The organism is Bacillus sp. SYZHCR11 (genome assembly GCF_057196865.1).
The window spans coordinates 800,282-857,952 of sequence record NZ_JBXUND010000001.1 but is presented as its reverse complement, the minus strand read 5'-3'; the positions used below and the strand labels follow the sequence as shown (position 1 = coordinate 857,952).

At 44.9% G+C, this 57,671-nt stretch carries 45 protein-coding genes and 1 pseudogene (2 of these 46 running past the window's edge); 35 read left to right on the top strand and 11 right to left on the bottom strand.

Annotation, left to right across the window (positions count from 1 at the left end; genetic code table 11):
• The 9 genes from AC2CGA_RS03730 to lpdA all read left to right on the top strand — a co-directional run.
• Window positions 1–2,430, top strand: the 3' portion of a protein-coding gene (locus AC2CGA_RS03730; protein ID WP_484480126.1) for an SDR family NAD(P)-dependent oxidoreductase. It extends 4,569 nt beyond the left edge of the window; 2,430 of the gene's 6,999 nt are visible here — the last part of the coding sequence; its start codon lies off the left edge, out of view; the stop codon is at window positions 2,428–2,430.
• A gap of 23 nt (window positions 2,431–2,453) precedes the next feature.
• Complete coding sequence (locus AC2CGA_RS03725; protein WP_484480125.1) at window positions 2,454–8,165, top strand: type I polyketide synthase; 5,712 nt, start codon at window positions 2,454–2,456, stop codon at window positions 8,163–8,165.
• Window positions 8,165–15,544, top strand: a complete 7,380-nt coding sequence (locus AC2CGA_RS03720) for an SDR family NAD(P)-dependent oxidoreductase (protein WP_484480124.1) — start codon at window positions 8,165–8,167, stop codon at window positions 15,542–15,544. Before AC2CGA_RS03725 ends, AC2CGA_RS03720 begins: the two co-directional genes overlap by 1 nt.
• 50 nt (window positions 15,545–15,594) lie before the next feature.
• Complete coding sequence (locus AC2CGA_RS03715) at window positions 15,595–19,449, top strand: alpha/beta fold hydrolase (protein ID WP_484480123.1); 3,855 nt, start codon at window positions 15,595–15,597, stop codon at window positions 19,447–19,449.
• A 32-nt stretch (window positions 19,450–19,481) separates the two neighbouring features.
• Window positions 19,482–20,573: a serine hydrolase domain-containing protein gene (locus AC2CGA_RS03710; protein WP_014304944.1), complete on the top strand. Its 1,092-nt coding sequence runs from the start codon at window positions 19,482–19,484 to the stop codon at window positions 20,571–20,573.
• Between the two features lie 471 nt (window positions 20,574–21,044).
• Window positions 21,045–22,160 carry a pyruvate dehydrogenase (acetyl-transferring) E1 component subunit alpha gene (pdhA, locus tag AC2CGA_RS03705; protein WP_003154530.1) on the top strand — a complete coding sequence of 372 codons (1,116 nt, stop codon included), beginning with the start codon at window positions 21,045–21,047 and terminating at the stop codon, window positions 22,158–22,160.
• Window positions 22,161–22,163: 3 nt separating this feature from the next.
• Window positions 22,164–23,141 carry a pyruvate dehydrogenase complex E1 component subunit beta gene (pdhB, locus tag AC2CGA_RS03700; RefSeq protein ID WP_003154528.1) on the top strand — a complete coding sequence of 326 codons (978 nt, stop codon included), beginning with the start codon at window positions 22,164–22,166 and terminating at the stop codon, window positions 23,139–23,141.
• Between the two features lie 124 nt (window positions 23,142–23,265).
• Window positions 23,266–24,594: a pyruvate dehydrogenase complex dihydrolipoyllysine-residue acetyltransferase gene (gene pdhC / locus AC2CGA_RS03695; protein WP_003154526.1), complete on the top strand. Its 1,329-nt coding sequence runs from the start codon at window positions 23,266–23,268 to the stop codon at window positions 24,592–24,594.
• Between the two features lie 4 nt (window positions 24,595–24,598).
• Window positions 24,599–26,011 (top strand): dihydrolipoyl dehydrogenase, encoded by a 1,413-nt coding sequence (gene lpdA / locus AC2CGA_RS03690; protein WP_014304945.1) that lies wholly within the window; start codon window positions 24,599–24,601, stop codon window positions 26,009–26,011.
• 47 nt (window positions 26,012–26,058) lie between these two features.
• Here lpdA and AC2CGA_RS03685 read toward each other — a convergent pair whose 3' ends face one another.
• Window positions 26,059–26,433: a hypothetical protein gene (locus tag AC2CGA_RS03685; RefSeq protein ID WP_014304946.1), complete on the bottom strand. Its 375-nt coding sequence runs from the start codon at window positions 26,431–26,433 to the stop codon at window positions 26,059–26,061.
• Window positions 26,434–26,680: 247 nt separating this feature from the next.
• On the opposite strand from AC2CGA_RS03685, the gene AC2CGA_RS03680 reads away from it, so the two are divergent.
• Window positions 26,681–27,472 (top strand): polysaccharide deacetylase family protein, encoded by a 792-nt coding sequence (locus tag AC2CGA_RS03680; RefSeq protein WP_044053179.1) that lies wholly within the window; start codon window positions 26,681–26,683, stop codon window positions 27,470–27,472.
• Between the two features lie 113 nt (window positions 27,473–27,585).
• The gene (locus AC2CGA_RS03675; RefSeq protein ID WP_003154518.1) at window positions 27,586–27,705 is read left to right on the top strand and encodes a GapA-binding peptide SR1P; all 120 of its coding nucleotides are present in this window, start codon (window positions 27,586–27,588) and stop codon (window positions 27,703–27,705) included.
• Between the two features lie 48 nt (window positions 27,706–27,753).
• Here the strand turns inward: AC2CGA_RS03675 and AC2CGA_RS03670 are convergent, their stop codons facing one another.
• Complete coding sequence (locus AC2CGA_RS03670; protein ID WP_048367222.1) at window positions 27,754–29,226, bottom strand: aminotransferase class I/II-fold pyridoxal phosphate-dependent enzyme; 1,473 nt, start codon at window positions 29,224–29,226, stop codon at window positions 27,754–27,756.
• A 180-nt stretch (window positions 29,227–29,406) separates the two neighbouring features.
• Between AC2CGA_RS03670 and AC2CGA_RS03665 the strand changes: the two genes are divergently transcribed.
• Window positions 29,407–29,673 carry a UPF0223 family protein gene (locus tag AC2CGA_RS03665; RefSeq protein WP_007409667.1) on the top strand — a complete coding sequence of 89 codons (267 nt, stop codon included), beginning with the start codon at window positions 29,407–29,409 and terminating at the stop codon, window positions 29,671–29,673.
• A 35-nt stretch (window positions 29,674–29,708) separates the two neighbouring features.
• Here AC2CGA_RS03665 and AC2CGA_RS03660 read toward each other — a convergent pair whose 3' ends face one another.
• Window positions 29,709–30,341, bottom strand: coding sequence for a DUF1054 domain-containing protein (locus AC2CGA_RS03660; protein ID WP_014470447.1), 633 nt, complete (start codon window positions 30,339–30,341; stop codon window positions 29,709–29,711).
• A 236-nt stretch (window positions 30,342–30,577) separates the two neighbouring features.
• Here AC2CGA_RS03660 and AC2CGA_RS03655 point away from each other — a divergent pair, with 236 nt between their 5' ends.
• The 3 genes from AC2CGA_RS03655 (at window position 30,578) to AC2CGA_RS03645 (ending at window position 32,136) form a co-directional block, all read left to right on the top strand.
• Window positions 30,578–30,766 carry a hypothetical protein gene (locus AC2CGA_RS03655; RefSeq protein ID WP_003154513.1) on the top strand — a complete coding sequence of 63 codons (189 nt, stop codon included), beginning with the start codon at window positions 30,578–30,580 and terminating at the stop codon, window positions 30,764–30,766.
• 133 nt (window positions 30,767–30,899) lie between these two features.
• Entirely contained in the window at window positions 30,900–31,697 is a 798-nt protein-coding gene (gene suhB, locus AC2CGA_RS03650; RefSeq protein WP_003154512.1) for an inositol-1-monophosphatase, read from the top strand.
• Entirely contained in the window at window positions 31,684–32,136 is a 453-nt protein-coding gene (locus AC2CGA_RS03645; protein ID WP_003154511.1) for a GNAT family N-acetyltransferase, read from the top strand. The genes suhB and AC2CGA_RS03645 overlap by 14 nt, the downstream gene beginning before the upstream one ends.
• Window positions 32,137–32,186: 50 nt before the next feature.
• On the opposite strand, the gene AC2CGA_RS03640 is transcribed toward AC2CGA_RS03645, so the two are convergent.
• The gene (locus AC2CGA_RS03640; RefSeq protein WP_003154510.1) at window positions 32,187–33,752 is read right to left on the bottom strand and encodes a M4 family metallopeptidase; all 1,566 of its coding nucleotides are present in this window, start codon (window positions 33,750–33,752) and stop codon (window positions 32,187–32,189) included.
• Between the two features lie 366 nt (window positions 33,753–34,118).
• Between AC2CGA_RS03640 and AC2CGA_RS03635 the strand changes: the two are divergent.
• Both AC2CGA_RS03635 and AC2CGA_RS03630 read left to right on the top strand, forming a co-directional pair.
• Window positions 34,119–34,253, top strand: a pseudogene (locus AC2CGA_RS03635) (RNA polymerase sigma factor); the annotation flags it as partial.
• Window positions 34,250–34,543, top strand: a complete 294-nt coding sequence (locus tag AC2CGA_RS03630) for an anti-sigma factor family protein (protein ID WP_003154508.1) — start codon at window positions 34,250–34,252, stop codon at window positions 34,541–34,543. The pseudogene AC2CGA_RS03635 and the gene AC2CGA_RS03630, both read left to right, overlap by 4 nt.
• Window positions 34,544–34,585: 42 nt before the next feature.
• Here AC2CGA_RS03630 and AC2CGA_RS03625 read toward each other — a convergent pair whose 3' ends face one another.
• Together AC2CGA_RS03625 and AC2CGA_RS03620 are read right to left on the bottom strand one after the other, a co-directional pair.
• Entirely contained in the window at window positions 34,586–35,203 is a 618-nt protein-coding gene (locus tag AC2CGA_RS03625) for a hypothetical protein (RefSeq protein WP_003154506.1), read from the bottom strand.
• 311 nt (window positions 35,204–35,514) lie between these two features.
• Window positions 35,515–35,703, bottom strand: a complete 189-nt coding sequence (locus tag AC2CGA_RS03620; RefSeq protein ID WP_003154504.1) for a YlaF family protein — start codon at window positions 35,701–35,703, stop codon at window positions 35,515–35,517.
• 111 nt (window positions 35,704–35,814) lie between these two features.
• On the opposite strand from AC2CGA_RS03620, the gene typA reads away from it, so the two are divergent.
• Window positions 35,815–37,653: a translational GTPase TypA gene (gene typA / locus AC2CGA_RS03615; RefSeq protein WP_003154502.1), complete on the top strand. Its 1,839-nt coding sequence runs from the start codon at window positions 35,815–35,817 to the stop codon at window positions 37,651–37,653.
• Window positions 37,654–37,709: 56 nt separating this feature from the next.
• The gene (locus AC2CGA_RS03610) at window positions 37,710–38,030 is read left to right on the top strand and encodes a YlaH-like family protein (protein WP_014304952.1); all 321 of its coding nucleotides are present in this window, start codon (window positions 37,710–37,712) and stop codon (window positions 38,028–38,030) included.
• Window positions 38,031–38,071: 41 nt separating this feature from the next.
• Here AC2CGA_RS03610 and AC2CGA_RS03605 read toward each other — a convergent pair whose 3' ends face one another.
• Entirely contained in the window at window positions 38,072–38,281 is a 210-nt protein-coding gene (locus AC2CGA_RS03605) for a YlaI family protein (protein ID WP_003154499.1), read from the bottom strand.
• 101 nt (window positions 38,282–38,382) lie between these two features.
• Window positions 38,383–39,006, bottom strand: coding sequence for a YhcN/YlaJ family sporulation lipoprotein (locus tag AC2CGA_RS03600; RefSeq protein WP_003154498.1), 624 nt, complete (start codon window positions 39,004–39,006; stop codon window positions 38,383–38,385).
• Between the two features lie 154 nt (window positions 39,007–39,160).
• Here AC2CGA_RS03600 and AC2CGA_RS03595 point away from each other — a divergent pair, with 154 nt between their 5' ends.
• Window positions 39,161–40,489 (top strand): PhoH family protein, encoded by a 1,329-nt coding sequence (locus AC2CGA_RS03595; protein ID WP_003154497.1) that lies wholly within the window; start codon window positions 39,161–39,163, stop codon window positions 40,487–40,489.
• Here AC2CGA_RS03595 and AC2CGA_RS03590 read toward each other — a convergent pair.
• On the bottom strand, window positions 40,484–40,960 hold the full coding sequence (locus AC2CGA_RS03590; protein WP_025851416.1) for a hypothetical protein: 477 nt from the start codon (window positions 40,958–40,960) through the stop codon (window positions 40,484–40,486). The two genes, AC2CGA_RS03595 and AC2CGA_RS03590, sit on opposite strands and share 6 nt — an antisense overlap.
• 103 nt (window positions 40,961–41,063) lie before the next feature.
• Between AC2CGA_RS03590 and glsA the strand changes: the two genes are divergently transcribed.
• The 4 genes from glsA (at window position 41,064) to pyc (ending at window position 47,320) form a co-directional block, all read left to right on the top strand.
• The gene (gene glsA / locus AC2CGA_RS03585; RefSeq protein ID WP_484480149.1) at window positions 41,064–41,993 is read left to right on the top strand and encodes a glutaminase A; all 930 of its coding nucleotides are present in this window, start codon (window positions 41,064–41,066) and stop codon (window positions 41,991–41,993) included.
• 107 nt (window positions 41,994–42,100) lie between these two features.
• Window positions 42,101–42,382 (top strand): Fpa/YlaN family protein, encoded by a 282-nt coding sequence (locus AC2CGA_RS03580; protein WP_003154494.1) that lies wholly within the window; start codon window positions 42,101–42,103, stop codon window positions 42,380–42,382.
• Between the two features lie 204 nt (window positions 42,383–42,586).
• On the top strand, window positions 42,587–43,798 hold the full coding sequence (locus AC2CGA_RS03575) for an FtsW/RodA/SpoVE family cell cycle protein (protein WP_003154492.1): 1,212 nt from the start codon (window positions 42,587–42,589) through the stop codon (window positions 43,796–43,798).
• 75 nt (window positions 43,799–43,873) lie between these two features.
• Complete coding sequence (pyc, locus tag AC2CGA_RS03570; RefSeq protein ID WP_025851411.1) at window positions 43,874–47,320, top strand: pyruvate carboxylase; 3,447 nt, start codon at window positions 43,874–43,876, stop codon at window positions 47,318–47,320.
• A gap of 96 nt (window positions 47,321–47,416) precedes the next feature.
• On the opposite strand, the gene ctaA is transcribed toward pyc, so the two are convergent.
• Entirely contained in the window at window positions 47,417–48,343 is a 927-nt protein-coding gene (gene ctaA, locus AC2CGA_RS03565) for a heme A synthase CtaA (RefSeq protein WP_015388279.1), read from the bottom strand.
• Window positions 48,344–48,686: 343 nt separating this feature from the next.
• Here ctaA and cyoE point away from each other — a divergent pair, with 343 nt between their 5' ends.
• The 6 genes from cyoE (at window position 48,687) to ctaG (ending at window position 54,659) form a co-directional block, all read left to right on the top strand.
• On the top strand, window positions 48,687–49,604 hold the full coding sequence (gene cyoE / locus AC2CGA_RS03560) for a heme o synthase (protein ID WP_003154486.1): 918 nt from the start codon (window positions 48,687–48,689) through the stop codon (window positions 49,602–49,604).
• Between the two features lie 217 nt (window positions 49,605–49,821).
• Complete coding sequence (gene coxB / locus AC2CGA_RS03555) at window positions 49,822–50,892, top strand: cytochrome c oxidase subunit II (protein ID WP_024085270.1); 1,071 nt, start codon at window positions 49,822–49,824, stop codon at window positions 50,890–50,892.
• A 31-nt stretch (window positions 50,893–50,923) separates the two neighbouring features.
• On the top strand, window positions 50,924–52,792 hold the full coding sequence (gene ctaD / locus AC2CGA_RS03550; protein ID WP_052585850.1) for a cytochrome c oxidase subunit I: 1,869 nt from the start codon (window positions 50,924–50,926) through the stop codon (window positions 52,790–52,792).
• Entirely contained in the window at window positions 52,792–53,415 is a 624-nt protein-coding gene (gene ctaE, locus AC2CGA_RS03545; RefSeq protein ID WP_003154482.1) for a cytochrome c oxidase subunit III, read from the top strand. Before ctaD ends, ctaE begins: the two co-directional genes overlap by 1 nt.
• A gap of 2 nt (window positions 53,416–53,417) precedes the next feature.
• Window positions 53,418–53,750, top strand: a complete 333-nt coding sequence (gene ctaF / locus AC2CGA_RS03540; RefSeq protein WP_015388278.1) for a cytochrome c oxidase subunit IVB — start codon at window positions 53,418–53,420, stop codon at window positions 53,748–53,750.
• Between the two features lie 24 nt (window positions 53,751–53,774).
• Entirely contained in the window at window positions 53,775–54,659 is an 885-nt protein-coding gene (gene ctaG, locus AC2CGA_RS03535) for a cytochrome c oxidase assembly factor CtaG (protein ID WP_003154480.1), read from the top strand.
• A 33-nt stretch (window positions 54,660–54,692) separates the two neighbouring features.
• On the opposite strand, the gene AC2CGA_RS03530 is transcribed toward ctaG, so the two are convergent.
• Entirely contained in the window at window positions 54,693–55,052 is a 360-nt protein-coding gene (locus AC2CGA_RS03530; RefSeq protein ID WP_003154479.1) for a YugN family protein, read from the bottom strand.
• A 140-nt stretch (window positions 55,053–55,192) separates the two neighbouring features.
• On the opposite strand from AC2CGA_RS03530, the gene AC2CGA_RS03525 reads away from it, so the two are divergent.
• The 5 genes from AC2CGA_RS03525 to ricF all read left to right on the top strand — a co-directional run.
• Window positions 55,193–55,636 carry a CBS domain-containing protein gene (locus tag AC2CGA_RS03525; protein ID WP_003154478.1) on the top strand — a complete coding sequence of 148 codons (444 nt, stop codon included), beginning with the start codon at window positions 55,193–55,195 and terminating at the stop codon, window positions 55,634–55,636.
• A gap of 84 nt (window positions 55,637–55,720) precedes the next feature.
• Window positions 55,721–56,761, top strand: a complete 1,041-nt coding sequence (locus AC2CGA_RS03520) for a CAP domain-containing protein (RefSeq protein ID WP_139885267.1) — start codon at window positions 55,721–55,723, stop codon at window positions 56,759–56,761.
• A gap of 164 nt (window positions 56,762–56,925) precedes the next feature.
• Entirely contained in the window at window positions 56,926–57,336 is a 411-nt protein-coding gene (locus AC2CGA_RS03515; RefSeq protein WP_014304959.1) for a YlbD family protein, read from the top strand.
• 15 nt (window positions 57,337–57,351) lie between these two features.
• Window positions 57,352–57,591, top strand: a complete 240-nt coding sequence (locus AC2CGA_RS03510; protein ID WP_003154475.1) for a YlbE-like family protein — start codon at window positions 57,352–57,354, stop codon at window positions 57,589–57,591.
• Window positions 57,592–57,661: 70 nt separating this feature from the next.
• Window positions 57,662–57,671, top strand: partial view of a regulatory iron-sulfur-containing complex subunit RicF gene (gene ricF / locus AC2CGA_RS03505; protein ID WP_003154472.1) — the beginning only. Its footprint extends 440 nt past the window's final position; only the first 10 of its 450 coding nucleotides appear in the window; the start codon lies at window positions 57,662–57,664; its stop codon lies off the right edge, out of view.

Sequence of the window (57,671 nt, the reverse complement as noted above, 5' to 3'; positions counted from 1 at the left end):
CAACTGCTGCATGAGTTGGATCAAAAGGGAGTTCAGGTGGAAGTGTATGCAGGGCCGCTCACGGAAAAAGAAAAATTACATCGCTTCTTTTCAGAGGTGCGAATGAAGTTCGGCAAAATCGGCGGGGTGATTCATTGCGCTGGTGCAGCCAATCATTCGAATCCGGCTTTTATTCATAAATCTGATCAAGAAATAAGAGAAGTATTTGAGCCAAAGGTGCAGGGGATGCAAGTACTTCATGACGTTTTTATTGATGACGAACTTGATTTCTTCATTTTGTTTTCATCTGTTGCGAGCGCTTTTCCTTTATTAGGCGCCGGAACAAGTGACTATGCCGCGGCTAACGCTTTTATGGATTACTTTGCGGCGTATCAGCATGCAGCCGGCAAAACATATTATCAATCAATTAACTGGCCGAGCTGGAAGGACATTGGGATGGGCGAGGTGACAAGTCCATCATATCAGGCACTCGGTTTACTTTCACACTCAACAGAAACAGGTATTTCCATGCTGGATGAAATCATGACGATAAACGGATATCCATGCCTTATACCGGCAAAGACACATCCGGAGAAATTCAAGCTGAAGCAGCTGCTTCAGACAAGAATTCAAGCTGCTAAAAATAACCCGGATGCTGAGGAAAAAGTGGTCTCTGGTCATGGAGACAATGAAGCTATGATCAGGAAGTTAATGGAGATTTTTTCCGCGGAGCTGAAAATACCTTACGGGAATTTAGATCAGGATACGTCTTTTGCGGATTACGGAGTTGATTCAATCTTACTGGTTCAGCTTGTCAAAAAAGCGGAAGAAGCATTTCAAATAAAAATTGAACCTTCGGCTTTTCTGGAGTATCCGAGTTTTTCACAACTGGGCGTCTATTTGAACGAGTTATTTGCAAGTGAGGGGATCAGTCCTCAAATTGATTCAGAAAACATTGAGGTTCGGAATAAAGAGCAACATATAAATCAAAATGCTTCCGAAGTACGGGACAGCGGATCTCAAATGCAACCAACCAGTCTGAATCAAATCGCTATTATCGGAATGGGCTGTGAGTTTCCGGATGCTCCGGACACAGAAACGTTCTGGAGAAATTTGAAGAAAGGACAAAATAGTGTCCGTGAAGTCCCGGCGTCGCGATGGGATATTTCTTCATACTACTCTGACACCTATGAAAAAGGAAAAAGTATCAGTAAGTGGGGCGGATTTCTTCAAGATATTGAGTCTTTCGATCCCGCGTTTTTTAATATGAACAAAAGTGAGGCATCAGAGCTTGATCCGTTAATCAAAAAATGCCTTGAGGTCAGCGTCCAGACATTGAGAGACGGCGGCTATACAAAAGAAGAAGTATCAAACAAAGAAGTCGGCGTTTTCATCGGTTCGCGGACCGGGACGTTTATGTCCAAAATAGGTTCCCCTTCAAAAAATACAATCGTGGGTATAGGACAAAATTTCATAGGCGCGCATATCTCACACTTTTTTAATCTGAAAGGACCGAATCTGGTTGTAGACACGGCTTGTTCTTCTTCATTGGTCAGCGTCCATCTCGCTTGTCAAAGCCTGATGTCAAAAGAGTCAGATATGGCGATTGCGGGCGGGGTTGACATTTTGCTGGATCAAAAGCCTTACGTCATGCTGAGTGAGGCTCGGGCGCTTTCACCTGAAGGAAAATGTCATACATTTGATGAGAAGGCAGATGGATTTGTACCGGGAGAAGGATGCGGCGCAGTCCTTTTGAAAAGACTTGATGACGCCCTTGCCGAAGGTGACAGAATTTACGCGGTAATTGACTCCTCCGCGGTTAATAATGACGGACAGACAATGGGGATGACAACACCTAATCCGAAAGCGCAAAGCGCAGTGATAAAAAAAGCCCTGAAAAAAGGCGGAATAGATGCAGATACTCTCAGTTATGTCGAAACGCATGGCACCGGTACGATGATAGGAGATCCGATTGAATTAAAAGCGCTGACTGAAGTGTTCCGGGAGGTTACGGAAGAAACGCAATTTTGCGGAGTAGGCAGCGTAAAAACGAATTTCGGACATTTAATGAGCGCAGCGGGGATAGCGAGTATTATAAAGGTTGCCTTATCCATAAAAAATCAGATGCTCCCGCCGACACTACATTGTAAAACGCCAAATCCGCGTTTTAAATTTGATCAGTCGCCTTTCTTTCCGAACACGTCTTTAAAAGAATGGCGTCCCAGAAAAGGGGTTTTGAGAGCCGGAATCAGTTCTTTTGGATTCGGGGGCACGAACGCACATATGATATTGAGCGACAGCCATCTCACATTAGGATATGGAGAGACAAAAAGACACCCGCTTTCTCCGGTTATATTCAATAAGGAACAATGCTGGATCGACAATGGAGAAGCTCCAGAAAAGGAAGAGTCAGAATTGCTGATTCCTTTACTTGATTTCAAAGAATTATAAAGAAAAGAAAAGGAATGAGACAGGTGGCCAGTAATCAAAACTATCAGTTCACATTAACAATTAAACATACGGACTATATTGTCAGGGATCACCGGGTGCATGGCACCCGGATTATACCCGGTGTCACATTTTTAGATATGATATACCGTATGGCGCTGAGTAAAGGTTTGCCTATTGAAGAACTCGAGTGTCAGAATATTTTGTATTTGGAACCTGTAGCAACATCGGATACCTTTGACAGAGAAATCCGCATCCGTTTTCAGGGATTGGAACAGGGATGGGAAATCCAGGCGAAGAGCAGAAAGGTAAAAGATGACCGGATTCTGGATGAAAGCTGGGATGAGAATATGAACTGCAGGCTCATGCAGAAATTCCCGGAAAGCATGAGTTCAATTCATATCGATGAAATCAAACATGCCTCCGTCCGTGAAGCCGATATGGAGATATGTTATGACTATTTAAAAAAGGTTGATATAGAGCATTTTGAATTTATGAAGAGTCTGGGGAAGGTTTATGCGTCTGATCATTCTGTACTTGCAGAGTTGTCGCTCAGCCAAATTGCCAAACAATATACCGGCTATTTTCAATTGCATCCCACTTTTCTTGATGCGTCTACCATCATATCGATCCTTTATCAGGCATGTCCCGAATATTTTACACAAGGATCTCCGGCAAGCCGGATGAAAACGTATATTCCCATTCATATTGAATCTTTCCGTATGACGAAGCGCCTGGAAGACAGGTGTTATGTGTACATAGAGAAGCAAGACCAAAATCATGATTCAGGGGATGTCATCCAAGTCAGTTACGGTTTGTACGATGCACACGGGGAGATGATCGCTTATTTTACCCGGCTGTCTGTGAAACATATTCGCTCAAAAGATTTAATTGAAAATCTGAAGCAGACTCGTTTAGAAACTGAAGCGGCTTCTCAGCCAAAAGACGGCCTGATGAGAAAAGATTCAATCATAGATCGAAGCGAAAGCATTGAGACACACCTTAAAGAATTAATATCCGGGGTTTCAAATATAGATCTGCGTGACATAAGGACAGACATTGGTTTTTATGAACAAGGCCTGGATTCCGCTTCTTTGCTTGCCATTGTCAAAGAACTTGAAAACAAAACAGGGGAACAGCTGTATCCTACACTCCTGTTTGAGCAGAAAACGATCCGGGAACTCGCCGCGTATATTAAAGAAAATCAAAAAATGTCCAGTTATTTCTTAACGCAAAATCAACCGGCTGAAAAGCCTGACATGAAAGAAAGTAAGAACGAAAATCTTTCCGCTCTTATAACAGAAGGAGACATTCAGCAGCTGATCGCAGACATCAAAGGGACTGCCCCTGAAACACTCTCTGTGGTAAAAGGTTTTTATGAACAAGGCCTGGATTCCGTCACACTTATGCAAGCCGTAAAGGCATTGGAGGAGAAAACAGGCAGGGAACTGTATCCTACTTTATTGTTTGAGTATCCGACGATTCAAAAACTTGCAAATTATTTTGTGGAGAGCGGGGAAAAGACTTCCGTTGACAAAGACCTCCCTCTACATCATGGAGAGAATCATACGGCTCTGACCTATTTAACGCCGTATTGGAGACAAAAGGCTGCCGCTTGGGACCCGCATTGCGGAAATAAAAAGAAAAGAACATGTCTGCTGTTTCAATATGACAGAGAGCTTTTTCATTTTATGCGGGAAAATGCTGAAAATGGATTCGAAAATACACAGATCATTCTCGTTTTATCAGGGAATCGTTTCTCCTATCACGGAGACGGTGTTTATGAGATAGATCACAGGGAGGAAGCCCACTTTGACAGGCTTGCAGCTGATCTGAAAAAAAGGGGGCAAATGCCCGACACCGTGGTGTACGGGTGGCCGGAAGGATCATTTGCCGGCCCGGAAAAAATAAGTGAACAGCTTTCTAAAGGGGCTTACCCGCTATTCTTTTTCAGCCGGGCATTGATGCGCAGCAAGGCGGAAAAAAAGGTTGTATCGCTTTTCCTTTATCCGGCGGACCATAAAAATGATCAGCCGCTTTACGCTTCAGTCCATGGCGCAGGGCAGTCTATTTTGCTTGAGAACCCGAAACTGGCCCTTAAGACAATCGGGATATCAGTTTCAGACAAGACATCGTTGCCGGCTCTTACAGCTGAAATCATCAGATGCGAATCAACTGAAGCGCATCCGGGAGAAACCGATCTTTATTATGAAGGAAATGTGCGCTGGGTCCGTGCCTTACGGGAAGCAGAACCGGCTCAAAACTCAGATTTCTCCTTTAAAGAAAACGGAGTATACATGATTACAGGAGGGGCCGGCGGCTTAGGCCTTATATTTGCAGAACATATCGCAGCGCAAACGAAAGCCAATATTATTTTAGCGGGCCGTTCTGAACTGACGGAAGACAAAAAGAACAAAATCAGCCGAATGAAAGCAGGCGGTTCTTCCGTTCAATATATAAGAGGAGATTTTTCAGATAGCCGCGATGCAGAGCGAATCATAAAAACCATTAAAAAGAAATTCGGAGAAATCAACGGTGTGATACACAGTGCCGGTGTGACGCACGACGCTTTATTGATTCAAAAATCAAAAGATGAAATTCAGGAAGTGATCGCTCCGAAAATAAATGGGACGGTCTTATTGGACAGCTTGCTGCAAACCGAACCTTTGGACTTCTTTGTGATGTTTTCATCAAGCAGCTCGATGTACGGGAATATCGGACAGACGGATTATGCATTGGCTAACCGGTTCATCGATCTTTTTGCTGAGTGGCGTGAAGGAATGAGGCGGAAAAAAGAACGCTCCGGCGTCTCAGTAGCCATCGGCTGGCCCCTATGGGAAGACGGCGGCATGAAAGTGGATAAACAAACTGAAAAATGGATGAAACAAAAAATCGGTATGGTTCCCCTTAGTAAAACCAATGGGATCAAAGCTTTTCAAGATTCACTCTCTATGAACGCATCACAGCTGATCGTGTTTGAAGGTGACAAAGAAAAATTGGAATCTGCACTTCAAGATACCTTCAAGGAGGATGAAAGCCGTGAGATCCAAATAAATGAAACAGCTGATACAAGGCATCAAGACATTGCCATTATCGGTTTAAGCGGAAAGTATCCGATGGCTGAAGACTTACCTGAATTTTGGGAGAATTTAAAGAGCGGAAAAGATTGTATTACAGAAATCCCGCCTGACCGCTGGAATATAGATGATTTCTTCAGCGAAGACAGAGATATGAAAGGGAAGTCTTACAGCAAGTGGGGAGGTTTTATCAGCGGAGCCGATCAATTTGATCCGCTTTTCTTTCATATTTCCCCACGGGAAGCAGAACTTATGGATCCCCAGGAAAGGCTCTTTTTAGAAACGGCCAAAAATTGTTTTGAAGACTCAGGGTACCCGAGAAACATGCTGGAAAAGATGAAAGTCGGTGTATTTGTCGGTGCAATGTGGGGCCAATATCAACTATTTGAAGGAGAAGAAAACGGAGCGGCTTTCTCGCCGGCTTCCGTCTATTCTTCAATTGCCAATCGGGTGTCTTATTATTTTCATTTAAAAGGTCCGAGTTTGGCTCTGGATACAATGTGCTCTTCATCATTGACCTCTATTCATTACGCATGCCAAAGCATACATTGCGGAGAGAGCGATATGGCATTAGCCGGCGGAGTGAATTTGTCAATACATCCGAATAAATATAAGTTCCTCAGCATGGGACAGTTTCTATCAAGTGACGGCAGATGCCGGAGTTTTGGAAAAGACGGAAGCGGTTACGTTCCCGGTGAGGGAGTCGGAGCCGTATTGTTAAAACCATTGAAAAAAGCAATAGAAGATCAAGATCAAATATACGGTGTGATTAAGGGAAGCGCCGTTAACCATGGAGGAAAGACGAGCGGGTATTCCATACCGAATCCGGATGCGCAGGCGGAGGTCATTTCAGAAGCGCTTCGTAAAGCTGACATTGATCCGAACACCGTCAATTATATTGAAGCGCATGGAACAGGGACATCATTAGGCGATCCGATTGAAATTCAAGGACTCAAAGATTCCTATCAATTGAACCATCCTTGCGCCATCGGTGCGGTGAAATCCAATATCGGACATTTAGAATCTGCGGCAGGAATCGCTGCGGTAACGAAAGTGCTTCTCCAAATGAAGAATAAGCAGCTTGTTCCTTCTCTGCATTCCGATATTGTTAATCCGTTTATAGATTTTGATCAGGTTCCTTTTCAAGTGCAGCGGAAAGCGGCTGAATGGAATATTCCGCAAAACAGCCATGCTGTCCATCCTTTGAGAGCCGGGGTAAGCGCTTTTGGGGCAGGAGGAACAAACGCGCATCTTATATTGGAAGCGTATGAACCGCCAAAAGCTTTTGATCATCAAAGCGGCCGAGTGATCTTTGTTTTATCGGCTCAAGACAAACAACGGCTGATAAAATATGCAAAGGTTATGGCTGATTTTCTATCAGAAAATGAATCGAAGGATAACAATCATAAACTGCGTCTTCAGGATATTGCCTATACACTTCAGACGGGACGCGATCATATGGAAGAACGGCTGGCGATAGTGGCAGATTCCGGGCAGGTCATTGCTGAAGAGCTTTCAGCTTATATCAGGGGTGAAAAAAGCAGCTTGAGCCATACCGGTAATACATTCGAATCAGAAGTTCACAATGAAATGCCTCACGTTTGTTCAGATTACGCCGAAGCAGCATCCAAATGGGTAAATGGAAGAAAGATAGATTGGGAGACTTTTGAGGTGAATCGGAATGCCCGCAGGATTTCTATCCCGGGACAACCGCTGATCAAACAGCGGTATTGGATAGCGGAAAAAGGGGAAGCACTTGTTTCAGCGGATGTGAGTAAGACGGGTCACCCTTTCTTGGGGAGTAACACGTCCGATTTTAATCAGTTCAGTTTCACGAAAAAAATCAGCCGTAATCATCCGTTCGCACTAAGTCTGTCTGAAGGAAACGTGTCCTTTTTCCCTTATGCATCTTTGGCTGAAATGGCTATCGTCAATGCAGCGGCGGCATTTGGACAACCAGTTCAAACATTGACCGATTTATTGTGGAACGAAAGCATGAACGGAATGACAGATATACGGGAACTGATGATTACGCTGACGCCTGAGCGTGACTTTGCGCGGTTTGACATATATGCAAACACAAAAAATGAGAATAAAGTACGTCTTGCCAGCGGAAATGCGCATATGGTTAAGCCTGAAAGCGGTATGCTTCCTGAAGCGCTTGATATTGCTGAAGTCAAATCAGATATGACTGAACATCCGGCTGAAGCGCCTTTTGTCATTGAATCAGCGAAAAACAGTTACGGAATGCTGTCGCTTCATTCAATGCCGGATGAGATTTATGCAAAAAGAGAAAATTTTACGATTTCTCCTGAAGCGCTTGAGTCCGCGATTCAAGCCAGTGCATTTTTTGTCAGCGGAGAAACCTTCCCGGAATTGATCGGAATGGGAGCGGCGGATGTCTATCAGCCTCTCGCTCAAAATTTTTATGTTTATACTCAAAAAGTGAACCGGCAGAACAGCCGTGATGTAACGTGTCATATGACATTTACAGATGGAAACGGAAGCATTCTGGCGGAGTGCAGAGATGTGAGATTCAGATATGGTCATGAAAAAGACACTGTTCAGACGGACGATGAACTCATTCGTCTCCTGCGTCAATTGGAAACCAATGATATTGATCAGAAGGCTGTATTGAAACAATTAATGGGGGAAGAATGATGAACGGAAAACGTGAACAAATCAGCGATATTCTTGATCTGATTCAAACAGGACAAATGTCGGCTGACGAAGGCTATGCCCGTGTGACATCCATTCAGAATCAAAAATCACGGGCATCGAACCATCCTCTTTTATATTACAAGCCGGAATGGACAGAATCGTTCATTCCGAGTACGAAGAGCGTACCCTTGACGGGATTGCTCCTGATTTTTGCAGAAAATGAACGGCAAATACAAGAATTGAGCGGTTTGTTTAAGGACTGCACTCTCTTGTTTGTCATCCGCGGAAAAGAATTTGCTGTTTTACATGATGATACGATTTGTATGAACCACGTGAAAAAAGACGATTATCTAAAGCTGTTCCGATACATTCATGATCATTATCAGCCGCCCGAAAAGATTCTTCACTTGTGGTCTGATTCTCAGGCTGACATGAGTAAGGGAGGTATACAGAAACAATTGGAAAACGGATTGTTTTCTCTTCTGTATATTACACAGGCGCTGATTGAACTGAAATGGAAAAAGATAATAAAACTGACGCATATTTTTCAAACTGAGAAGAAAGAACAACTGCCGCTGCATCATGCTCTCGGCGGATTGGTGAAAACCGTTCACCAGGAACACCCCAATTTTCACTATCAGATTATCAATATCACTCAATCAGAGGGTGCGGGAGCCGCTCTTCCAGCAATAGCTGATATATATCAGAGAGAGTGTGACGAAAAACGGGATATCCATTTTGAAGTGCGCTATGAAAACGGCAGACGTTTTACGAAAAGCTATAATAAAGCCGGCTCATTCGATTTAACCCAGCCGCTGAAACATCATGGGAATTATCTGATTACAGGAGGCCTGGGCGGTCTCGGTTATATACTGGCAAAACATCTGTCGGAAAAATGGAAAGCGAATCTCATATTGACAGGGCGCTCTGATTTAACTGAAGAGCAGAAAAAAAAGATCGAATATTTAAGAAGCTCAGGTTCAACAATTGAATACATCCGATCTGATGTTTCAAAACAAAGTGATGCTGAACGGATGTTTGCTTTTGCAAAAGAGCAGTTCGGCACCTTACATGGAGTATTTCACAGTGCCGGCGTACTCCGTGACTCTTTTATCTTAAGAAAGACAAAAGAAGAAATCGATCAAGTCACAAGTTCGAAAGTTTATGGCACGCTCTGGCTGGCGGAAGAAATCAAAAAAATGAAAGTTGAATTACTTGTCTTGTTTTCATCCACATCGGCAGTCTTCGGATCAGCCGGCCAATGTGACTATGCTTTCGCCAATGCCTTTTTGGATCAGTATGCAGCAGTTATGACCGCAAAAGAGTCTGCCGAAAGGGTGGTGTCAGTCAATTGGCCGCTATGGACTTCCGGCGGGATGAATATTGACGATGAAGGAATATCCTACATGAAACAGGAACTCGGCCTTGACCCGTTAGATGACGGTGACGGAATACAGGCTCTGGAGAACAGCTTGTGTCAATCATCTGAACAGCTGATTGCCCTGAAAGGCCGAAAAGAAAAGATTGAGGATGTGCTGAAGCGTGCCGGCACAATCAGCTTACATTCAGACCGGCAGGAAGATGCCGATTTGCAAAGCGATGAATTAAGACAAAATATCATCAGCTATCTAAAAAATATAATGTCAGAGGAATTGAAATTACCGGCCTCACTCATAGATGAAAAACAATACCTGGAGAAATACGGCATTGATTCAGTGATGATCATGCGTCTGACCAAAAAGCTGGAGCAAAGTATCGGCAGATTGTCGAAAACATTATTTTTTGAATATCATTCCATATCGCAGTTAGCCGAATATTTCCTGAGTCATCACAGCGAACGAATGATGAAACTGCTGAACCCGGCCGGCAAATCTGAACTTGTTTCATATCAAAAAAAGCAAAAAAGAAAACCAGTGGAAACAAAAGCGCCGGCACGCTCTGAAGGAGAAGGTTCAAAAGAGCACATTGCGGCCGATCCCCTTTCTGCTGATATAGCCATTATCGGTGTCAGCGGCAGATACCCGGGTGCGGAAAACATCAGGGAGTTCCAGAATGTGCTGATGAATGGACGGGATTGCGTAAGCGAAATTCCTGATGACCGGAAGGAAATGCTCGAGGGAAGCTGCTATAAGTGGGGAGGTTTTCTGAAAAATCCAGACCGGTTTGATCCTTTATTTTTCCGGATATCACCGAAAGAAGCTGCTTTTCTTGATCCTCAGGAACGTCTCTTTTTAGAGACAGTGTACAATACCATAGAGGATGCGGGTTATAAACCTTCAGATCTGACCCGCAAAAAGGTCGGAGTATTTGCAGGCGTCACATATGGAAGCTATCAATTTTTCGGCGTTGAAGAATCACTTAAAGGAAATGAACTGGCCGTCGGGTCTCCATTTTCTGCAATAGCAAACAGAATATCGTATTTCTTTAATTTTAAGGGGCCGAGTATGGCGGTGGATACAATGTGTTCATCCTCTCTTAACGCCATTCACTTAGCCTGTGAAAGTATACGAAGAGGAGAAAGCACACTTGCTGTTGCGGGCGGGGTCAATCTTACGCTTCATCCGAATAAATATACATTATTAAATCAAAGCCGCTTCTTTGCAAGTGATGGCCGATGCCGTACATTCGGCGAGGGCGGTGACGGTTATGTACCGGGAGAAGGAGTGGGCTCCGTACTTTTAAAGCCGGCGGCGGAAGCGGTAAGGGACGGAGATCATATTTATGCGCTGATTAAAGCGACAGCGGTCAATCACGGAGGGAGAACAAACGGTTTTACGGTTCCTAATCCAAATGGTCAGTCTGAACTGATACAGGACGCGCTTCAGAAAGCTTGTATTGACCCTCGTACAATTAGTTATATTGAAGCTCACGGAACGGGAACTTCTCTGGGAGACCCGATTGAGATCACCGGATTAACAAAAGCGTTTCGGGAATTTACGGAGCACACTCAATATTGTTCAATCGGTTCTGTCAAATCAAATATCGGTCATCTTGAGGCCGCAGCGGGAATTGCCGGTTTGACAAAGGTTCTTTTGCAAATGAAACTGAAAAAACTGTTTCCTTCCATACATGCAGAGACGTTGAATCCAAATATTGATTTTAAAGCATCTCCCTTTTATGTACAGCGGTCATTGCAAGACTGGAAGAAACCGAAACTGCAGGAAAACGGAAAAACAGTAACTGTTCCGAGAAGAGCGGGAATCAGCTCATTCGGAGCGGGAGGAACGAATGTTCATATCATTATAGAAGAATATGAAGAAACAAACGTCTCAACAGAACATGTTGAGAACGAACCGCATATTGTCCTGTTATCTGCCAAAGACAATGAACGTCTTCTTGAGTATGCCGAAAACATGAAAGATTTTATTCAGCGTTCACTAAGTCCTGAAGTAAAGGATAAACAGACTGATATGAAAGAAAAGGTGAATGAAGTACTCAAACCGTTTGTTTCGGAATTGCTTCATATCCATCCGGAAGAAATTAATATTTCTGATCACCTGAGTGAATTTGGCGTAGGGCCTTTGGAATTAAGCAGGATGGCGGATTTTATTAACGAAATGTTTCATATTGAACTCACGATGTATGAATTAACGGATTGCCCCTCTATTCAAGCGGTTACTGAATACTTACTGAAGGAATATGCCGGAGCGATAAGAGACATGTTCCCGAATGAAGTGATGGAAGGCGGCCAATCGGAAAGCGTCGTTTTACGGGATCTGGCATACACTACACAATCGGGCAGAGAAGCGATGGAGGCCAGAGCGGCGATTACCGGTACCTCTCTTAAAGAAATGAAAGATAAATTATCTCAGTTTTGCCGCGGTGACAAGCAAGTTCCAGGCGTATATGTTAATCAGCAATCAGATGCATTTGCTGAAAAAATGAAGGCGTTAACGGAAGGCAGAGCAGGCGAATTGTTTGTAAAGACCATTATTGAGAACGGTGAAGCGGAAAAGCTGGCTCAATTATGGGTTTGGGGGGCGGATATCGACTGGAAATCCGTTCATCAACATTTACAGCAGCCGGGTAAACGGATCTCAATTCCGACTTATCCGTTTGCAAAAGAACGTTATTGGGTTCCGTCCAGGACTGAGAGGACAGAGATCCCTCAGCATTCTTCTCAACATCACTTGCAAAAAAAATGGAGGGAGAATCCGTTTGTAAATCCATCCGAAACAAAAGAGTACGGACTGACAGTCGCATTTGTGAATCAAGACACAGAATCAATTGCCCGCACCATTTGTCCGGATATAGATCAGGAGAATCTGATTGTCATAAAACATCACTCTTCATTTATAAAACACTCTGATCAAATGTTTGAGTGTTCTTTATTAGATGAAAACCACGCATACGACGTTATCTGTGAGGTCTTTTCGGGCGGTGAGCGGCAGGTCGAAAATATATTTGATTTCTCAGATATCGGAAACCAGAGTGAAAATCAGAACGGCATCCCATATGGTAAATTCTTATTTATACAAGAAATAATTAAGCGGAGTAAAAAGGAAACACCATTATCCATTTTACAACTAACCAATGGCTTGCAGGTATTTAAAGCGGAAAAACCAAAGATGACGGGTGCAGAATCAGCTGCTTTTCTGAAAGCCCTTTCTGCGGAATACGGCTTTGTTCATGTGAAAACAATAGATATAGACAGCATGAAAGAAACGCATAAGCTTAAACAAATCTTTGAGATTGAAAGGGCGCAATGTACCGGGGAGAATGAAGTATGCTACCGCAGCGGCGTCAGGTATGTTCCGTATTTTGAAGAAGAAAGAATCCATACCGGCGGGCCGGTTTCATTTCCTGCGGATAAAGCCATCGTCATTACCGGCGGGACAGGGGGCATTGGCAGAGCAATAGCTGAAGATTTGGTGAAACGGGGAGTGAAAAAACTCGTGCTGACGGGTACGCGTCCATTACCTTTGCGAAGTGAATGGGATCATTTGCTGAAAGAGGGCAGACAGGACGAAAAGACAGTCAGCAATATAAAACTGTTTCAAAGTTTTGAAGAAAAAGGTGTCGACTATCTGTATTACAGCGGTTCTCTCACAAATGAAGAGAAGCTTCGATCATTCTTTCACCAAGTAAGCCTTGAATTTAAAGATATTAGCGGTGTCATACATTGTGCCGGACTGCACAGCGGCGGAAATCCGGCCTTTATTCATAAAAGAATGAGTGAATTTAAGACGGTGTACGGGCCGAAAGTCACTGGACTTCAGAATTTGGAGCGGATTTTTAATAATAGGCCGCTGGATTTCTTTATTCTGTTTTCATCAATTGCAGCACAGTCACCCAAACTGTCGAAAGGAATGACTGATTACGCGTCTGCAAATGCATATATGGACTATTTCGCGGCTTATCATTTTCAAAAGGGGAGAACGTATTTCACGTCCATCAATTGGCCGAGCTGGAAAGAAGTCGGAATGGGTACTGTGACGAGTCCTTTATATGATGAATTGGGATTGGACTCTCTATCCACGCGGGAAGGACTGGCGATTTTGTATCATGCACTGGAGAAAAAATCGGCCAATATCATTCCTATCGTGAAAAAAGGAACAGTGTTTCATGCAGACAGTCTCCTGAACATCAATAAAACCGGCAAGACTTCATTTCCGGTCCGAAGACAGGAGACTCCCGGCACTTTTGATCATTCAGAAGGGCTTGTCAGTGAACTTTCTGCCGTATTTGCCGAGGAATTGAGCATACCCCTTGAAAAGCTTAACCCAAATACGGATTTTCAGGAATACGGTGTGGATTCTATACTTCTTGTCAGCATTATACATCGTATAGAAGCAATGATTCAGAAAAAAATCGACCCTACTGTGCTTCTTGAACACAACACGATTCATGGTCTTGCGGAATATATCGGTAAGACGGCGCCGCCGTTGAAAAAACAAATCGAACAGACTGATTCTCAAAGCAGCAATCAGCATGATATGCAGTCTGTGACGAGCCGAAATACAGAACCGCAGACGGCTTCCACTGCAAAGATAGCTGTTATCGGAATCGGATGTAAGTTTCCGGGCGCGGCTGATAAAGAGGAATTTTGGGACAATCTGAGAAAAGGGAAGAATCATATTAAAGAAGTACCTGATTCCCGGTGGAATATAGAAGAAAATTACTCTCCGGTGCAGCAAAAGGGAAAAAGCATCAGCAAATGGGGAGGATTTATTAATGGAATCGGCAGCTTCGATCCGGAGTATTTCCGTATGGAAGAGGAGAAAGCCATCCAAACGGATCCGCTGATAAGACATTTCTTAGAAACGAGTGTACAGACTGTACGTGATGCCGGTTATGAAGAAACAGAATTATCGGGAAAAAAAGTCGGCGTATTTGTCGGTTCCAGAATGGGCGGCTACGGTCACAAACTGCCGAAAGAAAGCAGCAGCCACATCGTCGGGCTTAGTCAAAACTTTATTGCTTCACATGTGTCGCATTTCTTTAATTTTCACGGTCCAAGCATGGTATCTGATACCGCTTGTTCTTCTTCATTAGTCAGCATTCATTTAGCCTGCCAAAGCATAAAAAACGGTGATTCAGAAATGGCGCTGGCAGGAGGGGCGGATCTGCTTTTGGATGAAATTCCTTACCTGATGTTAACAGAAGGAGGAGCTCTTTCGCCGGACGGTCAGTGTTTTACTTTTGATGAAAGGGCAAACGGCTTTGTACCCGGAGAGGGTTTTGGCGCTGTTCTGTTAAAACCGCTGGAGAAAGCAAAAGCTGACGGAGATCGGATATACGGTATCATTGAAGCATCAGCTATTAATAACGACGGTGCGACAATGGGAATTACGACTCCGAATCCTAAGCTTCAAGAGCAGGTTATTCAAGATGCATTTGAAAAAGCCGATATCACTCCCGGATCAGTCAGCTACGTCGAAACTCACGGCACAGGCACGATGATTGGAGATCCGATTGAGCTTCAGGCTCTGACAAAAGTATTCCGAAGAGACACAAACAAAACGCAATTTTGCGGAGTAGGAAGTGTAAAAACCAATATCGGACACTTATTAAGCGCCGCCGGAGCGGCAAGTTTCATTAAAGTGATTTTATCAATATGGCATAAGGAAATTCCGCCTACATTGAATTGTGAAACGCCAAATCCCCGCTTTGAATTTGAAAAGTCGCCTTTTTATCCGAATACAGAACTGAGAAGCTGGAAGGATGGAAAACGGAGGGCGGGCATCAGCGCTTTCGGTTTCGGCGGAACAAACGCCCACCTTTTGGTAAGCGGCCTGGATGATTCATATCATTCCGTCAGAACTCCGCTGCCGCCTGCCGAGTTTGTCAGAAAAGAGTACTGGCCGGATTCAAATCGAAAAAAACAAATCAAACAGAATAAAAAACGGCTTCTTGAAATTATTGATGAAACAGAGTAGCACCTGCTCTGTTTCTTTACTTTGTAAAAGAAGAAAGGTTGTCGAGTTGCATGAGGTTCAGCGTATTAGTCAAACATGACGATTATATTGTTTCAGACCATGTCCTTCATCAAGTGCGTACGATACCCGGCGTAACGTATCTGGATTTAATAACACGATTTTTAGCTGAGAAAGGGATATCACCCCGAAGTTTTGAAATCAAACATGTTTTATTCCGTGAACCTGTTGCGACGTCAGTCCATTTTGATAAAAAAGTCACCTTCCAGTTTACGGAACAAGAAAACGGCTGGCTTGTTGAAACAACAAGCAGGAAATGGGTCGCTGAAAAGGCGGAAGGTGAAGCGTCAGTCAACTTGCAGGCGGAAATCATAAGAAAAAATGCGATAGACGAAAAGACAATTTCAATCGAAGCATTAAAGAAAGGGGCCGTCCGGACTTCGAATGCTGAAGCCGCCTATCGTAATTTGCGCAGGGGCGGCCTGATTCATAAAGATTTTATGAAATTGGAAGGTACGGTATATGAAGGTGAAAATTATATTCTGGGAGAGGTCAGTTTAAGCGGACTTTCAAAAGAATATACAGATGACTTTTACATGCACCCCGCATTTTTGGATGGATCTCTCAGCCTGTTGGGAGTCCTTACATCAGACTTGCCGGATGAAGGAACAAATGCGTTTATCCCTATATATATTGAGACATTCCGGGCATTGCATAAAACAACCGGGTCTTGTTTTGTGTATATTGATAAAAACAGTATAACGCAGCCGCCTTCTAAAGACATTTTATATGCGGACATAGAAGTATACAGGCCTGATGGAGAGCTTGCTTTTTATTATGAGCGATTCGGTGTGAAAAGAGTCAGAAATGAAAAATCAATACAAAGGCTGGAGCATTCCCAAAAAGCTAAAGAGGTCGGCAGCGTAACGAACAATAAAGAAATGATCAGAAATAATTTAATCCAAGAGATAGCCGGCATGATTGAAAAGCCTGCTGAAACGGTGAAGAATGATATTTCCTTTTACGAGATGGGCTTGGATTCTAAACAATTATTAGACTTATCCAAAAAAATAGAACTGTTGTTAGGTTCAAAGCTGTACCCGACTTTATTATTTGATTACTCCACAATCGGTGAATTGACGGAATATCTGCAGGAGAAATACGGAGCTCGCGTTACAGACTCTATCTCTGATACAGTTCAGCACCAAGACAGTCAAAAAACATTAACAGACGAGCTGTCATCCATTATTGGAGATGTGACAAACACGCCGCCAAATAAAGCGGACAAACATCAATCTTTTTACGAACTGGGTCTTGACTCAAAACAGCTGCTTCATATATCGAAAATGCTCGAGGAAAGATTAGATACACAACTGTATCCGACATTGCTTTTTGATTATAACAATATTCATGATTTAGCAGCTTATTTAGAAGAAAAATATGATGTGCGTAATACGCCGGCCGCAGCTTTTAAAGAAAAAACGCAAACGAAAGAGCCGTCTGAAAAGCCGATGCTTGAATCTTTATATTTACAAAAAGAATGGATAGAATCGCCATTAAAGTCCGGAGAAGTGCCTAAGGAAAATACATTGATTTTCGATTTCGGCAGTTCATTGAGTGATGAAATCCGAAAGTACATCGGCAGTGAAAATGTTATTTATGCGGAAGCCGCCGCTGAATATGAAATGGTAAATGAAAAGCATTATAAATTTAATCCGGAGCAGTCTGCTCATTACACCAGACTGTTAGATGATATGAAAAAGTCCGGAGCGTTTCCGGCGTCAATCATTCATTACCTGTCAAAACAAGCTTATACTGAGGCAGCGTTAGATTTGACTCACAGCTTTTATTCAATCCTTTATTTAAGCAAAGCGTTGATCCGTCAAAAAATAAAAGATAACATCAACCTTTTGTACGTACATGACAAGGATCAATATACAAATCCGATTTACGCCGCGATTGGAGGCTTTTTTAAAACGCTTAATGCGGAGCAGCCGAATATAAAGTGTAAAACGGTTGAGATTTCTTCAAGACAAACCATTGAAAAAGCATCTTTGCTTCTCAATGAATTAAGTGCCGGACATCATGAGGCTGTGAAATATGACGGCGATCAAAAAAGGCGGGTGACAGCATACAAAGATGCTTCGCTGCAACCAGGGCAAAAGGCCGCAAAGTTTGTAAAAAACGGAGTGTATCTCATAATCGGAGGGTTAAGCGGCATCGGCTGGATTATTTCAGCGTTTATTTATGCAAATCACGGAGCCAGCGTTATCATTGCCGGACGATCGAAAATGACAGCAGAAATGGAAGAAAAATTAGACAGCATCCGATATGACGGGGCAAACATTTCTTACATCCAGGCTGACATGTCAGATAAACAGCAGGTCATCAATTTAGCGGAAAAAATTCATGCTGATTATTCCGAAATCAACGGGGTCATTTACAGTGCAGGCGTGTTAAAAGACTCTTTCATTATGAATAAAACAGACGCGGAAGCTCAGGCGGTGCTGCAATCAAAGGTCAATGGTGTGATTCATTTGGATGAAGCGCTCAGAAATATGCCTTTAGACTTTTTTGTTTTGTTTTCTTCCATCTCTTCAGAAATCGGAAGTCTGGGTCAAGCCGATTACGCCTACGCCAATCGTTTTCTGGAGCATTTTGCCGAGTGGAGGGAATGTATGAGAAAGGAGGGGGGGAGATCAGGAAAAACCATCGCTGTAAATTGGCCTTTCTGGAAAGACGGAGGCATGTCAGTTGATGCCGGCATTCAAGACATTATGAAAACCGAGTACGGACTTCACCCATTAGAAAATACTGCCGGAATCAAAGCTTTTGAACACTCGCTTCTCGGCCAAGGCCACCAGCTGATCGTGTTATACGGAGAAAAAGAAAAAATACAAAATAATTTCAATCCGTTATCCGCCCGTTCAGCACCGCCTCTGGTAAGAGATTCAGCGATTGCAGCCGATTTTGATGCTTCGTCAATCGTTACGGAAGAAGAAGCTGAAAGTCCTTTCCGAATACTCGGCACAGCTTCCAATCGTCATCTAGACGATTATTTGCATTATTGGAGCAGACTGAAGAAAGGAGCCCTTCAGCACGATCAAAGCGATGCCGCAAAAAAACTCATCGCTTTTTACCAGACAGAAGAAACGGAAACCGTTCATTTTCTGGCTAACACAGAAAATGCCCGGCATATGGAAATATTGATGAGCGGTAAGGGTGAAACAATTTTACTGATTTGCGGTTTTGCTACCACTGCTTACATGTGGAAAGAACAAATGAAGGAGTGGGCAGACCAATTTAATGTAATTGTCATACACACACCGGGTTACGGGCTGAGTGAGGGGAGCGCCGATTTTACACTGAGCGGGCTGGCTCAGACTTTTATTGAAGTACTGAACGAGATAGGGGTTGCTTGGCCGATCCACATTGCGGCAGCTTCTTGGGGAGGCATGATAGGACAGAGGATAGCCTATGAATACCCTGAAAAAGTAAAAACACTCATTCTTTCCGGAAGTTACACCGAATACGAAGAAGACCCTGAAAGCAGTGTTGAGGAAAAACTGAAAAATGATTTTATAGCTATAGGAAAATCGCATGAATATGAAAGTTTATACAGGAATCAATTCTTAAATGCTTCTATTGAACGTTTTATGAAGATACATCAACAAGAAGGCTATTCTACGATCGGCTTTTTAAAAGACATTCATACAAGAACGCTTATCCTTACGGGTGAGAAGGAAAGCGTAGTTGATCAGAAAGAAACAAAAAGGCTGAAGAAACTGCTGAGCAATGCAGAATTAAAGAAAATTAAGGGAGCGGGGCATCTTCCGAACATCACACACCCGGAAGAATTTAATAAAGCGGTGTCAGAATTCATCAAGAAATCAGTAAGTAAGGGATGAAAACGATACATACAGTACAGGGGGAGAAAACAATGAAACAAACAATAAGCAATCCGGCATTTGATATGAAACAAATTAACGCTCTTAACAGCCATTATCAGACGATGATAGACAATGGAGATCTGCAATGTGCGAGTTATATGATATCAAGAGGAGGCGAGGTTTTTGCAGCTGAGTCGTTAGGGGAATTTACCGGCGGACAAAAAGAAAAGCAAACATTTCAGCTTGATACAATCAGAGAAATCGGTTCTTTGACAAAAGTGTTTACCGCTGTAGCCGTCATGCAGCTCGTCGAAAAAGGTCTGCTCGATTTGAAAATGCCGGTCAAGCTCATTTTGCCTGCATTTGATAAACCGGGTTTCGGAGACATTAAAATTTTACACCTTTTGACTCATACGGCGGGATTAAGTTTTGAGCTGGATATTCAAAAGGCTGAAGGCATTGACTTAACGAATGAGGAAGAATGGATAAACTATCTGGTCAGTACGCCTTTAGAGTACGGAGTGGATGAAGCATGGAACTATTCCAGAACCGGCTTTGTCATACTTGGCATCATTATTTCCAAAGTAACAGGCGTGTCCTACGAACAGTATGTAACAAAGCATATTATTGAAGCGCTCGGATTAGAAAGAACGTTTTTTTATGTGCCTGATGCGTTAAAAGAAGAAGTTTGTGTGATCAATGAGCACGAGTGCGTACAGCTGGAAAAAAGTCATCACCCGCATTTTCCGAATAAAGCGACAAGCGGTCTGTACTCTTCTTTGGAAGATATTTGGAAGTTGGCTGAAATGTTTAGAAATAAAGGCAGATTGAAAGATAAGAAGCTGCTTGGAAGAAAAACAGTCGAGGCCATGCTGAGAAATCAAATAAAGCCCGGTCTTCCTTTTTACTTCTTCGGAGCGCCCAGAGAGGAGGGCGGCTTTGGTTTAGGCATTAATTTGTGGCCGGCCGGTGACCATTATTTCATGACAGAAGGCACCTTCTCACATCTTGGAATGGGTTGGTGCGGCATGTTTTCTGATCCAGCCGAAGATTTTACGTATGTATTTTTCACTCCGATTTCCGAGTTTCATCCTCATGCCGTGCTGACGCCGCTGAATATCGTGTGGGCGGGTATTGAATAATTAGACAAAAGCATCGTCCCGCCTGTTCGGCAGGCGGGACGATTGCTAACTGCCCGTTTTTATCCCGCGGCACCTTCTCAAAGCCTGCCCTCGAAGTTAAATAACTTAATTTACTCTTTGTAATTTTTTTTAATTATAGTACAGTAGAGCGTTTTTGTAATACAGTTTAAAGTCTTTTATAGTACAGTTTGGCGCAGTATGATCTTAAGTTTTATAAGCGGTTTCAAAATAAGGTTATAAATAATTGACGGCTTTGTTTAATTACTGTAAACTATGGTTGTTGATCATATTGTACTAATAAAAAATCTTTTTTTATTAGTACAGTTTAAACGTCATTATCTTTGCTTAAGCGCTATGTGAATTTCTGAATGATTAATTTTAGAATTGCAGAGCATGATAAGACTGTTTTTAATACGGATGGCTAAACGGTATCCTAACCCTGTTAAATCAAAAGAAGAGGTGGTTTAAAAAATGGCTGCAAAGACAAAAACTTCAATTGTTGATAGCAAAAAACAATTTGATGCTATTAATAAGCAGTTTGAAACGTTCCAAATTTTAAATGCTGAAGGAGAAGTCGTAAATAAAGACGCAATGCCTGATCTTTCAGATGATCAGTTAAAGGAATTAATGAGAAGAATGGTGTATATCCGCATTTTAGACCAGCGTTCAATTTCTCTTTCCCGTCAAGGACGTTTAGGTTTCTATGCACCGACAGCGGGCCAGGAAGCTTCTCAAATTGCATCACACTTCGCGCTTGAACAGGACGACTTTATCCTTCCGGGTTATCGTGACGTTCCTCAGCTGATTTGGCACGGGCTTCCTTTACATCAGGCATTCCTGTTCTCAAGAGGCCATTTTAAAGGTAATCAGATGCCTGAGGGAGTAAACGCTTTATCACCTCAAATTATTATTGGTGCTCAAATTATTCAAACCGCAGGTGTAGCTTTAGGGCTTAAAAAGCGCGGTAAAAAAGCGGTAGCTATTACTTACACTGGTGACGGCGGAGCTTCTCAAGGTGACTTCTATGAAGGAATGAACTTTGCCGGAGCATTTAAAGCGCCGGCGATCTTCGTTGTTCAGAATAACCGCTATGCGATTTCAACTCCTGTAGAAAAGCAATCATCCGCACAGACAATTGCCCAAAAAGCAGTTGCCGTCGGTATTACAGGTGTTCAAGTAGACGGAATGGACGCACTAGCCGTTTACGCTGCAACCGCAGAAGCACGCCAGCGCGCAATTAACGGTGAAGGTCCGACTCTGATTGAAACTCTTACATTCCGTTACGGACCTCATACAATGTCCGGTGACGATCCGACTAAATACCGTACGAAAGAAATAGAAAATGAATGGGAGCAAAAAGACCCGCTCGTACGTTTCCGCAAGTTCTTGGAAAACAAAGGACTATGGTCTGAAGAAGAAGAGAACAAAGTGATTGAACAGGCCAAAGAAGAAATCAAACAAGCTATCAAAAAGGCTGACGGCGAATCAAAACCGAAAGTAACAGAGCTGATTGAGAATATGTTTGAAGAGCCGACGTTCAACTTGAAAGAACAACTTGAAATTTACAAAGCGAAGGAGTCGAAGTAAGCCATGGCGCAAATGACAATGATTCAAGCGATCACTGATGCGTTACGCACAGAACTGAAAAACAATGAAAACGTTCTGCTTTTCGGGGAAGATGTAGGCGTTGCCGGAGGCGTATTCCGTGCAACTGAAGGCCTTCAAAAAGAATTCGGTGAGGACCGCGTATTTGACACGCCGCTTGCTGAATCCGGTATCGGCGGTCTCGCTCTCGGTTTAGGCCTGCAAGATTACCGTCCTGTTATGGAAATCCAGTTCTTCGGATTCGTATATGAAGTAATGGATTCAATCTCAGGACAAATGGCTCGTCTCCGCTACCGTTCCGGCGGACGCTGGACTTCTCCGGTGACAATCCGTTCTCCATTCGGCGGAGGGGTTCATACACCTGAACTTCACGCTGACAGTTTGGAAGGCCTTATCGCTCAGCAGCCAGGTATTAAAGTTGTTATCCCTTCCACTCCTTACGATGCAAAAGGACTGCTGATTGCCTCTATCAGAGACAATGATCCGGTTGTTTTCTTAGAGCATATGAAACTTTACCGTTCTTTCCGTCAGGAAGTTCCTGAAGAGGAATACACAATCGAGCTTGGCAAAGCTGATGTGAAACGCGAAGGTACTGACCTTTCTATCATCACATACGGCGCGATGGTTCATGAGTCGCTTAAGGCTGCTGAAGAGCTTGAAAAAGAAGGCGTTTCTGCTGAAGTTATCGACCTTCGCACTGTAAGTCCGCTTGATATTGATACGATTATTGCTTCTGTTGAAAAAACAGGCCGCGCAATTGTCGTGCAGGAAGCTCAAAAACAAGCCGGCATCGCTGCCAACGTTGTAGCTGAAATCAATGACCGCGCGATTCTGAGCCTGGAAGCTCCGGTTCTGCGTGTTGCGGCGCCTGATACAGTATTTCCTTTCTCGCTTGCTGAGAGCGTATGGCTTCCAAACCATAAAGACGTTCTTGAAACTGCGAAAAAAGTTCTTGAATTTTAATCAGGCATCTTAAAAGACGGTAAAGAGAGTCCTTTTCTCTTATGATGAAGGAGTCTGTTTACTAGGTTCAATGCTTGCGTATGCATAACTAAAATTTGCTTAATCAACTAGGAGGTCGAAAACTGTGGCATTTGAATTTAAACTTCCGGATATCGGGGAAGGTATCCACGAAGGCGAAATCGTAAAATGGTTTGTGAAGCCGAACGACGAGGTAGAAGAAGACGATGTTCTGGCTGAAGTGCAAAATGATAAAGCAGTGGTAGAAATTCCTTCACCTGTTAAAGGAAAAGTATTAGAATTAAAAGTTGAAGAGGGAACAGTTGCAACTGTTGGACAAACGATTATTACGTTTGACGCACCTGGTTACGAAGATCTTCAATTTAAAGGAAGCCATGATTCAGGAGAGGCGAAAACTGAGGCTCAAGTTCAGTCGTCTGCTGAAGCAGGGCAGGATATCTCTAAAGAAGAGACTCCTAAAGAGCCTGCAAAAGAAACCGGCGCAGGACAGCAGGACCAAGCGGAAGCTGATCCGAACAAACGCGTGATCGCGATGCCTTCCGTACGCAAATATGCCCGTGAAAAAGGCGTGGATATCCGTAAAGTAACAGGTTCAGGCAATAACGGACGTGTTGTAAAAGAAGATATCGACAGCTTTGCAAATGGAGGAGCGGCTCAAGAAGCGGCACCGCAAGAAACAGCTGCACCTCAGGAAACAGCTAAACCTGCAGCGGCTCAGGCTCCTGAAGGCGAATTCCCTGAAACACGCGAAAAAATGAGCGGTATCCGTAAAGCGATTGCGAAAGCAATGGTGAACTCTAAGCATACTGCACCGCACGTAACTCTTATGGATGAAGTTGACGTAACAAATCTTGTTGCTCACCGCAAACAGTTCAAACAAGTTGCTGCTGATCAAGGCATCAAGCTGACTTATCTGCCTTACGTCGTCAAAGCATTAACATCCGCTTTGAAAAAATTCCCTGTTTTAAACACATCGATTGATGATAAAACAGATGAAGTGATCCAAAAACATTACTTCAACATCGGAATTGCAGCGGATACCGAAAAAGGCCTGCTTGTGCCGGTAGTGAAAAATGCCGACCGTAAAGCCGTTTTCGAAATCTCTGATGAAATCAACAGCCTTGCTACAAAAGCGCGTGAAGGCAAGCTTGCACCTGCGGAAATGAAAGGCGCTTCTTGCACGATCACAAATATCGGTTCTGCCGGAGGCCAATGGTTCACACCGGTTATCAACCACCCAGAGGTTGCGATTCTCGGTATCGGCCGTATTGCTGAAAAAGCGATCGTCCGTGACGGTGAAATTGTAGCTGCTCCTGTCTTAGCTCTTTCTCTCAGCTTTGACCACCGTATGATTGACGGAGCAACTGCACAAAATGCGTTAAACCACATCAAGCGTTTACTGAACGATCCACAACTTATTTTAATGGAGGCGTAATGTTATGGTAGTAGGAGATTTCCCTATTGAAACAGATACTCTTGTGATTGGTGCGGGACCCGGCGGCTATGTAGCTGCCATCCGCGCTGCTCAGCTTGGACAAAAAGTAACAGTCGTTGAAAAAGCAACTCTTGGAGGCGTTTGTCTGAACGTCGGCTGTATTCCTTCAAAAGCGCTCATCAATGCAGGCCATCGTTACGAGAATGCAAAACATTCAGATGACATGGGAATCACTGCTGAGAACGTAACGGTTGACTTTACAAAAGTCCAAGAATGGAAAGCTTCTGTTGTAAATAAGCTTACCGGCGGTGTTGCAGGTCTTTTAAAAGGAAATAAAGTGGACGTTGTAAACGGGGAAGCTTATTTCGTAGACAGCAACTCTGTCCGCGTAATGGATGAGAACTCTGCGCAAACATACACATTTAAAAACGCGATCATTGCTACCGGTTCTCGTCCTATCGAATTGCCAAACTTCAAATATAGCGAACGCGTTCTGAACTCTACAGGCGCACTGGCGCTTAAAGAAATTCCGAAAAAGCTCGTTGTTATCGGCGGCGGGTATATCGGTACTGAGCTTGGAACAGCGTATGCGAACTTCGGAACTGAATTGGTTATTTTAGAAGGCGGAGATGAAATTCTTCCTGGCTTCGAAAAACAAATGAGTTCTCTCGTTACCCGCAGACTGAAGAAAAAAGGCAACGTTGAAATCCATACAAGCGCCATGGCTAAAGGCGTTGAGGAAAGACCTGACGGCGTAACAGTTACATTCGAAGTAAAAGGCGAAGAAAAAACGGTTGATGCTGATTACGTATTAATCACTGTCGGACGCCGTCCGAACACTGATGAGCTCGGCCTTGAGCAAGTTGGTATCGAAATGACTGACCGCGGTGTCATTAAAACAGACAAGCAGTGCCGCACAAACGTACCGAACATTTACGCAATCGGTGACATCATTGACGGACCTCCTTTGGCTCACAAAGCGTCTTACGAAGGTAAAATCGCTGCGGAAGCTATTTCAGGAGAGCCGGCTGAAATCGATTACCTCGGTATTCCGGCGGTTGTATTCTCTGAGCCTGAACTGGCTTCTGTCGGTTACACTGAAGCACAGGCGAAAGAAGAAGGCATTGAAGTCGTTGCAGCTAAGTTCCCGTTTGCAGCAAACGGACGTGCGCTGTCTCTTAACGAAACTGACGGCTTCATGAAGCTGATCACCCGTAAAGAAGACGGTCTTGTAATCGGTGCGCAAATTGCCGGCGCAAGCGCTTCTGACATGATTTCTGAATTGAGCCTGGCGATCGAAGGCGGAATGACTGCTGAAGATATCGCAATGACAATTCACGCTCACCCGACATTGGGCGAAATCACTATGGAAGCTGCCGAAGTAGCAATCGGAAGCCCGATCCACATCGTAAAATAATGATGTAACAAAGAAACAGCCCCCGTTTATAAAAGCGGGGGCTGTTTTTATTGTGCAAGCACATGCTGCATAGGTTTGATGATATCCTCTTTTTTCTTTACGGATCCCTCAATCTTCATGACCACATGCCGATGATTGATCACCATCAGCGCAGGGAACGTGTTGATTTCCTCTTCCCATCCCTTTCTGTTGTCATAAACCTTCATTTGATCGACATGATGGGGATATTTCTTTTCTAAATCAAGAATCGCATCGTAATAAGGAACTTCTTTATCTATATGATTTTCATCGGAAAAAAACAAGATTTGAGTGTGATGAATGCTGTCGATCCGGTTATTTTTGAATGGAATGACAGTAGAAACCGAACAGCTTGACAGAACGAACAGCATCAAAAAAAAGGGAATCACCGTACGGTAGCGCATCTATCTTACTCCTCTGTTTTATATAATATATTGGTTCATCCATTTATAAGGACTATATCAAGTGTATCACGAGAGGTGAAAAACCTAAGGCTTGTTACTGAATTGTTATATAATTGAAACCGTTTTTAATGAAGAAATAATACGTGTGACAACTTGCACAGCCGATGTGTAAAAAAGGCACATTGTTTTTCGTGAGAGCGCTGTTTTTTCGTTATACTGGGGGCAAAACCATATCAGGAGGGATTGCATGTATAAAGCCATTGCAGCCGTCATATGTATGTGCTTACTCGCCGGCTGCCAATCAAATGAAAAGCTGCAAACAAACAAACCCCATTCTCAAGCCGCGGCCAATCATGCCAAACGGGAAAACCATCATACAAAAGAGAAAAAACAGAAGGCGGAGCCCCGTTACTATATCAATCCGAAAACCTTTTCTGTGGAAAAAATGGATGAACAGAAAGAGAAAAAACCGATCGCATTGGTAACGATCGATGACGCGCCTGATCAGCATGCCGCTGAGATTGCGGACAAACTGCATGATCTCAATGCGTCAGCGATCTTTTTTGTAAACGGACATTTTTTGAAAAAAGATGAAAATAAGAAAGCGCTTAAGCATATTCATGAGTTAGGTTTTATGATCGGAAATCATACAATGACTCATCAAAACTTAAAAGATCTTTCCGAACAAAAACAACGGGAAGAAATCATTGGCGTCAATAAAGCGGTTGAAAAGGTAATAGGAGAGAAACCCGCATTTTTCAGGGCGCCTTTCGGAAGCAATACGGACTACAGTGACAGACTTATAAAAAAAGAAGGTATGGTGAAAATGAACTGGACCTTCGGGTATGATTGGGATCAGAAATATCAATCCAAAAAAGCGCTTACCGATATCACACTGAGCAGTCCTTACCTGCGGGACGGCGCCAACATATTGATGCATGACCGGAAATGGACGGCTGAAGCCATGCCGGACATTGTAAAAGGATTGCGTCATAAAGGATATACCGTGATTGACCCTCGAGCTATAAAAAGACCGTAAAAAATAAATGTGTTATACAATTTATCAGTTGACATATTAAATGTGACATAATAATATAATAACAACAAGTAAAAATTAAGCGTTTTCAAATTCTGAGAAATGGGGAATGACAGATGGGTACAATTGTTTGCCAAGACTGTAACGAAGCGATTCATTACTTTGAGGATGAGAAGGTCACGACGTTATACGGAACATGCTGCGGACAATGCCAGTGTCATCTTGAAGAAGAGTAAAAAGCGTAAAAAAGGCCCGAAACGATTTCGTTTCGGGCTTCTTTATGTTTATTGGATGGCTTTTTGCTCTTTGATGACTCTGATCATTTCAAGCGTGGCATCTTCGGGACCCTGCACAGGAAGGCCGGCGTCCAAGTTTTTAAAAATGTAGCTGATATTTTCTTCAGTAATGATCTCACCCGGAATAAAGATCGGAATTCCCGGCGGGTACACCATGACAAACTCTGCAATGATCCGTCCCGCGGATTCTGTTATCGGAATGACTTCCGTATTTGCGTAAAACGCGTCTCTTGGCGTCATCGCTAACAGAGGAATCTCAGGAAGCAGAACTTCCGTTTGCTGATGAGCATAGTCATTTGCGGAAGCCTGCTTTGAAATGTCTGTAAGCGCGCTTACAAGACGGTCGGCATCTCCTGCTCTGTCTCCGGGTGTAAAAATACATAAAATATTATACAAATCGGACAGCTCGACTTCGATATTAAATGATTCGCGGAGCCATTTTTCAACGTCATGACCCGTCAGGCCGAGGTTTTTGACCGAAATGATTAATTTAGTCGGATCATAACTGAAGGCAGCTTTAGACCCTGTGATTTCTTCGCCGACACAGCGGATGCCTTCAATTTGATTGAGACGTTCCCGTGTCTGATCCGCCAGCAGAATCGTATCTTCAAGAAGATCGCGGCCTTCTGTAGCGAGGCGTTTTCTTGCGACATCCAGTGAAGCGAGAAGCAGATAGGATGTTGACGTTGTCGTCAGCATGCTTAAAATCGACTGTACTCTTTCTTTGGAAACAAGGCCTTCTCTCACATTTAAAATGGAGCTCTGCGTCAGGGAGCCTCCCAATTTGTGCACGCTTGTGGCTGCCATATCAGCGCCCGCCTGCATGGCGGACAGAGGAAGCTTATCATGAAAATGAATATGCACGCCGTGCGCTTCATCGACAAGAACAGGCACATCGAAAGAATGCGCGAGCTTTACAATGCTGCTCAAGTCAGCTGCCACACCGAAGTATGTCGGATTGATGACAAGCAGGCCTTTTGCGTCAGGGTGTTCCGTCAAAGCCCGCTCGGCGGACTCAAGCGTAATGCCGTGAGAAATTCCGAGCTCATCGTCAATTTCCGGGTGTATAAAAATCGGCACCGCTCCGGAAAATACAATGGCCGACATAATGGATTTATGAACATTTCTCGGAATGATGATTTTATCTCCGGGTCCGCATACGGCCATGACCATCGTCATAATGGCGCCGCTCGTCCCTTGTACGGAAAAGAAGGTATGGTCTGCGCCGAATGCTTCCGCGGCCAGGTCCTGGGCTTCTTTAATGATGCCCTTTGGCGCATGTAAATCATCCAGGGGTTCAATATTAATTAAATCTATGCTTAACGCGTTTTCTCCGATAAATTGTCTGAATTCCGGATCCATTCCCGCGCCTTTTTTATGGCCCGGAATGTGGAATTGGACAGGCTGTCTGTCCGCGTGCTTTTTCAGTCCGCTGTACAGGGGTGTTTCATGTTGCGGCAATTGTTTTCCCACCTTTATCATAATACCTACGGATTAGTTTGTATTACATTCAGTTTTATTACCCGTTTTTTAAACGTAAAACAAATGAATTATATTATGAACTTGAAAGAAAGTAAAGAACAATTTATGATCTATGGAAGATGCTTATTTTTGAGCATGATGATAAAGGAGTGAAGACATTTGGAATATCAATATCCGATGAATGAGGACTGGACGACAGAGGAGGCCGTGGATGTCATTGCTTTTTTTCAGCAGGTGGAAAACGCCTATGAAAAAGGAGCTGACCGAGACAGACTTCTGAATGCGTACCGCCGCTTTAAAGAAATCGTTCCCGGGAAAGCGGAAGAAAAGAAAATCTGCAGCCAATTTGAAGCTGACAGCACCTATTCCCCGTATCGGACTGTGAAACAGGCGAAACAATCAGATCAAGCGATTATCAAAATGTAGACAAAAGCGAGCCGGCAATCGGCCCGCTTTTTATGTTATGAGACTTTCTGAGTCAGTGTGTATAAAAAGGAAAGCTTCCTAAAAGCATCTTCAATGGTTTGCAGGAATTCATTGTTGTTCATGTTGATCACGTCTTCTTTTTGCAGCTGAATGCCGCATAAAAGCTCTGCTTTTTTCACTGTCTGCAGGCGTTCAAATAATGTTTTCAGCTGCTCCTGATCCATGTCGGACTGCTTGTACGCACCTGGCTTCGTATGATCCGGCGACCATACAAAATGACCGGGAATCTGTTTTGTGATTTCCTCCTGCTTCGCTTCCAGCAATCTGCCGTATTCCTCTTTTATCGGAGATTCATAAATGATGGCAAACCATACAAACATATGGGTGTCCCATAAACCGATCTGAAAGTGAGGGAGTTTCTTATAGCCGCGTTTGCTGTTGGCAAAGGCAACCCAGCTGTCAGCCGGCGGGTTGACAGATCTTCTCGCATGCTTGGCGACATGCGGGAACATTTCATCTCCTGTCAATGCTGACAATGTCGGTGCGAAATGCTCTCCTAACAAGGTCAGCTTCGGACGGACTTGTTCTTTTAACACCTCCATGCGCGGATCTAAACCTTCTATTGTAAATGTATCGAAGTCTTCTTTTGTAAAACGCATCTGAGTCATCTTTTTCCTCCTTAACGTAAGTATTCATATTTTACCACAGCCGCCGCCGGCCGCAAAAACATTGAGAACGTTTGAGCCGAGAGGAATGGTGGTAAAAAACGAATAGGTAAACACACAATTTTAAGAATGTTGTTACAGCCGAATATAAGTTTCCATACGATATAAGAAGTATCAATAATGAATTGGAAAAATGGGATGCTTTTTTAACAAATGATCTCTGGAAGGGGCGAAAGACAATGAGGCAAGTGGTGAAGGAAGGATTCAGGGAGGAAAAAAATAACCGTGTAGCTGTCTGGAGACTAGAGGTTGATTATGAATTGGCAACCCTGTACGAGGCCATGCAAAAAGAGAATGAAGATCAAATCGATCTCAGCAAAAGAAAACTGGAACGTCTCAGAAAAGAATGGATTCGGCTTAACGGATAAAGAATAGTAAAAACGAACCGCAGGAAATGGTTCGTTTTTACGTGAGAAGGCATTTTTTTCATTTTCCTTGCTTTTTCATCGCCTTTATCAGTATGCTATAGAATAAGCTATACATAGAAAAGAGGTACACGGTATGACAAATTGGACGGAAATTGATGATATCGCAAAACAATGGGTAAAAGAAGCCGGAACGAGAATCAGACAATCCATGCAGGAAAGCTTGACGATTGAAACAAAATCAAATCCGAATGATTTAGTCACAAATATTGATAAAGAGACGGAGCGCTTTTTCATTGACCGTATACAAGGAACTTTTCCCGGACACCGGATTCTCGGAGAAGAAGGGCAGGGGGATAAACTCCGCTCCCTTGACGGAATCGTCTGGATCATTGATCCGATTGACGGGACGATGAATTTTGTCCATCAAAAGCGGCATTTCGCGATCTCCATCGGCATCTTTGAAGACGGAAAAGGCAAAATCGGCTTAATTTATGATGTGATGCAGGACGAACTGTATCACGCATTCAGCGGAAAAGGGGCTTATCTGAATGATACGCCGCTTGCTCCTTTAAAAGAAGCTTCCATTGAAGAAGCCATTATTGCAATCAATGCCACATGGGTGACGGAAAACAGAAGGATTGACCCGAGTATTTTGGCGCCGCTCGTAAAACGGGTCAGAGGAACGCGTTCCTACGGTTCGGCGGCACTTGAGCTGGCCGGTGTTGCGGCCGGCCGCATTGACGCATACATTACGATGAGGCTCGCGCCGTGGGATTACGCTGCCGGCTGCGTGCTGCTGAACGAAGTCGGGGGCATTTACACGACCACAGACGGCGAACCGTTCACGTTTTTAGACAACCACAGCGTGCTTGCGGGCAATCCGGCTATACATAAAATTATCTTTGACGACTATTTACATGCTGACAGGTAGAGATTTTGAAGAAGAAGATCTCGGGTTTCTGGAGCAGCTGGCGGCATCACACCCGGTGTGGAAAAACGAAGAGTTCGGAACAAAAAATGCGGCGGAGTTTATGCTTGCATACTCCATGTACAATGGAACGTGGCTCGTATGGGAGATTGACGGCGCTCCTGCCGCCGTCAGTTTTCATTTGGAATGGGCGCCTTCAAACGGAAAACCGTGGCTCGGAACCGTGGCCGTCGCTCCGGAGGCAAAAGAGAAAGGAATCGGTCGCGCGGTCATTGAAGAGATTGCGGGCCGGCTGAGAGGAGAGCATAAAGCGATGTTTTCAGCCGTTCCCCTGGACAGGCAGGAATGGGTTTTGTTTTTAAGCCAATGCGGCTTTGAACAGCTTAAGCTTGAAAAAGACGATCGGGAAAAGACATATATGATCATGGTGAAGCCATTGTGAAATGTTCAGATATAAAAAAGAGACCGGATTTCTCCGGTCTCTTTTCTTGTTTACAAGCCGACCGCATTCCAGGCCGCTTCTACGCTTGCAGCGTCTTGAGAGCCGTAAAGGTCCCGCGCTGATTGAATCAAAGCTGCTTTTGCATCTTTAAAGCTTGATGACGGAGTGAGATATACCGTCAGTGCGCGATAGTAAATCTGCTCCGCTTTTTTCACTCCGATTTTTGTAATCGTGTTGTAAGCGGCTTTGTTCGGAATTCCGCTGTTTGTATGCACGCCGCCGTAGTCGCCGGCATCAGTGTTCGGAAGGTTTTGATAATTTTTGTAATGGTCGGGCTGTCCGTATTTTGTCGGATTGGATAAGCTGCGGAGAGCCGGCTGGCTGACCGTAATATCCTCACCGATATCCCAGTCCTCAGTATCGGTGAAGTACCCGAATACATCGGAGAAGGATTCGTTTAAAGCGCCCGGCTGATTTTCATAGTTCAGGTTGGCTGTTTCCTGTGTAACGCCGTGTGTCATTTCATGGGCCGTTACGTCCATTGAACCGGAAAGAGGCGAGAAGAATGAGCCGTCACCGTCACCGTAAATCATTTGGTCGCCGATCCAGGCCGCGTTATTGTATCTGCTGCCGTAATGAACGGAAGATACGATTTTGCCGCCTCTATTGTCGTAGCTGTTGCGTTTAAACGTCTGATAGAAATAATCATACACTTTGCCGAGATTGTAATGCGCATCAACCGCAGCGCGCTGAGAAGAAGTTGTGAACTGGTTTGTAGTGCTTGATACGAGCGTGCCCGGCAGGTTATATTGTCGGTTTTGCAGATCGTACGTAATAATTTGTGTTCCGGTAGGCTTCGAAAGATCACGCATTACATATTTGCCGTTTTCAGAAGAAATATTTAATGAGACCGTTTTTCCTTTAAGAGTCGTACCTGTTCCGGTTGCAGCGGCATGCTCCACTTTGTTTTGCTTTTTCAGGACTTTCCCTGTTTCCGCATCAACGGTTACTTCCCAGTTAGCTGGTTCCGGTTCGATGTAGCGGATGGTTACATCATAGGCGAGTCGGTATTTACCGTCTTTTGTGGCCGCTGCTTTCAGCTCGGCTTTGTTTTTGTTTGCAACGTTGCCGTTAGAGACGGCTTCAGGTGATTTGCCGATTGCTTTAAAAGCATGATCCAGCGCCTGATTTGCAGATAATTTTTTGCTGTTTGCCGTTTTGGCAGAAGCATCGTTGTTTAATTCACCGTTAATCGCATAGACATTGTTGGATTTATCGACGTGAATAATGACTTGCGAGTCTTTCACAGGCACACCGTTAACGACAGGCACATAACGGAAGTGCTTGTAGCCGAGATCATCGGTCGTGTGGTCAATCAGCTTCAGTCTCTCAGAAGGGTTGCCTTTGAAGACTTTGCCGTTTTGTTTCAAGTATTGCTTGATTGCTTTGTCACTGACTGAAGGCAATTCAGATTGCACCAAAGAATGCTTCGGCACAAAGTTCGTCAGGTTTTCTTTAAGCTGAGGATTCTCAGCGGCCTGAACACCCGGAAGACTGATGGTTAAACTCATAAAGGAAGCGGCGACAGCAACAGACAATTTCTTACCTAAACCCACAATAAATCCCCCTTTTTGAAAATAATGAAAACTTATATTGTTATAATAAACCAGCATTCTCTCATTCTGCAATATAAAACTAGACTTCGCTGATGAATTGATAGAATCGTCCCGTAAAGGCTTCAGGCGGGCAGCGTCAGGGGATAAGCCGAGAGGCACGTGTTGAATCAAACATGAGTCGAATGATGCGATTTATTCTGAAAAAAATGACAAATGAAGTCGGGAGAAATGATAGAGGAAAAATGTTCCGATCTGTAAAACTTTTTTTATAGCCGTTTGTCTAAACAGGTGAGGCCTTAATAAACGAAAAGGATTGTTTCAGATGTCAGAGATTTTCAGTCATTTTATTCAGCATTTCGACAGATATTTCAAGAGCTGTCTTACGAAGAGATTGCTGATGTTTTGGACTGGAGTCTTTCGAAGGTGAAGAGCACTCTGTACAGGGCGAGAATGCAGCTGAAACAGCACTTGGCGGAAAAAAGGAAGGACGGACAGATATGACTTGCTGTTTAGTGAGAGATTTACTCCCTTTATATATTGAAGGCGATTGTGAAACAGAAACGGAGCGGTTTATTTCCCGCCACCTTGAATCATGCGGTAAGTGCGAAAGTTTATATCATATGATGAAGGAGCCGCTTGACCTCGGCAGCCCCGAGATGAAGGAGCCCGCCTGTTATGCAGAAGAAGAAAGGCGGTTTAAGGAACGGTATTACGGGAAGCTGCTGATAAAAGCAGCCTGTTTGTTCGGCGCTGTTTTCTTTATCATGCTGATCTTTAAACTGCTGATTTAAAAAAACGCCCGGCTGCATGACATGACCGGGCGTTTTATCCGTTTACTCAGCCGGATGAAAGGCTGTATAAATGCCTTCAAGCAAGTCCTGAGGCAGTGAATTAAAGAATCCGGCACACAGCTTTGCTTCTTTTTTTCCTGCTCCTGCTTTTTCAGCAAGGTCCTGATCAAACGTATACACACCGTCTTCTTCAATCAGCGCAGATTGAAGGATATGAAGACTTTGGGAAAAAGCGGTGAACAGCTGATCAACGATAAGGGCCTCTTTTTCCGTAAATCCGAGCTCCACCGCTTTTTCTTTATTAAATGTATATTCGCCGTCCGTTTTCTCAATACATTGAGAAAGAACGGTTAAAAATTCGGTTGAACTGTCCCACAGCTTTTGAATGGTCTGTGCGGCTTCTTTATCTAATCCCAATTCAACCGCTTTTTCACCGTCAAAATAATAGACGCCGTCTTTTTCGTAAATCGATTGGCTGATGATGTCAATGAGTTTTGCCGTGTCTTCCGGTGTTTTCTCTGCGGAAGCCTGCAGGGCATGCGGTTCATTTGCCTGAATCGTTTTTGCGCCGGCAGAATCAAGCGGACTGAATGCAAGCAAGGCGGCTGAGGCGGTTGCAGCGGCAGTTACAGCGGTTTTCTTCAAAAAAGATGTTTTCATTTCATTCTCTCCTTGTCATGTGTATTTGCTTACAGTCACAAGTATAAAAAGACAATGATGGAATTGATATAGGAGGTATGGTATTTTCTGCATAACGATGCCGGACTATTTCAGACTGTATATTCTGAGGGAATCTGCTGATGTAACTAGAATGGGGGCCGTCATTCCCGGCTTCCTGACTAGACGGCGGGGGAGATAAGCCTTACATCTGGAGTCTGTTTTTGAGGAGGTAAAAAAGCCTGAATCTTTGATTCAGGCTTCATAAGATATTGTCTTTCCATGTTTACGGAATTTTGCAAAGGGTCATGCTTTTAATCAAGCAGTCCCTGTTCGCGCATTTTTTTCTTTACGGTGAAACCGCTTCCCATCATGGCGATAACGAGAACAATGCTTCCGATGATGCCCCATGCGCTTTTCTCAGCGATTGATACGCCGATCAGCATCATGCTGAAGACTGCTGCGAATGCAAATAATAATAAGAGCCAATTCAATTTTTTCATATTTCCATCCCCTTTAACGTCATACTTTCAGTTTACAGAAAAACGTAACGCTTTTAAAGAGGATGTGTGGTATAATATGAAAGTTATCTAATTTTTTTAGGAGATGAAAATGTGAAACTTCGAAACGATCTTCGCAACATCGCGATTATTGCCCACGTTGACCATGGGAAAACGACTTTGGTAGACCAATTGCTTCACCAAGCCGGAACATTCCGTGCCAACGAAAATATTGCCGAACGCGCAATGGATTCAAACGATCTTGAACGTGAACGCGGTATTACAATTCTTGCGAAAAATACTGCGATTAACTATAAAGATACACGCATTAATATTTTGGACACTCCGGGACACGCCGACTTCGGCGGAGAGGTAGAACGGATTATGAAAATGGTTGACGGCGTTCTGTTAGTCGTTGACGCATATGAAGGCTGCATGCCGCAAACCCGTTTCGTACTGAAAAAAGCCCTTGAGCAGAACTTAAATCCGGTTGTCGTCGTAAACAAAATCGACCGTGATTTCGCCCGCCCGGAAGAAGTCATTGATGAAGTGCTTGATTTGTTCATCGAGCTTGACGCAAACGAAGAACAGCTTGAGTTCCCTGTCGTCTACGCTTCTGCGATTAACGGAACGGCAAGTCTGGATCCGAAAAAGCAGGACGAAAACATGGAATCACTGTATGAAACGATTCTTGAACATGTCCCTGCCCCGGTAGATAACGCCGAAGAGCCTCTTCAATTCCAAGTGGCGCTGCTTGATTACAATGATTATGTCGGCCGTATCGGTATCGGACGCGTTTTCCGCGGCACGATGAAAGTGGGTCAGCAGGTTTCATTGATGAAACTTGACGGAACGGTTAAATCATTCCGTGTAACGAAAATCTTCGGTTTCCAAGGATTGAAACGCGTGGAAATTGAAGAAGCGAGAGCGGGAGACCTTGTTGCCGTTTCGGGCATGGAAGACATCAACGTCGGTGAAACGGTTTGTCCGGCTGACCACCATGAGCCGCTGCCGGTTCTGCGCATTGATGAGCCTACGCTTCAAATGACATTTGTCGTAAACAACAGCCCGTTTGCAGGCCGTGAAGGCAAATATGTCACAGCCCGCAAAATTGAAGAGCGTCTGAATGCGCAGCTTCAAACTGACGTCAGTCTTCGTGTCGAACCGACTGCATCACCAGACGCATGGGTTGTTTCAGGACGCGGTGAGCTTCACCTGTCCATTTTAATTGAAAACATGCGCCGTGAAGGCTATGAGCTTCAAGTGTCTAAACCTGAAGTTATCATTAAGGAAATTGACGGCGTCAGCTGCGAGCCTGTTGAGCGCGTGCAGATTGACGTGCCTGAAGAGCATACCGGTTCTGTTATGGAATCAATGGGTGCGAGAAAAGGCGAAATGCTTGATATGATTAATAACGGAAACGGCCAGGTCCGCCTGATCTTTACCGTACCTTCACGCGGACTCATCGGCTATTCTACTGAGTTTCTGTCACTGACACGCGGTTTCGGTATCCTGAACCACACGTTTGACAGCTATCAGCCGATGCAAAAAGGCCAAGTCGGAGGCCGACGTCAGGGTGTGCTCGTTTCCATGGAAAACGGAAAAGCGACATCTTACGGAATTCAAGGTATTGAAGACCGCGGCGTCATCTTCGTTGAGCCCGGAACAGAAGTGTATGAAGGCATGATTGTCGGCGAACATAACCGTGACAATGACCTTGTTGTCAATGTCAGCAAAATGAAACAGCAGACAAACGTACGTTCCGCTACGAAGGATCAAACGACTACGATTAAGAAAGCGCGCATTATGTCGCTTGAAGAATCACTCGAGTACTTAAACGAGGATGAATACTGCGAAGTAACGCCGGAATCCATCCGTTTAAGAAAGAAAATCCTGAATAAAAACGAACGTGAAAAAGCGGCGAAAAAGAAAAAAACAGCAGGAATGTCTTAATCACTTGCAGAATTTGAAAAGGTAGAACCCGAACGGAAAAGGGGAGGGGGATCTTTTTGAATGAAGTAAGTGAACGGCTGTCGTTCTTTGCGGCTCTTTACCAAGTGGATGAGCATCCGCTGGCGGGAATGTGGCTGTTATACGGAACGATCGTCGTGCTTTCGGTGATTGTATTTAAACTCGGCTTTGCCAAACGGCTGCCGGTTTTGAAGGCTGCGGCAGTTTATCTCTTTCTCGTGCTCGGCTGCACCGTGCTGACTTTTTTCGGTGTGTTTTTGCCGGTCGGAGAAGGGCTTGTTGTTGCCGCCTTGATTTTGATCATTTACAAAATCCGTCTGCACCAGTCCAAAAAAAGCCAGTCAGCTAAACCGCAATAAAAAAATGACCTTGCCTTCCGGCGGGTCATTTTTTATTCGGTTTATTTTTTCAGTTTATCTTTTTTCGCTTTTTGTCCAGGATGAAAGGAAAAGTGTCCGGTATTCAGCCGCGCCTCCGTTTTGATTTTGATTCGGTCATGGCATTCCCGGCACATATATGTATGAATCGGACGATTGCGGAGGCGTTTGGCTGTCAGTGTTTCATCATCAATTTGTTCGATTTTGTCGCAAATGGAACATTTTACTCTCATTGATTTTCACCTCTTTCACTATGACAAGCATTATATCATGGATGCCCCTCCTGCCAAAGGGAAAGAAAGCAGCGCCCTTCTTTTGGAGCGGGCGCTGCTTTTTACTGGCGGTTTTTCATATGATGATCCGATTGATCGTTCTGTTCGTTCTGCAGCTTGTTCTGGTCTCTTTGGTTCAGCTGATCATCATTCGATTGAGTCGGTGATTCTTTTTCATTGTCGGTCACATCATTCGGGACTTCCGGCATGACACGACCGACGATGGCGGCAAGTTCGTCCAAAATGCCTGAAACGGGGCGGCCGGCTTTAATGTCGCTGCCCATGCCTCTCAGACGGGAAACCGTATCAGGATCAGCCACGACAACGGCATTGGCGCCGTAAGGATCGTTTTTTAACGCCTGGGCAACCGTGTATTTAATGCTCTCCACCTTGCTTCTTTCTAAATTGTCATCCACATCGATTCCGACAACGGAGTATCTTCCGAGTACAACCGCGGTGGCATCTGAAATGCCGGGGATTTTTTCGGTTACCTCGACGAGATGCTTAGCGATGTCTGTCCGGCCGGGATTTTCAGCTGTCTCAGGAGCCGTATTTTTCACATGAATCGGTTTTGCATCACGCTGATCGGTTGATTCGTTCTGGATATTGCGGCCGCGGCCGTCCTGTACAGCAGTGCAGCCGGTCAGGATAAACAAGGCTTGTATGATAATGAAAAGAATTCGCACGTCAGATTCCCTCCTTGAATGCTTTCATTTATTTTATTGTTGAATTAACCTTCTATCTTTATTCACCAAATCATATATTTTAGCAGGCATCCCCGTTTTTCGCGGAAAGAGAAGCACACGATGGGCTTTGATCCTTATTTCAGGAGGCTGAGACTTGAGTAAAATTTATGTGTTAGATACGAATGTACTTTTGCAGGATCCTAACGCCATTTTTTCCTTTGAAGAAAACGAAGTTGTCATCCCCGCCGTCGTGCTGGAAGAGGTCGATTCAAAAAAGCGGTATATGGACGAGGTCGGGAGAAATGCGAGGCACGTATCTAAGCTGATAGACGGGCTCAGGGAGAAAGGAAGGCTGCACGAGAAAGTTCCGCTTGAAAGCGGAGGAACGCTCAGAATTGAACTGAACCACCGGTCATTTCATCAGCTCCAAGAAATTTTTATCGAAAAAACGAATGATAACCGCATTTTGGCGGTGGCAAAAAATTTAAGCCTTGAGGAGGAAACGAAAGAAAACGGCCGCCTCGTCATCCTGGTCAGCAAAGATGTGCTTGTCAGGGTAAAGGCGGATGCCATCGGGCTTTTGGCGGAGGACTTTTTAAACGACAGAGTCGTTGACCATGATGAAATATATAGCGGGTACAAAGATATATTTATGAATAAAGAGCGGTTTGCCTCGTTTTATAAAAACAAACAAATTCCAGTCAAGGAGCTTCAGCAGCATCAGGTTTATCCGAATCAATTTGTGCTGATGAAAGATGAATTAGGAGGATCTTCGTCTGCGGTCGGCATGGCGGATAAGAAAGGAGAGACCGTCAAAAGACTCGTTTTCGATGATGAGCACGTATGGGGGATCAGGCCGAAGAACGTCCAGCAGACAATGGCGCTCGAACTCCTGCTGAGGGAAGATATCCCGCTTGTCACCCTGATCGGAAAAGCGGGAACGGGAAAAACCTTGCTTGCTCTCGCGGCAGGGCTTCTGCAGACGGAGGATCTCGGTATTTATAAAAAGCTGATCGTCGCGCGTCCCATCGTCCCGGTGGGAAAGGATATCGGATATTTGCCGGGCGAAAAAGAGGAAAAGCTCAAGCCGTGGATGCAGCCGATCTTTGATAATCTTGAATTTTTATTCAATGCGAAAAAGCCGGGTGAACTTGAAGCGATTTTGGCAGGAATCGGATCGATTCAGGTGGAGGCGCTGACATACATTCGGGGAAGAAGCATTCCGGATCAGTTTATTATTATTGATGAGGCTCAGAATCTGACGAGGCACGAGGTCAAAACGCTTTTGACAAGGGTGGGAGAGGGCAGCAAAATTGTCCTGATGGGCGATCCGGAGCAAATAGATCACCCATACTTAGACAGTTTAAACAACGGACTTGCTTATGTTGTAGAGCGGTTTAAAGGACAAACCGTCTCCGGCAGCGTGAAGCTTGTGAAAGGTGAGAGATCCGGCCTTGCACAGCTTGCCGCCGATTTGTTATAAAACTTCGATTTCTGTGACGCCCATTATCGGTTTTTCAAAGTCTCCGTCCACGTAAAAATGGACCGGACCGCCGTCTTGAAGCGGTTTCCCCGCATCGCTGAAATGCGCGATTGCGTCCATCGCCTTTTCGAGCGGCACTTCGGTTCTTTCTGATTTTGAAATAAATGCGCACAGGACAGCGCTTTCTTTCGGCTCGGCATTTGCTAAAACAGCGCCGAGCTTCATGGCGAAGCTGCCGTTCATCAGTCTTTCTTTTTCATAACGTTTTTCGCTCTTTAAAGTCGGCGGCGAAATGCGCCCTTCTCTGATCACCCGTTCAGGATCAAGCGTATGCTCCTGGGTTTCTGCAGAGCCGTCCGGATGAACAGGCTGATTGTTTTCAAACGGAAATTTGCGGTCATCGAAAATCCAGACACTCGGATCAATTGTAATCGGGTATGTAACATTGCCTTTTACTTGAATAACGCTCATGTTGAAGCCCCCCTTTACTTAAAGTATAAAAGTTTTCGCATGAATTGTCACTTTGCGTCGCAAATTAGATGTATACAACGGCAGCGAAGTGAGGATGATCGACATGGTATGCCGGCATTACCAAGAGCTGGACGCATTAGTTCAGGAAGCGAAAAAAAGAACCGGAGAAGGCAAAGTGGCAGACTATATTCCGGCTCTGGCTGAATCTGAACAAAACAGCCTTTCGGTCACGATTTATCATGCGGAAAATACATGTCTGACGGCAGGAGACGCCGACCGGACATTTACGCTGCAGAGCATTTCGAAAGTGCTTTCTCTGGCGCTCGTACTGATGGATTACGGAAAGGAAAAGGTGTTCAGCTGCGTGGGTCAGGAGCCGACCGGCGACCCGTTTAATTCCATGATTAAGCTTGAAACAGTGAATCCGGGCAAGCCTTTAAATCCGATGATTAATGCGGGAGCTCTCATCGTTACGGGTTTAATTAAAGGGCATTCGCCGAAAGACCGCCTGGATTACCTGCTCGGATTCATCAGAAGACTTGCGAACAATCAGGACATTACATATTGCAGACATGTCGCGGAATCGGAATTCAAATCTTCCATGATTAATCGGGCCATGTGTTATTACATGAAGCAGTATGACATTTTTAAAGGCGATGTTGAAGAGGTCATGGATTTGTATACAAAACAGTGCGCGATTAAGATGAGCAGTCTGGATTTAGCCAAAATCGGCTGTGTATTCGCCCTTGACGGCAAGCATCCGGAAACCGGGGAGCAGGTCATTAAAAAAGATGTGGCGAGAATCTGCAAGACGTTTATGGTGACATGCGGCATGTACAATGCGAGCGGGGAATTCGCAATCAAGGTCGGCATTCCCGCTAAAAGCGGCGTTTCGGGAGGAATCATGGGCATTTCGCCGTACAACTTCGGAATCGGTATATTCGGCCCGGCGCTTGATGAAAAAGGCAACAGCATCGCGGGTGTGAAGCTTTTGGAAATCATGTCTGAGAAATACAGGCTGAGTATTTTTTGAAACATTTTTTATCATAACATCTGCTTAAATCCTCTTGCAATTTCATCTGATACCCTTTATGATAAATAGAAGAATTAGGTACTCGCCTGGGGAACGGAGGGATACTTTTGGCTTCAGAGATTATAGTTGACCATCAGCAGAAAGCATTCGAGCTGTTGAAGTTAGATGCTGAGAAGATTTTGAAGCTGATCCGAGTACAAATGGATAACTTAACGATGCCTCAATGTCCTCTGTATGAAGAGGTCTTGGATACTCAGATGTTCGGACTGTCGAGGGAAATCGATTTTGCTGTCCGCCTGGGATTAGTTGACGAAAACGACGGCAAAGAGCTGCTGGACAGACTTGAAAGAGAACTGTCTGCTTTGCATGACGCGTTTACAGGAAAATAAATGATCAAACTCAAACTATTCAACGGTTTGGGTTTTTTTATAACCGTAAACCGTTTTTTTGCATCTTCTTTTCGTAAGACGGTCTCTTAATCTGCATTTCATCCGAAAAACTATAAAGAAACTGCGTAAATTGTTTATGAATTATAGTAAAATATAATACGCAATAGGTATTAAACGTAAGCTTTAAGCAGGAAAGAGGATGTTATGTTTAAAAGAATGTTAAAATCTTACGATTATTCATTGATATGCGCTATCATTCTGCTGTGCAGTTTCGGATTGGTAATGGTATACAGCTCAAGCATGATTACCGCCGTTATGCGTTACGGCGTGAGCAGCGACTATTTCTTTAAACGGCAGCTGTTCGCCGTCATCGCGGGGTTTGTGCTGTTTATTATCGCGGCCGTTTTTCCGTACAAAGTGTTCGCCCATCAAAAGATTCAGAAAATCATACTGCTTGCGTCAGTGGCTGCGCTTTGCGCGCTGTTTGTTTTCGGACATGTTGCCGGAAATGCGCAAAGCTGGTTTAAAATCGGCGGAATGGCCATTCAGCCGGGGGAATTTGTCAAGCTGACCCTGATACTGTATCTTGCCGCGGTGTACGCAAAGAAACAAAGCTACATCGATCAGCTTTTGACGGGGGTTGCGCCGCCGGTGATCGTCACCGTAGTCATTTGTGCGCTTATCGCTATTCAGCCCGACTTCGGAACGGCGATGATTATCGGTCTGATCGCGTTTTGCGTCATTATGTGTTCGGGATTCAGCGGAAGGACCCTGCTCAGGCTGGTTCTCATGGCGGGAATCGTATTACTCCTTGTCAGCCCGATCATTTATCTGAAATGGGACGATATTTTGACACCCGGGCGTATGAGCCGGTTTGAAAGCCTTGAAAATCCATTTAAATACGCCAGCACATCAGGTCTGCAGATTATAAATTCGTATTATGCGATCGGCTCAGGCGGTTTTTTCGGTCTCGGTCTTGGAGAAAGCATTCAAAAATACGGTTATCTGCCTGAATCGCATACAGACTTTATTATGGCGGTTATTTCAGAGGAGCTCGGCATTTTCGGCGTCCTGTTTGTCATTGTGCTGCTGGCTTTTGTGGTGTTAAAAGGTTTTTATATTGCGAGAAAATGTGAAGATCCGTTCGGAAGCCTTTTGGCAATCGGGATATCCAGCATGATTGCGATTCAGACCTTTATCAATCTCGGCGGTGTCAGCGGTTTAATTCCGATCACAGGTGTTCCGCTGCCGTTTATCAGCTACGGGGGCTCATCAATGTTTTTGTTATTAACGAGCGCCGGTATATTGGTGAATGTCAGCATGCATGTCAAGTACTCAGAAAAGAAGAAAAAGAGGGAGCCTGTTCCGTCTAAGGGGGTAAAAAGACGGCAGACGGAAAAATCTGTGTATCTCTAAAAAACAAGTGTATACACAGGGCGGATATTCCTTTATTATAAACTACATATTTATTAGGCCAAGGGGGAGAAAAGTTTGTCACAACAATCCATCCAAAAAGTGTTAGTAGCAAACAGGGGAGAAATTGCGATCCGGATTTTCCGGGCGTGCACAGAATTGAACATCAGAACGGTAGCCGTTTATTCAAAAGAAGACTCGGGCTCCTATCATCGCTATAAAGCGGATGAAGCTTATCTTGTGGGGGAAGGCAAAAAACCGATTGACGCGTATCTTGATATTGAAGGGATTATTGAGATCGCAAAAAGAAACGGCGTTGATGCCATTCATCCGGGCTACGGATTTCTCTCTGAAAATATCCAATTTGCGAGACGCTGTGAAGAAGAGGGCATCGTATTCATCGGACCGACGTCAGCGCATTTGGATATGTTCGGAGATAAGGTAAAGGCGAGGGAGCAGGCGGAAAAAGCCGGTATCCCCGTTATTCCGGGGAGTGACGGACCGGCTGAAACATTAAAAGATGTCGAACAATTCGCAAAAGTCCACGGATTTCCGTTTATTATTAAAGCATCGCTCGGAGGCGGAGGCCGCGGCATGAGAATCGTCCGAAGCGAAAGCGAATTGAAAGAATCGTTTGAGCGGGCCAAATCAGAAGCGAAAGCCGCATTCGGAAATGATGAAGTGTATGTTGAAAAACTGATCGAAAATCCTAAGCATATTGAAGTTCAGGTGATCGGAGATAAAGAAGGCAATGTCGTCCATCTGTATGAGCGGGACTGTTCCGTTCAGAGACGCCATCAAAAGGTCATTGAAGTGGCGCCGAGTGTATCTTTGCAGCCTGAATTAAGGGACGAAATCTGTGAAGCGGCTGTGGCGCTTGCGAAAAATGTCGGCTATATCAACGCGGGGACCGTGGAATTTCTCGTAGCGGGCGGTGAATTTTACTTTATTGAAGTGAACCCGCGCGTACAAGTGGAGCATACGATTACGGAAATGATAACGGGGGTTGATATCGTTCAGACGCAGATTCTCGTCGCGCAGGGCCACGGACTGCACAGCCGCGCTGTCAATATCCCAGAGCAGAAAGACATTTTTACAAACGGGTATGCGATACAATCACGTGTGACCACTGAAGATCCGCTGAATGACTTTATGCCTGACACGGGTAAAATTATGGCTTACCGCTCAGGCGGCGGTTTCGGCGTCCGCCTTGATACGGGAAACAGCTTCCAGGGCGCCGTCATCACGCCTTATTATGATTCACTGCTCGTCAAGCTGTCGACATGGGCGCTGACGTTTGAACAGGCATCAGCGAAAATGGTCCGCAACCTGCAGGAATTCAGGATCAGGGGCATTAAGACCAATATTCCGTTTCTTGAAAACGTGGCAAAGCATGAAAAATTCCTGACGGGCCAATACGACACATCGTTTATCGACACAACGCCTGAGCTGTTTGTTTTCCCAAAACAGAAGGACCGCGGAACAAAAATGCTTTCCTATATCGGCAATGTCACGGTGAACGGTTTTCCGGGAATCGGGAAAAAAGAAAAACCTGCATTTGATAAGCCTCAGACCGTTACGTTAGATATCGGGGAAAAGCCGGCAAGCGGTACGAAACAGATCCTTGATGAAAGAGGCGCCGAGGGGCTTGCAGACTGGGTGAAAGAGCAAAAATCCGTGCTCCTGACCGATACAACGTTCAGGGATGCCCATCAGTCCCTGCTCGCAACACGGATCAGATCCAATGATTTGAAAAAAATCGCGAATCCTACGGCTGCCCTGTGGCCTGAACTGTTCAGCCTTGAAATGTGGGGAGGCGCGACATTTGATGTAGCGTACCGTTTCTTAAAAGAAGACCCTTGGAAACGCCTTGAAGATCTCCGTAAGGAAGTGCCGAACACATTGTTCCAGATGCTCCTTCGTTCATCAAATGCCGTCGGTTATACAAACTATCCCGACAATGTCATTCAAAAATTTGTCCGGCAGTCAGCGGAGTCCGGTATCGACGTATTCCGGATCTTTGACAGCCTGAACTGGGTAAAAGGGATGACGCTGGCCATCGATGCCGTCCGTGAAACCGGAAAAGTGGCGGAGGCTGCGATTTGTTACACGGGAGATATTCTTGATAAGACCCGGACGAAATATGATTTGCAATATTATCTTTCTATGGCGAAAGAGCTTGAGGCGTCTGGTGCGCACATTCTCGGCATTAAAGACATGGCCGGTCTTTTGAAACCTCAAGCCGCATACGAACTTGTCTCAGCGCTGAAGGAAACGATTGATATTCCCGTTCATCTTCACACGCATGATACGAGCGGCAATGGCGTCTTTCTCTATGCCAAAGCTGTTGAAGCGGGTGTGGACATCGTGGATGTCGCCGTCAGCTCAATGGCGGGTCTGACTTCACAGCCGAGCGCAAGCGGATTTTATCATGCGCTTGAAGGAAACAGCCGCCGTCCTGAAATGGATGTCCGGCAGGTGGAAAGACTGTCACAATATTGGGAATCCGTCCGTCAATATTACAGTGAATTTGAAAGCGGGATGAAGTCTCCGCATACTGAGATTTATAATCATGAAATGCCGGGCGGCCAGTACAGCAATCTGCAGCAGCAGGCAAAAGGAGTCGGCCTGGGCGATCGCTGGAATGAGGTGAAAGACATGTACAGCGTCGTCAACCGCATGTTCGGCGACGTCGTGAAAGTAACACCTTCCTCCAAAGTCGTCGGAGATATGGCGCTTTACATGGTGCAAAACAATTTAACAGAACAAGATGTTTATGATAAAGGCGAAACGCTTGATTTTCCGGATTCAGTCGTTGAGCTCTTTAAAGGGCAGATCGGTCAGCCGCACGGCGGATTTCCGGAAAAACTGCAAAAGCTCGTTCTGAAAGGACAGACGCCGATCACGGTAAGACCGGGTGAGCTGCTTGAACCGGTATCTTTTGAAGGCATTAAAGAAGAATGGAAAGAAACGCATCAGATGGAATTGAGTGATCAGGACGCAATCGCGTATGCTCTTTATCCGAAAGTATTTACTGAATATGTTAAAACGGCTGAACGCTTCGGTGATATTTCCGTATTGGACACACCGACTTTCTTCTACGGCATGACACTCGGTGAAGAAATCGAAGTGGAAATCGAGCGCGGAAAAACGCTGATCGTGAAGCTTGTATCTATCGGTGAACCGCAGCCAGATGCGACACGTGTCGTTTATTTCGAATTGAACGGCCAGCCGCGCGAAGTGGTCATTAAAGATGAAAGCATTAAATCGTCCGTACAGGAAAAATTAAAAGCAGATCGGACAAACCCAAGCCACATTGCGGCATCCATGCCGGGAACGGTTATTAAATTGTTAACGGAAACCGGGGCAAAGGTGAATAAAGGCGATCATCTGATGATTAATGAAGCGATGAAAATGGAGACGACGGTACAGGCGCCGTTCTCCGGGACAATACAGCAGATTCATGTGAAAAACGGTGAACCGATTCAGACAGGCGATTTACTGATTGAAATTGAAAAAGCGTAAAAAATAAACATAAAAAACCTGATCCGCCCCGTGTGCGATCAGGTTTTTTATATGTAAAAAGGCCGAAGCTCTGATGCTTCGGCCTTTTCATGTGCCTCAGACGTTCCGCTGTTTTGATTCATAGCGGAAGCGGGCGATTAATAATAAGAAATAGCATAAGACGCCGAACAGACCGGCAATAAAGAGCGAATGGGCAAGTGCAAAGCCGGTGGCCATTTCTGAATAAACAACCATGATTCCGGAGAGCGCCTGTAATACAACAAAGGCAAGAGCCGCTATCCAGCCCCCAAGAATCTGTTTTTGGTCTTTGTAGGAGCGCACCGCATGCGCAAAAGCGACAAGAATCCATACGAACAGAAGCAGCGCTGCCGTTCTGTGGCCCATCTGCACCCATTCCTGAAAATGAGACGGAAACCCGTGGTTCAGCCTGCTGCAAAGCGGAACGTCAGGGCAGGCAAGGCTTGATTTCGTATGGCGGACGTAAGCCCCCGTATAAACGACGATATACGTGTAAATCGAAAGGCCGATCATATGAAACTGCATTTTCCTGCCGATTCTGAGCGGCTTGACGAGCTTTTTGTCTGATTTATCAGCTTCAAATATGAGCAGCGTCAAAATCAGAACAGAAGCGAAAGAAATCAGCGATATGCCGAAATGAAGCGCCATAACGAGCGCATTTGATCCGAAAACAACCGCTAATGCGCCGAGAAGCGCCTGTAAAAATAAAAAGATAATGGACATAATGGCGAGAAAGGTTGTTTCACGGAAAACAGGCGTGACTTTTCTCCATGCCCAAAAAGCGAGACTCAGCACGAGAACGATTGAGACACCGCTTGCGAGTCTGTGGCTCCATTCAATGATAGAAGCGGCGTTAAGCTCCGGGAAAAACCGGCCGTGGCAAAGCGGCCACTGCCTTCCGCATCCGAGACCCGATCCTGTTTTTGTGACAAGAGCGCCGCCGATCAGCACGACGAGCATAACGAACGTCGTCAGCACGCCGAGCGCTTTCAAAGCTTTATTCATTTTACATTCACCTTCTTAACAAACTGGACAAAATGATATACGTACCAAGTGTAAGCGAATATGTGTTTTGTGGCAATTCTCAATTCTGTTTGTTCACAAAAATATAATAGAATCAGGACTTCTTAGATAATGGGGTTGATTATTCCAGATGGGTCTGATAGAAATAAAGTAACCGCTTTATTATGAAACCGGCGGATTTGGTAAAATTCATAAAAAGTTCACAAATAAATTCCTGTTTCTCGTTTAATATTTAAGAGGATGTTTTTTTACAGGTCATTATCTTGTATGATAGAGTTGCAGGTCTTAAAAAACCTGCTTTAGGTTTGTAAGGGAGGTTTACGTTATGGCTAATTCCAGAATTTTAAACGATACAGCTATAGACGGACAGATTGAAGAGACGACGGCATGGAAGGATTTCCTTTCGCTTATCAAAATAGGAATCGTCAATTCGAATTTAATTACGACTTTTACCGGCATGTGGCTTGCGTTACATATATCCGGTCTGAGTTTTTTAGGCAATTTAAACACCGTGCTTCTTACATTAATAGGATCTTCTTTGATCATCGCCGGTTCTTGTGCGGTTAACAACTATTACGACCGTGATATTGATCATTTAATGGAACGCACGAAAGTAAGACCGACGGTAACCGGAAAGATTCAGCCGAATCAAGCGCTGTGGTCAGGAATTTTACTCATTGCTTTAGGACTTATCATGCTTTTGATGACCACCGTGATGGCAGCAGTCATCGGTTTTATCGGCGTGTTTACGTACGTTGTTCTTTATACAATGTGGACGAAACGCCGTTATACGATTAATACGGTTGTCGGAAGTGTATCAGGCGCCGTGCCGCCGTTAATCGGCTGGACAGCGGTTGAAGGGCACATCGGTGTTGTCGCGTGGGTTTTATTCATGATTTTATTCATCTGGCAGATTCCGCACTTTTTAGCGCTTGCGATTAAAAAGACGGAAGATTACAGAGCAGCGAATATTCCGATGCTTCCGGTAGTGCACGGCTTTGAAGTGACGAAAAGACAGATTATCGTCTGGGTCGCATGCCTGCTGCCGCTTCCGTTTTTCCTCGGCAGTCTCGGTCTTCCGATCGTCATTCTCGGCACTTTGCTGAATGTCGGATGGCTTGTTCTCGGACTGATGGGATTCCGCATGAAAAACATCATGAAGTGGGCAACCCTTATGTTTGTCTATTCGCTTAACTACATGACCATTTATTTTGTAGCGATGGTGGTCTTCACGCTGTTTTAATTGAATAATGAGCTTGTTTGATCGCCAAAACAAACAATGACAACTAGTAAACGCCGCCTTGACCTTTTGTTTAATCAGGCGGCTTTGCTTTTATACATAGATGGAATTTTAAGTAAAAAATCTCATATTTTAAGAAATGAGGAAATGAAGTATTTCGGCTGGAAGCAGATTTACTGCTTGTGCATCTCGTACTGATTCAAAAAAGGGGTTGGGTGAAATGTTAAAGCGTTGGCGTCTTTTATCATTATTAGCCTTAGTGCCGCTTTTATTGAGCGGCTGTGGAAAACCGTTTCTGTCCACACTCAAGCCTGCCGGCGAAGTGGCTGATAAACAATATGATCTGACGGTGCTCAGCACACTTATCATGGTTGTCGTCGTTGCGGTCGTAGCAGTTATTTTCTTTTACGTCATTGTGAGATTCAGACGGTCGCGTATAGGGGAAGACACGATACCGAAACAGGTGGAGGGGAACCGTTTTTTAGAAATCACCTGGACCGTTATTCCGATCCTGCTTCTGATTATTCTTGTCATTCCGGTTGTCATCGATACATTGGCACTGGCGGATACGTCGCCGATGGATAAGAAAAACCGTAAAGCAGAGGATGCGCTCGTGATTAATGTAAGGGCGAATTTATACTGGTGGGAATTCGAGTATCCCGATTACGGGTTTGTGACAAGTCAGGAGCTGATCGTTCCCACAGATGAACGCGTCTATTTCAAGCTGAAGTCCTCAGATGTGAAACACTCTTTCTGGATTCCGTCAGCCGGGGGAAAAATCGATACGAATACGGATAATGACAACACTTTCTTTCTGACCTTCGATTCTAAACGCAGCAAAGAAGCGGGAGAATATTTCTTCGGTAAATGCGCGGAGCTGTGCGGACCTTCACATGCGCTGATGGATTTCAAAGTGAAACCGCTGCCGTCAAAAGAATTTAAACAATGGACGAAAGCGATGAAAAATTATAAGCATACAACAGATTCCGATTTAGCAGCACAAGGAGAAGAGCTGTTTAAGGAAAAAAACTGCCTGAGCTGTCATGCGGTTGAGCCCAATGATAAACGGGCTGAAGCGGCAAGAACGGCTCCGAACCTCGCTACCTTCGGTGAACGGGTCAAAGTGGCCGGCATTAAGGATGCGAATAAAGAGAATATAAAAGCCTGGCTGAAAAATCCGGACAGCATTAAACCGGGCAATAAAATGACAGGCACTTATCCGAAGCTCTCGGACGCTGAAACGGATGCGCTGTATGAATATTTAAAAGGGCTGAAAGCGGAGAACAAGTGAGGACAGGGAGATATCAGGGGGGAGGTCGCAAATGATGAATACGCTTACAGGACAGCAAAGAAAAAGCTCTTTGCTTTGGGATTATTTGACGACGGTTGACCATAAGAAAATCGCGATTTTATATATGATCGCCGGGGGATTTTTCTTCGTCGTCGGCGGACTTGAGGCCATGCTTATCAGGATTCAGCTCTTGAGGCCGGGGAACGATTTTATGGGTGCTCAGCAGTTTAATGAAATTATGACGATGCACGGCACGACAATGATCTTCCTGGCGGCAATGCCGCTGTTATTCGGGCTGATGAACGCGGTTGTGCCGCTGCAGATCGGGGCGCGTGACGTATCATTCCCATTTTTGAATGCGCTCGGATTTTGGCTGTTTTTCTTCGGAGGCATCTTTTTGAATCTGAGCTGGTTTTTAGGGGGCGCTCCTGATGCAGGCTGGACGTCGTACGCGTCGCTTGCGCTGAATTCGAAAGGGCACGGCATAGACTTTTTCGTGCTCGGCCTGCAAATATCAGGCTTAGGTACGCTCATTGCGGGGATCAATTTTCTCGCCACGATTATAAATATGAGGGCGCCGGGTTTAACGTATATGAGACTGCCGCTGTTTACGTGGACGACATTTGTGGCGTCGGCACTCATTTTATTCGCATTTCCTCCGCTCACCGTCGGTTTGGCGCTGATGATGCTGGATCGTTTGTTCGGAACGAATTTCTTTAATCCTGAATTGGGCGGCAATACGATTATCTGGGAGCATCTGTTTTGGATTTTCGGGCATCCGGAAGTATACATTTTAATTCTTCCCGCCTTTGGGATTTTTTCAGAAATCATTCCCGTATTTGCGAGGAAACGTCTGTTCGGTTATTCGTCTATGGTCTTTGCGATCGTGCTGATCGGCTTTCTCGGGTTCATGGTATGGGTTCACCACATGTTTACAACGGGACTCGGACCGATCGCTAATGCGATATTTGCGGTTGCGACGATGGCGATCGCGGTGCCTACCGGCATTAAAATTTTCAACTGGCTTTTGACCATCTGGGGAGGAAACGTCAAATTCACGACGCCTATGCTGTATGCCGTCGCCTTTATTCCTTCTTTCGTACTCGGAGGAGTCACGGGTGTCATGCTGGCGGCCGCAGCGGCAGATTATCAGTTCCACGATACGTATTTTGTCGTAGCGCATTTCCACTACGTCATTATCGGCGGCGTTGTGTTCGGCATCCTGGCGGGCGTGCATTTCTGGTGGCCGAAAATGTTCGGGAAGGTGCTTCATGAAACGATGGGGAAAATTTCGTTCGTCTTATTTTTTATCGGGTTTCATCTTACCTTCTTCATTCAGCATTTTCTCGGCTTGATGGGAATGCCGCGCCGCGTTTACACATATCTGCCCGGCCAGGGGCTTGATACCGGCAACCTGATCAGTTCAATCGGCGCGTTTTTCATGGCGGGCGCGGCTGCTTTACTCGTCGTCAATATTATTTATACCTCAATAAAGGGGAAATACGTCGGGAACGACCCGTGGCTGGACGGTCGTACGCTTGAATGGGCGGTCTCTTCGCCGCCGCCGGAATATAATTTTAAACAGCTTCCGTTTGTCCGGGGACTTGACCCGCTGTGGATTGAAAAGCAGGCCGGAAATGAAGGGATGGCGCCTGCAGAGCCTGTAGAGGACATTCATATGCCGAACGGCTCCATCATGCCGTTTGTCATATCTTTCGGGCTGTTTGTGGCAGCGTTCGGGTTTTTATACCACTCCGATTATTCATGGGGGCTTCCGGTTATCTTCATAGGGCTCGGCATCACATTCTTTACCATGCTGCTTCGCTCTGTGGTCGATGATTACGGCTATCATATTCACAAAGAAGATCTGCCGAATGATGATAAAGGGGTGAAGGCGTAATGCAGCTGCAGGAAAAAATGACGGCTGAAACCTTTCCGGCTTCTCCTGAAAAAGCAACGCTGGAGGGGAAAAATAAGTTTTTGGGATTTTGGCTGTTTCTCGGCGGCGAAACGGTTCTGTTCGCCTCGCTATTTGCGACATTCCTTGCTTTACGGGAATCTAAAGCCGGAGGGCCGTCAACGGCTGAGATGTTTGAGCTGCCGATCGTGTTTATCGCGACGATGCTTCTTTTGACGAGCAGCTTAACGAGTGTGTATGCGATGTATCATATGAAAAATTTCTCCTTTAAAAAAATGCAGGTGTGGCTTCTGGTTACCGTATTATTGGGAGCGGGATTTTTAGGGGTTGAAATCTATGAATTTATGCATTACACTCACGAGTTCGGATTTACCATTACAAGCTCTGCGCTCGGCTCAGCGTTTTACACGCTCGTCGGCACACACGGAGCACACGTGGCGTTCGGGCTGTTGTGGATCAGCGCGCTCATGATCCGGAATGCGAAAAGAGGGCTCAGCCTTTATAATGCGCCGAAATATTATGTGGCCAGCTTATATTGGCATTTTATCGATGTCGTGTGGGTCTTTATCTTTACCGTTGTATATTTGATGGGGATGGTGGGATAACGATGGACGATAACAAAAACAGAGGGACTGTCAGTACGGATCTTGAATATCGGAGAAGGAAAAATGCCGAGGAGATGAAATATCAGGTCATCTCCTTCGGCTTGATGATCGGCCTTACGCTTGTCGCGTTTTTGACGGTGGCTGCAGACGGCATTGCCGGATGGTTTACGATGCCGTTTCTGATCCTGCTTGCGGTCATTCAGGTCATCTTTCAGCTGTTTTACTTTATGCATATGAGCCAGAAGGGGCATGAAGCGCCGTCATTATTTCTGTATTCGGGAATATTTGTCGCGTTTATCACCGTGCTTGCATTTGTCACGATTATTTGGTGGTAATCGGGGCGGCGGGGAGTGAGAGATTTGATTAATTTGGAAATGTTCGGGTTTCGCGCAATGTGGAGCCCGTATCTGTTTTGTATAACTGCCGTGATAACAGGTGTTTACTTTTACTGGTGCAGCCGGCATAAAGGACGTGTGGCCGTTAAGGAGAAGGTGCTGTTTGTGCTTTCCGCGCTATTTTTTTACGCGGCTGCGGGAAGTCCGGTTGATTTATTGGGCCATGTGATGTTCAGCGCCCATATGGCGCAGATGGCGGTTCTGTTTTTAGTCGTACCGCCGCTGTTGATCTCCGGAATTCCCGGCTGGGCATGGAAAAAACTGATCTTCCGTCCTGTCGTAAAGCCGCTGTTTTCGTTTTTTTCAATGCCGCTTATCGCTTTAGTGCTGTTTAACGGTATTTTTTCGCTGTATCACATCCCGTTTATATTTGATTTCGTCAAAACGGATTCGCTGTATCACACGCTGATGAACGGACTCATCTTTGTAACGGCGTTTTTTATGTGGTGGCCGCTTGTGCATAAGGTGGACGGTCTGCCCCGTCTCAGCGGTTTAATGAAGCTGGGGTATATTATGGCGGACGGGATTTTGTTAACGCCGGCCTGCGCGCTCATTATGTTCAGCGGGGCGCCCATGTATGCCACGTATACAGATCCGGCGGCTTGGGCCGAAGCAATGAAGCTTTGCGTTCCTTTAGATTTGCTGGAGGAGATCCCTTTATCCGGGCCGGAGATGTTTAACACGCTACCTCCTTTGGAAGATCAGCAGCTTGGGGCAGTGCTGATGAAAATCATTCAAGAGGCGGTCTACGGAATATATTTGGCTGTCATCTTTTTTCAGTGGGTCAGAACGGAACGGGAAAAAGATACGCTGTCAGAGCCGCCGTATATCGAGCATACCGTCTCATAAAAAAAGTACAGCAGAATATGCTGTACTTTTTTATTACATTTGCACTGTTTTTAATGACTCTTCCAATTCAAGCAGTAAAGCTTTGCTTTCAGCGACGACATGTTCCGGAAATTCTTCAGCGCTGCCGTATTCTACGCCGTGCGGATAATAATGCTTTCCTAAAAGAGGGGCCTTCAGCTGAATCACGGCCCGTCTGCCGCCGACATCGCCCTCTTTTGCCGTTCCTTGAATCCGCAGATAAAATGTCCCCTCAGGTACTGAAAACTTTTTGTCGTAAGTCACTCTTTCATAATCCCATTGTCCAGCCAGAATGAGCCCTTTGCCTTCCATCAGATCGTTCAAGCGGCTGAGCTCCGCTGTTACCCCTTCAAGACCGCTGTTTTCAAACTTCAAACCTTCCCCCTCCTTTTAAAAATGCCCTTTCCTGACAATCATAGTATGAAAGCGTTACACTTTCAATGATTCATACGGTGAAAGTATGCAAAAACAAAAATTTGACGACAATAGTAGCAGAAAAAAGGAGGAATTCCGCAATGACAAAGATCAATAAGCTCATGACGTCAGACTTGCAATATTGTACAGTATTAGATAATGTATATGAAGCTGCGGTGAAGATGAAAGACGCGGATGTCGGCGCCATTCCGATAGTGGATGAAGACGGCGCCACACTTGTCGGGATCGTGACAGACAGAGATCTCGTATTACGGGGAATTGCTTCAAAAAAGCCGAACTCTCAAAAAATAACCGACGCAATGACAGAGCGGGTTATCAGTGCAGAAGAAGACGCCTCTGTGGAGGAGGTGCTCCATTTGATGGCTGAACATCAGCTCAGAAGAATTCCCGTCACAAGGGATAAAAAACTGGTCGGCATTGTTACGCTCGGCGATCTTTCGTTGGCCGAGCAATCAAATGAGCAAGCAGGCCGGGCGCTGTCTGACATTTCTGAAGACGGAGGTCCGGAGGGGTTTATCCATTAAACATAAATCACGGACGATGCAAATAGGCTGTACTGTATAAGAGTACACAAAAACAGAACGGTTTGATGATATGGGGGTGAGAGGTTGAAAAATATCGCAAGGGCTCTCGTTATCCTTTTGCTTATTTACGGAGCGTATGTTCTGTTTATACAATATGGATCGGCTCCTCAGAAAAAGACGGATCAGGAGGAGCCTCAGGTTTCCAATGAAGAAGAGAGCGGAAAACGGCTGAAAATGCCGTCATCCGGACTGCTTTCTCTCATGGGGAAATCTGCCGCCGATGTGAAAAAGAAACTTGGGGAACCGTCCCGGAAAGATCCTTCTGCCTACGATTACGAGTGGTGGGTGTACAACCAGGGGAAAGACCAATACGTACAAGTCGGTATTTTGAATGATAAAGCCGTGACTTTATACGCTTCGGGAAGCGGCATCAACGCAAAACCGTTTAAGATCGGCGAATCGACGGGCGAAGTTTTTAAAACGACGCAGGTTTCTCCTTTTGTCAATGTGACTGACAAGGGAAACACGTATCGGTTTGAGTTTTCCGAAGAAGATATCAATACCCGTCCCACTGTCAGGATAGGCGGAATGTATGTTCAGCTGTACATGGACAAATTTGACGGGAATCTGTCAAGCATCAGGGCTTTTGATGCGGAAACGCTGGTGAAACAAAGGCCGTATGAGGTCATGTACAGAGGAAAGCTGACAGAACCCGAGCCAGTTTCTGATAAAAAATGGAGCGACATTGAACGAGCGAGTGAACAGCAGATTCTCGACATTACAAATGTCATCCGTGTGAAACACGGACTGGCAAGGCTGAAATGGGACGAAGGCGCCGCGAAAGTGGCATTCGGCCACAGCAAGGACATGAAGGATAACAAGTATTTCTCTCACGTCTCAAAGAAATACGGGACTCTGAAGGACCGCTTGGAAAAAGGCGATGTGAAATACCGGGAGGCCGGTGAAAATATTGCCTACAACTATGTGGACGGTCCTGCAGCCGTGGAGGGCTGGCTGAACAGCGAAGGCCACAGGAAGGCGCTGTTAAGCCCGGATTATACGCACCTCGGTGTCGGCGTGGACCGGAAGTATTATACGCAAAACTTCATTAAGCCTTGGCAGTAAAAAACCGCAGAGGGGCGCGTCCCCCGCGGTTTTTTTATGTTTTTTCGCGAGCGGCGCTCCTGCTGAAAAAAATATACCTGCTTTTTTTCGCAATTTAGGCGAACATTAAGGCGCATGAACCGATACATTATAGCAGGCAAAACTTTTCGGAGGGGGTGAGAATTGTGGCGAATCAGCAATCACGGCAATCAATCGATGATTTTAAACAATTCGTAAAAAAGCATCCCAAACTGATCCAAAATGTTCGCAAGGAACAAAGAAGCTGGCAGGAAGTCTATGAAAACTGGGTGCTCCTGGGCGAGGATGATTCGATGTGGGATCCTTTTAAAGACGAGGCCGTTCAGCCTTCTTCCGACGCGGAAACCAAACAGGAACCAGCTGAAAAGAACGATTTCGTTTCAAAAATGGTCACTGCCGTCAAAAAGATGGATATCAACCAAATGAATGAGCAGATCAATAAAATGAGCCAGTCCATTTCATCATTGCAAAGCCTTTTAAGCCAATTTTCGGGGAGCAGCACGAAGCAGCCCCGGCAAGGCTCCGGACAACATCCTTTTTCATTCAGAAAGGATTAAAGAAGGGGATCGTGTATGCGAAAAGAGGTTCAGGAATTCATATCCGCAGATGAGGAACGGAAACGGTTTATACGGCAGCGTCCCGTCTGGTACCGCAGACTTGCGAGAAAACCGGACGATCTCAATTCCTTTCAGCTTGACATGATGAATTTTTATGAAAAGACGATACCGCATCGGGTAAGTCAATTCTCAAACGGGATTCAAATGGCGCAGATGATGATGCAGATGGTACACGCCATGCGTTCGCAGGATTAAAAAGCGTTTAAACGCCGCATTTTCCAATTGGGTGGTTTCATGGTAAACTAGCAACTGGAGGTGCGTATTTATGTATGCAA

Coding starts and splice junctions, on each gene's coding strand:
- AC2CGA_RS03720 (WP_484480124.1), top strand. CDS start 8,165: ATGAACGGAAAACGTGAACAAATCAGCGATATTCTTGATCTGATTCAA.
- AC2CGA_RS03715 (WP_484480123.1), top strand. CDS start 15,595: ATGAGGTTCAGCGTATTAGTCAAACATGACGATTATATTGTTTCAGAC.
- AC2CGA_RS03710 (WP_014304944.1), top strand. CDS start 19,482: ATGAAACAAACAATAAGCAATCCGGCATTTGATATGAAACAAATTAAC.
- pdhA (WP_003154530.1), top strand. CDS start 21,045: ATGGCTGCAAAGACAAAAACTTCAATTGTTGATAGCAAAAAACAATTT.
- pdhB (WP_003154528.1), top strand. CDS start 22,164: ATGGCGCAAATGACAATGATTCAAGCGATCACTGATGCGTTACGCACA.
- lpdA (WP_014304945.1), top strand. CDS start 24,599: ATGGTAGTAGGAGATTTCCCTATTGAAACAGATACTCTTGTGATTGGT.
- AC2CGA_RS03685 (WP_014304946.1), bottom strand. CDS start 26,433: ATGCGCTACCGTACGGTGATTCCCTTTTTTTTGATGCTGTTCGTTCTG.
- AC2CGA_RS03680 (WP_044053179.1), top strand. CDS start 26,681: ATGTATAAAGCCATTGCAGCCGTCATATGTATGTGCTTACTCGCCGGC.
- AC2CGA_RS03675 (WP_003154518.1), top strand. CDS start 27,586: ATGGGTACAATTGTTTGCCAAGACTGTAACGAAGCGATTCATTACTTT.
- AC2CGA_RS03660 (WP_014470447.1), bottom strand. CDS start 30,341: ATGACTCAGATGCGTTTTACAAAAGAAGACTTCGATACATTTACAATA.
- AC2CGA_RS03655 (WP_003154513.1), top strand. CDS start 30,578: ATGAGGCAAGTGGTGAAGGAAGGATTCAGGGAGGAAAAAAATAACCGT.
- suhB (WP_003154512.1), top strand. CDS start 30,900: ATGACAAATTGGACGGAAATTGATGATATCGCAAAACAATGGGTAAAA.
- AC2CGA_RS03645 (WP_003154511.1), top strand. CDS start 31,684: ATGCTGACAGGTAGAGATTTTGAAGAAGAAGATCTCGGGTTTCTGGAG.
- AC2CGA_RS03630 (WP_003154508.1), top strand. CDS start 34,250: ATGACTTGCTGTTTAGTGAGAGATTTACTCCCTTTATATATTGAAGGC.
- AC2CGA_RS03625 (WP_003154506.1), bottom strand. CDS start 35,203: ATGAAAACATCTTTTTTGAAGAAAACCGCTGTAACTGCCGCTGCAACC.
- AC2CGA_RS03620 (WP_003154504.1), bottom strand. CDS start 35,703: ATGAAAAAATTGAATTGGCTCTTATTATTATTTGCATTCGCAGCAGTC.
- AC2CGA_RS03605 (WP_003154499.1), bottom strand. CDS start 38,281: ATGAGAGTAAAATGTTCCATTTGCGACAAAATCGAACAAATTGATGAT.
- AC2CGA_RS03590 (WP_025851416.1), bottom strand. CDS start 40,960: ATGAGCGTTATTCAAGTAAAAGGCAATGTTACATACCCGATTACAATT.
- glsA (WP_484480149.1), top strand. CDS start 41,064: ATGGTATGCCGGCATTACCAAGAGCTGGACGCATTAGTTCAGGAAGCG.
- AC2CGA_RS03575 (WP_003154492.1), top strand. CDS start 42,587: ATGTTTAAAAGAATGTTAAAATCTTACGATTATTCATTGATATGCGCT.
- ctaA (WP_015388279.1), bottom strand. CDS start 48,343: ATGAATAAAGCTTTGAAAGCGCTCGGCGTGCTGACGACGTTCGTTATG.
- cyoE (WP_003154486.1), top strand. CDS start 48,687: ATGGCTAATTCCAGAATTTTAAACGATACAGCTATAGACGGACAGATT.
- coxB (WP_024085270.1), top strand. CDS start 49,822: ATGTTAAAGCGTTGGCGTCTTTTATCATTATTAGCCTTAGTGCCGCTT.
- ctaD (WP_052585850.1), top strand. CDS start 50,924: ATGATGAATACGCTTACAGGACAGCAAAGAAAAAGCTCTTTGCTTTGG.
- ctaE (WP_003154482.1), top strand. CDS start 52,792: ATGCAGCTGCAGGAAAAAATGACGGCTGAAACCTTTCCGGCTTCTCCT.
- ctaF (WP_015388278.1), top strand. CDS start 53,418: ATGGACGATAACAAAAACAGAGGGACTGTCAGTACGGATCTTGAATAT.
- AC2CGA_RS03525 (WP_003154478.1), top strand. CDS start 55,193: ATGACAAAGATCAATAAGCTCATGACGTCAGACTTGCAATATTGTACA.
- AC2CGA_RS03510 (WP_003154475.1), top strand. CDS start 57,352: ATGCGAAAAGAGGTTCAGGAATTCATATCCGCAGATGAGGAACGGAAA.